51 protein-coding genes and 8 tRNA genes (2 of these 59 cut by a window edge) are annotated in these 57671 nt (G+C 33.4%); 20 read left to right on the top strand and 39 right to left on the bottom strand.

Translation table 11 applies throughout. The features are described from left to right. Both A0O34_RS03055 and A0O34_RS03060 read right to left on the bottom strand, forming a co-directional pair. Window positions 1-160, bottom strand: partial view of a DinB family protein gene (locus A0O34_RS03055; RefSeq protein WP_066750980.1) — the 5' portion only. 338 nt of this gene lie to the left of the window's left edge; 160 of the gene's 498 nt are visible here — the first part of the coding sequence; it begins with the start codon at window positions 158-160; its stop codon lies beyond the left edge, outside the window. A gap of 250 nt (window positions 161-410) precedes the next feature. Beyond that, window positions 411-1055 carry a 4'-phosphopantetheinyl transferase family protein gene (locus tag A0O34_RS03060; RefSeq protein ID WP_157885936.1) on the bottom strand — a complete coding sequence of 215 codons (645 nt, stop codon included), beginning with the start codon at window positions 1053-1055 and terminating at the stop codon, window positions 411-413. 243 nt (window positions 1056-1298) lie between these two features. Here A0O34_RS03060 and A0O34_RS03065 point away from each other — a divergent pair, with 243 nt between their 5' ends. Further along, window positions 1299-4367, top strand: a complete 3069-nt coding sequence (locus A0O34_RS03065) for an amino acid adenylation domain-containing protein (protein ID WP_066750985.1) — start codon at window positions 1299-1301, stop codon at window positions 4365-4367. A 582-nt stretch (window positions 4368-4949) separates the two neighbouring features. Here A0O34_RS03065 and A0O34_RS03070 read toward each other — a convergent pair. The 20 genes from A0O34_RS03070 to A0O34_RS03165 all read right to left on the bottom strand — a co-directional run bounded on the left by A0O34_RS03070 (window position 4950) and on the right by A0O34_RS03165 (window position 21039). Beyond that, window positions 4950-5023: transfer RNA gene (locus tag A0O34_RS03070), tRNA-Asp, on the bottom strand. 32 nt (window positions 5024-5055) lie between these two features. Further along, window positions 5056-5129: transfer RNA gene (locus A0O34_RS03075), tRNA-Asp, on the bottom strand. 33 nt (window positions 5130-5162) lie between these two features. Continuing rightward, a tRNA-Asp gene (locus A0O34_RS03080) sits at window positions 5163-5236 on the bottom strand. A gap of 141 nt (window positions 5237-5377) precedes the next feature. Then, on the bottom strand, window positions 5378-5698 hold the full coding sequence (gene trxA, locus A0O34_RS03085) for a thioredoxin (RefSeq protein ID WP_066750987.1): 321 nt from the start codon (window positions 5696-5698) through the stop codon (window positions 5378-5380). 83 nt (window positions 5699-5781) lie between these two features. Then, window positions 5782-6957, bottom strand: coding sequence for a cysteine desulfurase family protein (locus tag A0O34_RS03090; protein ID WP_066750989.1), 1176 nt, complete (start codon window positions 6955-6957; stop codon window positions 5782-5784). A 2-nt stretch (window positions 6958-6959) separates the two neighbouring features. Further along, window positions 6960-7448, bottom strand: a complete 489-nt coding sequence (locus tag A0O34_RS03095; protein WP_066750990.1) for a hypothetical protein — start codon at window positions 7446-7448, stop codon at window positions 6960-6962. 24 nt (window positions 7449-7472) lie between these two features. Beyond that, a complete protein-coding gene (locus A0O34_RS03100) occupies window positions 7473-8060 on the bottom strand; it encodes an HAD family hydrolase (protein WP_066750993.1) in 588 nt (195 codons plus the stop codon). A 5-nt stretch (window positions 8061-8065) separates the two neighbouring features. Next, entirely contained in the window at window positions 8066-8791 is a 726-nt protein-coding gene (locus tag A0O34_RS03105) for an SDR family NAD(P)-dependent oxidoreductase (protein WP_066750996.1), read from the bottom strand. After that, window positions 8792-10111 (bottom strand): FAD-binding oxidoreductase, encoded by a 1320-nt coding sequence (locus A0O34_RS03110; protein WP_066751007.1) that lies wholly within the window; start codon window positions 10109-10111, stop codon window positions 8792-8794. It lies immediately after the preceding gene. Further along, on the bottom strand, window positions 10108-10995 hold the full coding sequence (locus A0O34_RS03115; RefSeq protein ID WP_066751011.1) for a decaprenyl-phosphate phosphoribosyltransferase: 888 nt from the start codon (window positions 10993-10995) through the stop codon (window positions 10108-10110). Before A0O34_RS03115 ends, A0O34_RS03110 begins: the two co-directional genes overlap by 4 nt. 112 nt (window positions 10996-11107) lie before the next feature. Next, entirely contained in the window at window positions 11108-11797 is a 690-nt protein-coding gene (locus A0O34_RS03120) for a YiaD family glycine zipper/OmpA-like lipoprotein (protein ID WP_066751014.1), read from the bottom strand. A 25-nt stretch (window positions 11798-11822) separates the two neighbouring features. Beyond that, window positions 11823-12317 carry a lipocalin-like domain-containing protein gene (locus tag A0O34_RS03125; protein ID WP_066751015.1) on the bottom strand — a complete coding sequence of 165 codons (495 nt, stop codon included), beginning with the start codon at window positions 12315-12317 and terminating at the stop codon, window positions 11823-11825. A gap of 125 nt (window positions 12318-12442) precedes the next feature. Then, complete coding sequence (locus A0O34_RS03130; RefSeq protein WP_066751018.1) at window positions 12443-14116, bottom strand: S8 family serine peptidase; 1674 nt, start codon at window positions 14114-14116, stop codon at window positions 12443-12445. 86 nt (window positions 14117-14202) lie between these two features. Beyond that, window positions 14203-14820, bottom strand: coding sequence for a WbqC family protein (locus A0O34_RS03135; RefSeq protein WP_066759463.1), 618 nt, complete (start codon window positions 14818-14820; stop codon window positions 14203-14205). A 63-nt stretch (window positions 14821-14883) separates the two neighbouring features. After that, window positions 14884-16542, bottom strand: a complete 1659-nt coding sequence (gene lepB / locus A0O34_RS03140) for a signal peptidase I (protein WP_066751020.1) — start codon at window positions 16540-16542, stop codon at window positions 14884-14886. A gap of 112 nt (window positions 16543-16654) precedes the next feature. Continuing rightward, window positions 16655-17356, bottom strand: a complete 702-nt coding sequence (gene dapB / locus A0O34_RS03145) for a 4-hydroxy-tetrahydrodipicolinate reductase (RefSeq protein ID WP_066751022.1) — start codon at window positions 17354-17356, stop codon at window positions 16655-16657. A 187-nt stretch (window positions 17357-17543) separates the two neighbouring features. After that, window positions 17544-18182 carry a DUF5683 domain-containing protein gene (locus A0O34_RS03150; RefSeq protein WP_066751024.1) on the bottom strand — a complete coding sequence of 213 codons (639 nt, stop codon included), beginning with the start codon at window positions 18180-18182 and terminating at the stop codon, window positions 17544-17546. After that, the gene (locus tag A0O34_RS03155) at window positions 18183-19073 is read right to left on the bottom strand and encodes a ParB/RepB/Spo0J family partition protein (protein ID WP_066751027.1); all 891 of its coding nucleotides are present in this window, start codon (window positions 19071-19073) and stop codon (window positions 18183-18185) included. Between the two features lie 40 nt (window positions 19074-19113). After that, window positions 19114-19887, bottom strand: coding sequence for a ParA family protein (locus tag A0O34_RS03160; protein WP_066751030.1), 774 nt, complete (start codon window positions 19885-19887; stop codon window positions 19114-19116). A 315-nt stretch (window positions 19888-20202) separates the two neighbouring features. Further along, window positions 20203-21039, bottom strand: coding sequence for a hypothetical protein (locus A0O34_RS03165; protein WP_066751033.1), 837 nt, complete (start codon window positions 21037-21039; stop codon window positions 20203-20205). Between the two features lie 387 nt (window positions 21040-21426). Here A0O34_RS03165 and A0O34_RS03170 point away from each other — a divergent pair, with 387 nt between their 5' ends. From A0O34_RS03170 to A0O34_RS03180, 3 genes are all read left to right on the top strand, one after another. Then, entirely contained in the window at window positions 21427-23028 is a 1602-nt protein-coding gene (locus A0O34_RS03170) for a hypothetical protein (RefSeq protein ID WP_066751046.1), read from the top strand. A 217-nt stretch (window positions 23029-23245) separates the two neighbouring features. Continuing rightward, on the top strand, window positions 23246-25096 hold the full coding sequence (locus A0O34_RS03175) for a hypothetical protein (RefSeq protein WP_157885937.1): 1851 nt from the start codon (window positions 23246-23248) through the stop codon (window positions 25094-25096). A gap of 250 nt (window positions 25097-25346) precedes the next feature. Continuing rightward, window positions 25347-26180 (top strand): N-acetylmuramidase domain-containing protein, encoded by an 834-nt coding sequence (locus A0O34_RS03180; RefSeq protein ID WP_066751053.1) that lies wholly within the window; start codon window positions 25347-25349, stop codon window positions 26178-26180. Window positions 26181-26468: 288 nt separating this feature from the next. On the opposite strand, the gene A0O34_RS03185 is transcribed toward A0O34_RS03180, so the two are convergent. Next, window positions 26469-27755 carry an adenylosuccinate synthase gene (locus A0O34_RS03185; protein ID WP_066751055.1) on the bottom strand — a complete coding sequence of 429 codons (1287 nt, stop codon included), beginning with the start codon at window positions 27753-27755 and terminating at the stop codon, window positions 26469-26471. Window positions 27756-27874: 119 nt separating this feature from the next. Between A0O34_RS03185 and A0O34_RS03190 the strand changes: the two genes are divergently transcribed. Continuing rightward, entirely contained in the window at window positions 27875-28969 is a 1095-nt protein-coding gene (locus A0O34_RS03190; RefSeq protein ID WP_066751058.1) for a hypothetical protein, read from the top strand. A gap of 162 nt (window positions 28970-29131) precedes the next feature. After that, the gene (locus A0O34_RS03195) at window positions 29132-30067 is read left to right on the top strand and encodes an alpha/beta fold hydrolase (protein WP_066759465.1); all 936 of its coding nucleotides are present in this window, start codon (window positions 29132-29134) and stop codon (window positions 30065-30067) included. A gap of 68 nt (window positions 30068-30135) precedes the next feature. Here A0O34_RS03195 and A0O34_RS03200 read toward each other — a convergent pair whose 3' ends face one another. Beyond that, complete coding sequence (locus A0O34_RS03200; protein ID WP_066751061.1) at window positions 30136-31725, bottom strand: ABC-F family ATP-binding cassette domain-containing protein; 1590 nt, start codon at window positions 31723-31725, stop codon at window positions 30136-30138. 562 nt (window positions 31726-32287) lie between these two features. Between A0O34_RS03200 and hpt the strand changes: the two genes are divergently transcribed. The 3 genes from hpt (at window position 32288) to obgE (ending at window position 34639) form a co-directional block, all read left to right on the top strand. Beyond that, window positions 32288-32842 (top strand): hypoxanthine phosphoribosyltransferase, encoded by a 555-nt coding sequence (gene hpt / locus A0O34_RS03205; protein WP_066751064.1) that lies wholly within the window; start codon window positions 32288-32290, stop codon window positions 32840-32842. A 154-nt stretch (window positions 32843-32996) separates the two neighbouring features. Further along, window positions 32997-33575: an adenylate kinase gene (locus A0O34_RS03210; RefSeq protein ID WP_066759467.1), complete on the top strand. Its 579-nt coding sequence runs from the start codon at window positions 32997-32999 to the stop codon at window positions 33573-33575. An 80-nt stretch (window positions 33576-33655) separates the two neighbouring features. Beyond that, a complete protein-coding gene (obgE, locus tag A0O34_RS03215; RefSeq protein ID WP_066751066.1) occupies window positions 33656-34639 on the top strand; it encodes a GTPase ObgE in 984 nt (327 codons plus the stop codon). 78 nt (window positions 34640-34717) lie between these two features. Here the strand turns inward: obgE and A0O34_RS03220 are convergent, their stop codons facing one another. Both A0O34_RS03220 and A0O34_RS03225 read right to left on the bottom strand, forming a co-directional pair. After that, the gene (locus A0O34_RS03220) at window positions 34718-36511 is read right to left on the bottom strand and encodes a 3-coathanger stack domain-containing protein (RefSeq protein WP_066751068.1); all 1794 of its coding nucleotides are present in this window, start codon (window positions 36509-36511) and stop codon (window positions 34718-34720) included. 17 nt (window positions 36512-36528) lie between these two features. Beyond that, the gene (locus A0O34_RS03225; RefSeq protein WP_066751071.1) at window positions 36529-37710 is read right to left on the bottom strand and encodes an autotransporter outer membrane beta-barrel domain-containing protein; all 1182 of its coding nucleotides are present in this window, start codon (window positions 37708-37710) and stop codon (window positions 36529-36531) included. 194 nt (window positions 37711-37904) lie between these two features. Between A0O34_RS03225 and A0O34_RS03230 the strand changes: the two genes are divergently transcribed. Further along, window positions 37905-38411: a DUF6438 domain-containing protein gene (locus A0O34_RS03230; protein WP_066751074.1), complete on the top strand. Its 507-nt coding sequence runs from the start codon at window positions 37905-37907 to the stop codon at window positions 38409-38411. 87 nt (window positions 38412-38498) lie between these two features. Continuing rightward, window positions 38499-39776 (top strand): DEAD/DEAH box helicase, encoded by a 1278-nt coding sequence (locus A0O34_RS03235; protein ID WP_066751077.1) that lies wholly within the window; start codon window positions 38499-38501, stop codon window positions 39774-39776. 105 nt (window positions 39777-39881) lie between these two features. On the opposite strand, the gene A0O34_RS03240 is transcribed toward A0O34_RS03235, so the two are convergent. The 7 genes from A0O34_RS03240 to A0O34_RS03270 all read right to left on the bottom strand — a co-directional run bounded on the left by A0O34_RS03240 (window position 39882) and on the right by A0O34_RS03270 (window position 46956). Beyond that, a complete protein-coding gene (locus A0O34_RS03240) occupies window positions 39882-40643 on the bottom strand; it encodes a TatD family hydrolase (protein ID WP_066751088.1) in 762 nt (253 codons plus the stop codon). A 5-nt stretch (window positions 40644-40648) separates the two neighbouring features. Then, window positions 40649-41164, bottom strand: coding sequence for a DUF4269 domain-containing protein (locus A0O34_RS03245; protein ID WP_066751090.1), 516 nt, complete (start codon window positions 41162-41164; stop codon window positions 40649-40651). A gap of 6 nt (window positions 41165-41170) precedes the next feature. Beyond that, window positions 41171-42121, bottom strand: coding sequence for a GSCFA domain-containing protein (locus A0O34_RS03250; RefSeq protein ID WP_066751093.1), 951 nt, complete (start codon window positions 42119-42121; stop codon window positions 41171-41173). A gap of 88 nt (window positions 42122-42209) precedes the next feature. Further along, a complete protein-coding gene (locus A0O34_RS03255) occupies window positions 42210-43181 on the bottom strand; it encodes a polyprenyl synthetase family protein (protein ID WP_066751096.1) in 972 nt (323 codons plus the stop codon). A 103-nt stretch (window positions 43182-43284) separates the two neighbouring features. Beyond that, window positions 43285-44427 carry an inorganic phosphate transporter gene (locus tag A0O34_RS03260; protein WP_066751099.1) on the bottom strand — a complete coding sequence of 381 codons (1143 nt, stop codon included), beginning with the start codon at window positions 44425-44427 and terminating at the stop codon, window positions 43285-43287. 14 nt (window positions 44428-44441) lie between these two features. Continuing rightward, window positions 44442-45080, bottom strand: a complete 639-nt coding sequence (locus tag A0O34_RS03265) for a DUF47 domain-containing protein (RefSeq protein ID WP_066751102.1) — start codon at window positions 45078-45080, stop codon at window positions 44442-44444. 151 nt (window positions 45081-45231) lie between these two features. Continuing rightward, on the bottom strand, window positions 45232-46956 hold the full coding sequence (locus tag A0O34_RS03270; protein ID WP_066751105.1) for a DEAD/DEAH box helicase: 1725 nt from the start codon (window positions 46954-46956) through the stop codon (window positions 45232-45234). Between the two features lie 274 nt (window positions 46957-47230). On the opposite strand from A0O34_RS03270, the gene A0O34_RS03275 reads away from it, so the two are divergent. From A0O34_RS03275 to A0O34_RS03285, 3 genes are all read left to right on the top strand, one after another. Beyond that, on the top strand, window positions 47231-47896 hold the full coding sequence (locus A0O34_RS03275; protein ID WP_066751112.1) for a DUF2461 domain-containing protein: 666 nt from the start codon (window positions 47231-47233) through the stop codon (window positions 47894-47896). A gap of 250 nt (window positions 47897-48146) precedes the next feature. Continuing rightward, window positions 48147-48941 carry an FkbM family methyltransferase gene (locus tag A0O34_RS03280; RefSeq protein WP_066751115.1) on the top strand — a complete coding sequence of 265 codons (795 nt, stop codon included), beginning with the start codon at window positions 48147-48149 and terminating at the stop codon, window positions 48939-48941. Between the two features lie 9 nt (window positions 48942-48950). Beyond that, window positions 48951-50429: a lipopolysaccharide biosynthesis protein gene (locus A0O34_RS03285; protein WP_066751118.1), complete on the top strand. Its 1479-nt coding sequence runs from the start codon at window positions 48951-48953 to the stop codon at window positions 50427-50429. Here the strand turns inward: A0O34_RS03285 and A0O34_RS03290 are convergent. From A0O34_RS03290 to A0O34_RS03310, 5 genes are all read right to left on the bottom strand, one after another. Continuing rightward, window positions 50422-51492, bottom strand: coding sequence for a hypothetical protein (locus tag A0O34_RS03290; RefSeq protein WP_066751121.1), 1071 nt, complete (start codon window positions 51490-51492; stop codon window positions 50422-50424). The two genes, A0O34_RS03285 and A0O34_RS03290, sit on opposite strands and share 8 nt — an antisense overlap. 219 nt (window positions 51493-51711) lie before the next feature. Further along, window positions 51712-52566 (bottom strand): glycosyltransferase family 2 protein, encoded by an 855-nt coding sequence (locus A0O34_RS03295; RefSeq protein WP_066751124.1) that lies wholly within the window; start codon window positions 52564-52566, stop codon window positions 51712-51714. After that, window positions 52567-53364, bottom strand: coding sequence for a class I SAM-dependent methyltransferase (locus A0O34_RS03300; RefSeq protein ID WP_066751134.1), 798 nt, complete (start codon window positions 53362-53364; stop codon window positions 52567-52569). Window positions 53365-53373: 9 nt separating this feature from the next. Then, window positions 53374-54774, bottom strand: a complete 1401-nt coding sequence (gene aspA / locus A0O34_RS03305) for an aspartate ammonia-lyase (protein WP_066751137.1) — start codon at window positions 54772-54774, stop codon at window positions 53374-53376. Window positions 54775-54841: 67 nt separating this feature from the next. Next, window positions 54842-55870 carry an N-acetylmuramoyl-L-alanine amidase gene (locus A0O34_RS03310; RefSeq protein WP_066751140.1) on the bottom strand — a complete coding sequence of 343 codons (1029 nt, stop codon included), beginning with the start codon at window positions 55868-55870 and terminating at the stop codon, window positions 54842-54844. Window positions 55871-56006: 136 nt separating this feature from the next. On the opposite strand from A0O34_RS03310, the gene A0O34_RS03315 reads away from it, so the two are divergent. The 3 genes from A0O34_RS03315 to A0O34_RS03325 all read left to right on the top strand — a co-directional run bounded on the left by A0O34_RS03315 (window position 56007) and on the right by A0O34_RS03325 (window position 56300). Further along, window positions 56007-56091, top strand: a tRNA-Ser gene (locus A0O34_RS03315). A gap of 28 nt (window positions 56092-56119) precedes the next feature. Then, window positions 56120-56194 (top strand) — tRNA-Pro (locus A0O34_RS03320). A gap of 32 nt (window positions 56195-56226) precedes the next feature. After that, window positions 56227-56300 (top strand) — tRNA-Arg (locus A0O34_RS03325). A gap of 50 nt (window positions 56301-56350) precedes the next feature. On the opposite strand, the gene A0O34_RS03330 is transcribed toward A0O34_RS03325, so the two are convergent. After that, the gene (locus A0O34_RS03330) at window positions 56351-56680 is read right to left on the bottom strand and encodes a hypothetical protein (RefSeq protein ID WP_066751143.1); all 330 of its coding nucleotides are present in this window, start codon (window positions 56678-56680) and stop codon (window positions 56351-56353) included. Between the two features lie 379 nt (window positions 56681-57059). On the opposite strand from A0O34_RS03330, the gene A0O34_RS03335 reads away from it, so the two are divergent. The 3 genes from A0O34_RS03335 to A0O34_RS03345 form a co-directional block, all read left to right on the top strand. Then, window positions 57060-57134, top strand: a tRNA-Pro gene (locus tag A0O34_RS03335). 32 nt (window positions 57135-57166) lie between these two features. After that, window positions 57167-57240 (top strand) — tRNA-Arg (locus A0O34_RS03340). 173 nt (window positions 57241-57413) lie between these two features. Further along, window positions 57414-57671: the 5' end (the start) of a ligand-binding sensor domain-containing protein gene (locus tag A0O34_RS03345; protein WP_066751146.1), read on the top strand. The gene runs 2751 nt beyond the window's last position; only the first 258 of its 3009 coding nucleotides appear in the window; the start codon lies at window positions 57414-57416; its stop codon lies off the right edge, out of view.

Genomic DNA, 57671 nt, shown 5'->3' on the forward strand with positions numbered 1-57671 from the left:
AATAGTCTGTCCAAAAAATACAGTGGTAGGAGGTATACCAAAATTCTCTTTCCGTATCCCAATGCTCTTTTGGATACATCACAATTGCATTTTCAAGCATATCTAAGCTCGCACCGAATTGAGTCCAAATTGACTCTCCTATTGATGTTGAATGTTCCATATTTTTTCGTCTAAAGTGTTATTTCTAGAGTTACCTCAAAAATACCATAATTTTAGACTTGTAGAATCTGTTTATCAAAAAGGTTATAAACAAAAAAACTCTTCAATTTATTTTGAAGAGTTTAAATAGATCTTGCGATCCGGACTTACGTAATGCAGAACCGTTTGTATTTATAAACCAGAATATTATCTAAATTCAACAAACTCCATGGGGATCAAAACATTTGGGTTTTCACCTTTTTCATAATGAATTACGGAAAATTAAATAACTCTATCTCAACAGTTTGCAGAAAATCACCTTTAATAGCCATATGACATTTATATTTTTGATTGATATATATATCTTTTACCGAGTAAATAGTACTATTTATCACAGTTGTATTATCATCCCCTATTTCAAATGATCCAAGATCTAAACTAAGACCGTATCCTGTAGCCTTAATTACAGATTCTTTTTGTGTCCAAAGAGAGATAAAACTATGCATCGCATTTTGAGAATTGTGTATAAATTCCCATTCATGCGTAGTAAAAAAAAAATTAAAATTATTTATATTGATATCTTGTAATTTTTCTATATCAATACCTATCTCATTTATATCTGTAATAGCACAAACAACAATATCATCAGTGTGCGAAATAGTAAAGAAAATATTAGTATTTTTAAAATAGGGTTTTTGATTTGAATTGTACACCAATTTTTCAATACTTAAATTTAAATCAAATGTTTTTATCAGATTATCTAATAATAGACGTCCGATTATTGACGCTTGTACATTCTCCCATTTTTTATATCTCGAAACTCTCTGTTGAAAATCCAAGGGCATTTCAACAAGTTTTTCTTTAAAAAAAAAGTTATGTTTACTCTTATCAATATATGAATATAATATTTTCAACATTTTTATATCTGTATATTTCCAAAAGGAAGTGGACATTTCATTAAAAAGTGATCTGATTTTTTAAAATTAGTCTAAAATCTGATTCCCTCAAAATTTTTCTAACTTTTATAGAATCAAAAATAATAAAGAATAATTCTTGTTAATATTTTACAATTTCATTTTATCATTGCAATTTCGAATGTTTTTTTTTAATTAATTTTATGGATAATACTAATACCAAGTTTTAACATAAAATTTTAAACCATGAAAAAAGAATTAGACACAGTAAACTTCCATTCGAATGATTTTTTGGAAAACAATTTTCAGAATAATGCAGTCGATATTGTAAAACAAATTGAGAAAATCTCGAAAGAGTATCCTGAAAAAAATGCCATCGTCGATGGTTCTGAAAAAACCACGTATCAAAAACTTAATGCAAAAGCCAATCAATTAGCACATTATTTACAAACTCAGAATATTGAAAAAGGAGGATTGATCGGAGTTTGTATTCCTCAATCAACAAACCGTATCATTGCTTTTTTAGCTATTTTAAAATCGGGAGCAACTTATTTACCTATCGATGGTGAATTACCACAAGCCCGAATCCAGATGATGATTGATGATTCAAAAATCAAACTGATGCTCAGCGTAGAGCAATATTTAGATAAAGTAAACAATGATCAGACACAAACTATTGCATTAGATTCTTTAATTTCTGATGAAAATTTTCAAAATAGGTCAACCGAGAATCTTTTAATTGATATTTTACCCGATAATCCTGCATACGTAATCTACACTTCCGGTAGTACAGGAATGCCAAAAGGAGTGATTATTTCACATCATTCTTTTTATAATTTTGTACAATATCAGGCAAAATTTTTAGCCTTATCGGCTGATAATGTAACCCTGCAATTTGCTTCTCCGAGTTTTGATGCTGCTATAATAGATATTTGGACACCTTTAATTAAGGGTGCAACGATACATTTATATCCAAATAATAAAATTGTAAGCGAACCGCTTTTAGATTTTATTGTTACTCATCATATCGACACCGTTCCTTTAATGCCTCCGATGGTGTTGGCATCGTTACCTTTGAACAAACCTATCGGAAATCTCCACACAATAGCCATTGGTGGTGAAGCCTGTACTGAAAACACCATAAAATCATGGTACAAAAAGATACGTTTAATTAATAGTTATGGACCAACCGAAGCCACTGTTGCGGTAAGTAATTTTGAATTTAAAGAAGAAATTAATCCAAAAATTATCGGGTCTGCAATGCCATTTGTTGATGTATTGCTATTAGACGAAAATTTGAAACCTGTTGCAGAAGGTACTGTTGGAGAAATTTATATTGGGGGCTCTCAACTGGCGTTAGGATATTTACATCGTGAAGAAGACACTATAAAATCTTTTATCCAGGCTCCGGAATGGCTTTTGGATCAATTAAATAAAGGCACAACACTTTATAAAACGGGAGATATGGCTTTGCGAAGAGAAGATGGAAATCTTGAGTTTTATGGAAGAAAAGACGATCAGGTTAAAATCAGAGGGTACAGAATAGAACTTGCTGAGATAGAATATAATATCTCAAAATTACCACAGATCACTCAAAGTGCGGTTAAAGTACAGAGAAAAGAAAATGGTTTACCGGCTTTAATTGCTTTTATTCAACTTGCAACCGATGAAGATCAAACAAAAGTTTTACAGAATATAAAGGCTAAACTACAACAGGTGATGCCTGCCTATATGCTTCCTGACAAGATTTTTATTGTAGATCAAATGCCTTTGAACCATGCCGGAAAAATTGATAAAAAACTCTTAGAAACCCCCAAAAATCAAACAAAAAACAGTAACCTGCCGAAATGGAAAGAAGATAATTTGATCCAAGTCGTGACGCACATCTGGAAAGATCTTCTTTCGCTGAAAGAAGTTAATGAAGAAGATGACTTTTTTGAATTAGGAGGTCATTCTTTGTTGCTTGCTCAGCTGCACATGCTGCTTCCTGAACCTGTCAGAAATCTTATCAGTTTGCCGGAACTTTATATCTATACCACTATTTCAGCTTTTGTTAAAGAGATTGAAAATCGAATGGTAAAAACAGAAATTTCGCAAAAAAGTAAAGCTGAAATGATGATCAGCGAATTGATAAAAGATTCGGAATTACATATTGATTTTACGATAAATGAATCACCAGATCCGGAGATCTTAAAGAATCCTAAAAGTATTTTTTTAACAGGAACAACGGGTTTTGTAGGATCTCATTTATTAGAAGAACTTTTACAGCAGACTTCAGCAAATATTTACTGTTTGGTCCGTGCTTCATCCTCGAAAGAAGGACTGGAGCGTATTAAAGCTACTTTTAAAAAATTTAAATTATCGTGGTCGATCGATTATGACAGTCGTGTTATTGCGATGATTGGAGATTTATCCTTGCCTTGTTTCGGTATGGAAAATGAAAACTACAGTTTCATTACAAATCATATTGAAGTCATTTATCATTCGGGAAGTTCGGTGAGCTACGTACAGCCGTATTCTTTAATTAAAAAATCGAATATTGATGGTTTACATAATATCATTGATCTTGCGGTGGCAGGAAAAATAAAATTTCTGATGTTGCTGTCTTCCATGGGCGTATTTAGCTGGGGAAGACCTTTCACAAAGAAAACATGGATGTATGAAGATGATTCTATCGACCAAAATATGGCAGCAGTTTCCAGAGATCTGGGATATATAAAAAGCAAATGGGTAATGGAAAGTATTGCTGAAAAAGCGCGACAAAAAGGGCTTCCTATTACGAATTTCAGGTTAGGTTTTGCAGTTTGTCACAGTACTTCCGGCGCAACCGTGATGAATCAATGGTGGGGATCGCTTATTAGAAGCTGTGTTGAGCTTAATTCGTTTCCGCTTGTCATGGGATTAAAAGATGAACTAACGACGGTAGATTACATGTGTAAAGCCATCATGCACATCAGTAAAAAGAAAGAAGCGGTCGGACTCAATTTCCACCTTTCTCCTTTACCGGAAAATGATGTTTCACTCACCGATTTCTGCGCCAAAATAAATGAATATTATGATATCAATTTAAAAGGAATGGAATATCATCAATGGCTCAATCAATGGAAATATGATAATAATTTGCCGATTTATCCTTTACTAAGCCTATTCACAGAAGATGTACACGAAGGGAAATCATTAGTAGAAGCCTATGAAAATACCTATTATTATGACAGAAGCAATACGCAGCAGTTTTTAGCGGATACCAATTTAACGCCTCCTGTTTTCGATAAAAAGCTGATGACTCCTTATCTGGAATTTATGGGAGTTCTTTAAAGATTAATTCTTTTTTAATTCTGGATGTTTGATAAGCGAATTGTGAATGTTTGTGTTTAAATTATATTTGGAGTCAAATTAGATAAAATAATAGAAAATCATATCAATTTTAAAAAACGAGTTCTGAAGTTTTTCCTTTTTTTTGCAAAAAAAGCAAGATCGTTTTTATAGGTACAACTTGAAAAATTTGTACGTAGAAAGATACGTGTTGCCAATCAAAGTATGTTGGTTTTTTAGAGTTCTGAAAATCAATTATAGTATTTGTAATCAGTAGATTTTGTTTTTTTTGCAAATTTTAATAGAAAAGTAGTCAACCTTAATCTGTAATTCGGATTTATGCACTCCCTCATTTGCATGAAACCTAATTATCCCTAAAAATAAATTTTCAAAATTGCATTTAGTACAGCCAGACTTCTACTGAAACAGATAGTTCTTCTGTTCAGCCTTTTCAGAGAGATTCCTAATGTTAAATTGATATTGTTAAATAAAAATGGTTGCAAGTTCATTTGTAAGTGGCTACAACTTTGTCTATCAATAGTTATAAACGAAAAAAGTCGCCAATTGGCGACTTTTTCACTCGAGCGATCCGGACGGGACTCGAACCCGCGACCTCCGCCGTGACAGGGCGGCATTCTAACCAGCTGAACTACCGGATCAATTTTTTTAAAGTAAATTGAGAAAACTTCTGCGATCCGGACGGGACTCGAACCCGCGACCTCCGCCGTGACAGGGCGGCATTCTAACCAGCTGAACTACCGGATCAATTTTTTTAAAGTAAATTGAGAAAACTTTTTGCGATCCGGACGGGACTCGAACCCGCGACCTCCGCCGTGACAGGGCGGCATTCTAACCAGCTGAACTACCGGATCAAATTTTCGTTGTTGTAAATTTAAAGAACTATGTTTCTTTTTTGTGATTGCAAAGCTACAACTTTTTCCCTTACCTGCAAATTATTTAGTAAAAAAAAGCCTCCCAAAAACGGAAGGCATTCATTATCAAACTTATTTTTTTTATAAGTGTGCAGTTAATTTCTCAGCGATCGTCTCTTTTGGAGCTACTCCAACGATTTTATCAACAACCTCACCGTTTCTAAAAATTAGAACTGTAGGGATATTTCTGATACCATATTGCATAGAAATTTCCTGATTGTTGTCTACATCTACCTTTCCTACTATTGCTTTTCCATCAAAATCTGTTGCCACTTCTTCGATGATTGGTCCCAAAGTTCTACATGGTCCACACCATACTGCCCAAAAGTCAACCAATACCGGTTGTTCATTTGATTTTGAAAGTATCTCCGCGAATGAGCTATCTGTAATTTCTAAAGCCATTTTATTTTTTATTTTTAATTAATATTATATTCTTTTTAATCGTTGATTTCGATATTCAAAATTACTACTTTTCAGTAATAAGACTATCTATGCTCAACATTTGTTTTTTCTATAGCGTAATCGCTTGAAATCTCTTTCAAAGCACTTACCAAAGCATCAATTTCAGCTTTAGTTGTCATATGACTAAACGAAATACGTAACGGTGTACAACCATCCATCTCATCCTCAGATAAAACCATCATCATCACCATTGAAGGTTTTGAAGCTCCCGAAGAGCAAGCACTTCCCTGAGAAATGGCGATTCCTTTCATATCCAACTGAAGTCCTATCAGAGGGTTTTTATAAGGCAGTAAAGCACTTAAAACCGTGTAAAGACTGTTTTCCTTTTCAGCACTTCTTCCGTTGAATTTAATGCCTGAAACCTCAGCAGACAATCTTTCAATTGCGTAGTCTTTAATTTCCTGCATATGGGTTGCATAAGCTTCCATATTTTTAATAGAAATCTCTAATGCTTTGCCTAAACCAACAATTCCTGCAACATTTTCAGTTCCTGCTCTCAGGCTTCTTTCCTGAGGTCCGCCTGTGATAATACCTTTTAATCCTGATGCTTTTCTGATGAAAGCAAAACCTGCACCTTTTGGACCGTGGAATTTATGGGCACTGCAAGAAGCGAAATCTACAGCAATATCAGAAAAATCCAACGGCATATGAGCCATTGTCTGAACTGTATCTGAATGGAAAAGTGCATTATTTGCCTTGCACAATTCTGCTATCCTTTTAATATCGTAAATATTTCCGATCTCGTTGTTGACATGCATTAAGCTTACCAACGTTTTCTTATCGGAAGCTTTTAATAATTCCTCTAATTTATTAAGATCAATATCACCTTTTTCGTTAGGACGAATATAAGCTACCTCTACTCCTTTTCTGTTTTTCATATCCAAAATACTCTCAGAAACACATTTATGTTCCAAAGGAGAGCTGATGATCCTTTCTACTCCAAGGTTTTCTACGCTGGATTTGATGATCATATTATTAGATTCTGTTCCACAAGAGGTAAAAATGATCTCAGCCGGAGTTACGTGAAGATAATCTGCGATCTGCCTTCTTACATTTTCAAGAAGAATTTTTGCTTCCTGACCGAAGCTGTGAGTTGAAGACGGATTCCCGAAATTCATCTTCATGGTGCCTACCATTGCATCAATAACTTCTTCCGAAAGAGGCGTTGTTGCAGCGTTATCTAAATATATTTTATTCATTTTTATTTTGAATATTTTAATTCTACAGAATTGAATTGATAGTCTGAAGGAACGGTAAATAATACCCAAGGATTTGATATCACCTGTATTTCCATCCCGCCAGATTCTACGAACGGAACTTCTACGTACAGAATATTGTTTTTCACAGAAACACTTTTAATTTCTGAAATTCTGTGATCCCCCGATCTGAACATTCCTAAGTTATATAAAACTACTTTTTTATCTTTTGGAAATTTTGGATAATTAATTGCAGGCTCAGCTCCGGCTTCTACGATAAGATTTGAGTTACCACCTTTCACCGCTTTTTGAAGCTCCTGTTCATTTTTAATAATTGAAAATCCGGGCTGATCTGCTCCACCTTGAGATTCTGAGACAAGAATTTCCCCGTTTTTCTGCATATCTTGTGATTTTTTTGATGATTGGGCAGTCTGCGAAACTGCACTCGTGCAGCTCATAAAGAGCGCCAAAAACCAAATAAGTAGTTTATTCATTTTTACTTTTTTACTCACCCAAAATTAGTGAAAAAATTGGTAATGTCCTTCATTCGCCCATTTAAGCATTTGCTTATCTCCCGAAGTATCGCCAAAAGCAATAATTTTATCGTATTTAGAATTGCTTATTTCTTCTTTTATTCTCATTAATTTTTCGTTTCCGTTGCAGTTTTTACCAATGAAATTTCCTGTGAAAACTCCGTTTTTAAACTCTGCACGCGTGGAAACAAGCTGCATTTGTAATGCTTCGGCAAATGGTTTTGTCCAGATATCTAATGAGGCAGTGACCAATAAACTTTGTGTATTATCTCTATCGATATTATGAATAAAATCGAGCGCATTTTCGCGAACGATTTTTGGATAGTTCTCTTCAAAGAATTGCTTGGCTTTTTTCTCTATTTTCTCCTGAGTCTGCCCTTTCAGGATAGATCCGATGAAACTTTTCTTTACTTTTTCAGTTTCGGCCAATTTTAATTTTAATAAAATGAAAAGCGGAATATGTCTTAAAAATTGTACCCGAAACTTGGCAGAATCATAAAATTTAAGATACATAAACATGGTATCTTTATAGGTAAGGGTTCCGTCAAAATCAAAACAATACAATTTTTTCATTTTAATTAAAGCTTTAATTTTTTAAATATAAATTCAGGAATATTCCTGATGATCATCATTATAACGCCCCAAATTGGTAAAACGTATACAACGTCTTTCTGTTTTTTGAATGCTTTATAAATACAAGCCGCAGCCTGTTTTGGAGTTGCCGTTAATTTTGGATTTAAAGGTAAGCCTTCTGTCATTTTTGTGGCCATAAAACCAGGTTTTACCGTCATGACATGAACTTTTTTCTCAAATAAATAATTCCTTAGTCCGCTTAAATAAGCCGTAAAAGCTGCTTTTGCGCTTCCGTAAATGAAATTACTCTGTCTTCCTCGATCTCCTGCTACAGACGACAATCCGATAATTGTTCCTGATCTTCTGCTTTCAAATTTTTGGGCAAAATAATTCATCACAGGAACTAATTTTGAGTAATTAATATCAATAATTCTCTCCGTATTTTTATTGTCGTACAGACTTTCTTCCGTTCCGTCTCCCAAATATCCTGTTGCACAAAATAATACATTTGAATTGACATAATCAAACTGATTATAATCAATTTCCTTCATCAGATCCAGTTCTATCACCTCAGATTGCTGTAAAAACATCACATCAATATGTCTTGCAAATCTCTCCGTAGTTTCTTTGCTAGACGTGAAAAGATAGATTTTTTCAAACTTTTCGCCTTCCTGCAAAGCTTTTTCAACAAAAGCCTGAGCTACCTCAGACGTACTTCCCAGAACTATCATTTATGAATTATTATTTATGATTCTTTTGTGCTGTAAAGACACAAATTTGGAACTTTGAACATTTTTAAGATAATTGGTCAGCGATGATCTACTCATGCTGTCTTTGGTAAGATAAATCCTTCCTCCGAACTCATGAACGATACTGTCTAATTGCTCAACCAATTTTTTCAGCTTTGAATTAACTTTAAAATCCAGCGCCAACGTATAACCTTCAAAAGGAAACGAATTGTATGCGTCAGGATTATTCTTTCCGAAAAGTTTTAAAACTGCCAGGAAAGAACCGTTTCCGCTATTTGCAATGGTTTCAAGGATTTTTTTCATTCCTTCTTTACCTGTTTCTTTCGGAATTACCATCTGATATTGTATAAAACCAGATTTTCCATAAATTTTATTCCATTCATTAACAGCGTCTAAAGGATAGAAAAATGTTTCATAATCAATAAAACTTTTTACTTCTTTTTTAGACTGCTTTTTATAATATAACAGATTAAAAATCTTCACCGTAAGTGAATTCAAAACAAAATTCGGAAAGTAAAAAGGAACCGTCGGCTGTAATTTTTTCTTTAACCTTAAAGGATTCTTGGTTAAATTCTGTGGAAGCTCATGTTGAAAAGCATGTTCACCTCTCATCAAAATACTTCTTCCGATATTTTTTCCTTTTTGAAGGCAGTCGATCCACGCAACAGTGTACGTCCAACTTTCACTTTCTTCAAATAAAGTAAAAATTTCGTCAAGATTTTCTGCTTTAATACTTTCCTGACGAATGTAGGCAGATTCTATATTTTTAAGCTTAAATTTTGCGGTAAGAATGATTCCTGTAAGACCCATTCCGCCAATTGTAGCCCAGAATTTTTCGATATTTTCTTCTCTTGAACAAGTGATGATATCGCCGTTTTCAGTCATTAATTTAAACTCTATCACATATTCCGAAAAACAGCCTTCTGCATGATGATTTTTACCATGAACATCAGATGCGATCGCTCCACCCACAGAAACAAACTTCGTTCCCGGCGTTACGTATAAAAAATAACCTTGCGGAACAGAAATTTCAAGAACTTCGGAAAGTAAAACTCCCGATTCGCATTCTAAAATTCCGTTCAAACGGTCAAAACTTATGAATTTATTTAATTTTTTAGTAGAAAATATGTGTTCACCCAATGAAGCATCTCCGTAACATCTTCCGTTTCCTCTTGCAATGACTTCATTATGATTAATGACAAAATCTTTTATTTTTTTGAAGCTGTCCTCAGACTTCATTTCTTTTTCCACTATGGGAAAATTGCCCCAGTTTGTGACTTTTTGTATAAAATTCGGCTTCATTTTTTAAAGTAAATTTGAATTAAAAATGCAGCCACCCATAATAATAAGGTAACCTGTATATATCTGTCTCTGTAGACAATTTTTGTAGGAGATTCTGTTCTGTTGTACACCAATGTCTGCTGTAAATATCTTAAAAAAGCAAAAACAACAAAAATTACGGTATAAAAAACTCTTTCATGAAATCTTGCCTGAACTTCTCTCGATAACGTAAACATCAAATAACAAACGATCGCCAATGTTACAGAAATTGAAAGTGCAATGTCTGCAAACTGTACATTATAACCATCTAATGCTTTTCTTGTTTTCCCTGAAACCTGAGCATTGATAAGCTCTCCACGCCTTTTACCGATTGCTAAAACCAATGCCAAAACAAAAGTCAGTAAGATTGCCCATTGGGAAATATTAATTCCTGTAATATAACCTCCGGCTAAAACTCTTAAAACAAATCCTGTCGCGATAATAAAAATATCAATAATAGGAACATGCTTTAATTTGAATGTATAAGCCAGATTCATTACAAAATACATCCCAATAATCGTTGCAAATTTCCAAAGGTTTTCATGAAAATAGGTTTGTGCCAAGAATACGAGCGCAATATCAACAATCATTAAGCCAACAAGAATTCCTATCGCTCTTGATTTTGATATGGCTCCGCTGGCCAAAGGTCTTCTGCGTTTTTCAGGGTGTTTGCTGTCTGCTTCAATATCATTATAATCATTTAAGATATAAACAACACTGGCAGCCAACGAAAAAATAACAAAAGCAAAAATACTTTTTGTAAGTAATTCTACATTTTTGATATTACCTGAAAAAAAGAGGGGGACAAATACAAAAAGGTTTTTCACCCATTGCTCTACACGAAGTAGTTTTAAATATTTCTTCATCTATGGTATTTCAATTGCAAAAATAATGAATTCAAAATAAAAAATGGTTGCATAAAAATACAAAAAAAACCGCCGAAGCGGTCTTTAAGAAAATATTTATATGTTAAATTAATTACTGCCCTTGTTTAGCATCATTAATCATTTTTTCATTTGCTGTAATGGCAAACTCTACTCTTCTGTTTTTAGCTCTTCCTTCGTCTGTATCGTTTGTTGCAACCGGCATGCTTTCACCTTCTCCTTTAGCAAACATTCTGTTTGAAGCTATACCTTTAGATAACAAATAAGATTTTACAGAATTAGCTCTTCTTTCTGAAAGTGAAAGATTGTAAGCATCTGTTCCTTTATCATCTGTGTGTCCGTAAATATTGATATTAGTATCAGGATTGTTTACCAAAACCTGTGCTAACTTATCTAAATTTGTTTTAGTCACTGATGTAAGATCTGAAGAATTGAATGCAAAATTTACAATACTTTCATTCATTGTAATTTTAATACCATCTCCTACTCTTTCTACTTCAGCTCCCGGTAAAGTTTCTTTGATGTCTTTAGCCTGCTTATCCATTTTGTTACCGATAACGTTACCTGCAACACCACCAATAATACCTCCTAATACAGCTCCTAAAGCTCCATTTCCGCCTTTACCTACATTATTCCCTAAAATACCACCAAGTACGGCTCCTGAAACAGCTCCTGCTGCAGTACCTCTCTGTTGATGATTAGAATTTTGTACTGCCTCACAACTTGTCAATAGTAATGCTGATGATAAGAAAAGGCCTCCGATATATGATTTATTAAATTTCATCTTTTTTAATCTTTTATGTTTATAATTATTTCATTCCAGTTCTCTCGAAGTTGTAAACAACTTTTACAGTACTTCCGTCAAACGGAACATCTTGCTCTAAAGAAAACTGATCTGTAGTCTGATTGATCACATCTAAAGTATATCCTGCTAAATTTTGCTTAGCTTTAGTTCCATCAGCAATTTTTTTGAACATAAAAGTATTTCCGTCTTTTACTTCAAATTTGATAGGCTGAGTAAATCCAGAACCACAGTTTCCGCCACCGTTTACCGTAATAGCTCCTGTGTAGTTATTTGGAATAAATCTCCAATGACTTCCTACAAAACACTGAGCATCAATCCCTTCATCAAAAGGTTTAATTTTAAGTCCTTTGTCGTAATTTATGCTTACAATCTGCCAATCCCCTTTTAATTTAAGAAATTCTGATCTCTGATTCTGTGATGTTTCAGCTTTCTTTACTGTGGAACAAGACACTGCAAAAAGTGATGTTCCTAACATCCCTGCAAGTAGTAACTTTTTCATTTTGTTGTTTATTATTTTGTTACTATAAAGTTATAAAAAACCGTGCCAAAATTGCATAATAAAAATAAAAAAAGTCCGAAAAATTCGGACTTTCTATCTTTGCACCTTAAATACAGGTAGATAAGTTATTTTTTAACAGTCTTTTTTATGGATTTCGTAGCCTTTTTAACACTAGAAGATTTTCCGTTATAGAAATTCGTAAAAGCGTATTCAGCTGCCTTTTTCACGTCAATAACACCTCCAGCCTGAGAAAAATCACTAAAACCATTTGTAGTGTTTGGATTGCTAGATTTTACTAAAGCTTCAATAATCTGATCTGGTTTTAATCCCGGCATGTATGCCAATAAAACGGCTGCAGCACCTGCTACAACAGGAGATGCCATTGAAGTTCCCTGAAGATATTTGTATCCGCTTTTTGTTACGGTAGAATAAATCTGCTCACCCGGAGCAAAAACATTTACTTTATTTTTATTGAAATTTGAGAAATCGGCTCTCAAAGCATCATTATTATTTGTACTTGCACCTACAACAATTACATTATTTACAAGCGGTTTTTCGTCTGTTACGTTTTTATAGTTTGTAGGATAAGCTACATGTTCGGTAACATCTTCATTTTCATTCCCTGCAGCTTTCACCAATAAAACTCCTTTGCTTTCAGCATATTTGAATGCATCCCAAACTACAGTCTTACCTGGAGAAACCGGTTTACCGAAGCTCATATTTAAAACTTTAGCTCCATTATCTACAGAATATCTGATTGCGTTTGCAACATCTTTATCTCTTTCATCACCGTTTGGAACTGTTCTTACAGACATGATCTTAGCAACTTTAGAAGCTACACCATACTGAATTTCTTTTCCTTGAGGTAATCCTGCGATGATACCTGCAACGTGAGTTCCGTGGGTAGCATCAGGACCTTCATAATGATTGTTTCCGTATATCTTTTCAGAATAATCATCATAATTATCTCCTACGATTGATTTTCTTGGGTCATAACTTAAATCATATTGCTGAGCTTGAGGAGTATAATGCTCAAGAGCTTCTTTCATCTGCTCTTTCATTCCTTTTTCGAAATCAGCTGCAGATTTCCCTTTAAACTCAGGGTTTTGAGAAACCTGACCTAACACATTAAGTGCAATCGCATCTTTTTGGTCTGCTGGAGCTTTGATAGCCGCAATATTTTCTGCCGTTACAGATTTTCCACCTAATAATCTTACCATGTTAGGAATAAGATCAGTGATCATCGTGTACGTTTGCATAGCTTGTCTGCCTTCAACACTATTTTTAGTGAAAATTTCTTTAGCCTTCATATACATTGCGAAGTCTTCAGGCATTTTAGTTTGATTAGCTTTATTTTTAGCTGAATCATCTCCTTCGAAAACAGGCTTGTATTTAACAACAACTCTCGTTACCTCCATATTATCAACATCGATATCACCATTTTTTCCACCGATGAAATTCCATCCGTGAACATCGTCGATATATCCGTTTCCGTCATCATCTTTACCGTTATTTGGAACTTCGTTAGGATTTGACCAAACATTCTTCACTAAACCTGGGTGATCAACCTGAACACCGCTGTCTAAAACTCCGACAACAACTGTTGTAGGTTTAAGACCTTTAGATTCTAAATATTTATAAGCATTCTCCGTATTTACACCATATACTTTTGACGTAGCAAAGTCTTTGTGATACCAAGTCATTAGGTCTTTATCCTGATTTGCGTCAACTTTAGCTTCCTGAGCAAAAGTGAAACTAAAACCTGCTAAAAAAACAGCTGCTAATAATACCTTTTTCATATGTCGTTGTTTATTTATTTTTAAAGATCGTAGGTAATCACTTTTGTTAAAAGATTAATAGTCTTTCAAAATAAAGTGACTTCATACTAATATGATTGTTTAATATTTTTAAGATAAGTCAAAGATTCGGGTCCTTTGTTACAAATAAGGTCCAAAATCGTTAAGTCTTTTAAAAACCCAAATTTATCCGAGAAAGTCTGATAATATTCTTCCATTTCGAATTCAGAAGGTGATTTTGCAGAGAACTTTTCTCTGAAATTGATCTGTTCAGGATTTTTGATATATTCTACATTCAAAGAGTGTGCCTTTTCTGTTTTTAAAATACTTTGAAGAATTTCGATAGCTTTTAAATTAAAATTCAACAAATATTTTTCCTCTAATTCATAAATCTTTTTCAATTTATCTTCGTAAAACTCAAAGTAAGGAGAGCCTTGATAAGCTGTTTTGATAGATTTCCAGTGAAGACTTCTCCAATCTTCTCTGTAAGATATCTCGGTGTTTTTAAACTCCCTATTCCCAATATGACTGATTGGGATTATTAATGTAAGCTTTCCGTTTGCTCCAAAAATATTGGTTCTGCTTCTGTACGTTTGTTTTGGAAAACTTTCAAATTGTTCAAATAAAACATCATTTTCAGCATTCAAAAAAACTGAAAACCAAGAAATGGGTGGTAAATAAAATACCGGTAATAATACATTCTTCATAATCATAATGCAAAAATGAAGTATTCTTTCAAATACTTCATTTTATTTTTAAATTTATTTTAACTATAAATCTTCTTCTGTTTTTTTCTTTTTCCCGAATAACTTCATGAAGTATTCCCATCCAAAGAACAAGATAAGAATCATCGCTGCAACCCACCAGTATGAAGTTTTGTTAGCTTCACCAGTGTTTGTTGCTTTAAACATTCTTTCCCAACGAACTTTTTTTGGAGCCTGATACGTAGAACTAGCATCAGCAAAAGCTCCCTGAACACTCATCCATGTAAATATTGGCTTCCCAACGATATTTTCCTCAGGAACGAAACCAAAGAATCTAGCATCCAAAGAAGCATCTCTGTTGTCTCCTATCATCATAAAATAATCCTGTTTGATCGTATACTGACTCACTTCTTTTCCGTTGATGAAAATTTTATCGTTTTTCTTTTCTAAATTATTATGTTCATATTCAGAAATGATCCACTGATACATCGGTAAAGTTTCTTTATTGATTGCCACAACATCACCTTTCTTAGGAATTCTAACCGGGCCATACCAATCTTGGTTCCAAGGTTTGTTAACAGGGAAAATAGATTGTGTAGTGTCAATACTTTTTGTGTATGCCGTTTTATCAGCATTTAATTTATATGAAATTGTTGCAGAATCTTTTGGATACATGTTCTCCGTCATGTCGATCACATTCGGAAGAGCTTTGATCTCTGCAGCCGTTTTATCAGTTAATCCCTGAAAAGCATACATAAATCCTTTATCTGTCTGCATTTCTCTTACAGGCAAAAATCCATAGGTATTGTAAAGACTTGGGATATCTAACTGAGATCCTGTGTTTACAGTATATCCGTGCTGAACTTCCTGATCTCCAAGAACAACTTCCGGTTTATTGTTAACGAAAAGTCTTCCACCTCTCATTTCAAAAACATCACCAGCAGCAGCAACGCATCTTTTTACATAAGGATCTTTTCTGTCGATCGCTGTATGTACAGAATCCTGAGGATAGTTGAAAACAACTACATCATTTCTCTGAGGTTTGCTAAACTGAAATACTCTCTCATAAGGAAGTTTTACTCCATCAACATAAGATTTTGGGTCGTCTTTAGGATTTCCTTTTTCACCAGAATCAAAAATAGTTCCCTGTAAGAAAGGTATTGCCAAAGGACGCATTGGAAGCCTGTAACCATAGCTCCATTTATTTACGAAAAGGAAATCTCCCACCAATAACGTTCTTTCCATAGATCCTGTAGGAATCCCGAAAGGTTGCGTTACAAAAGAGTGAATAATTGTAGCAAAAACCACCGCAAACGTAATAGAACCCATGAAAGAGTCTTTTTTCTTTGCATTTTTTTCTTCGTCTGTTAAGAATAATTCGTTTTCATCTTCTAACTCTACATCTTTTGAGTAGTTTACACTTGCCATGTAAATAAATGGAAGGATCACCGTAAGCAACTGATTCTGGAAAAGGCTTTTTCCAAATTTTTTCATTAAATAAATATGAAAAACAGACATCATGATCGGGCCAACGATCGGTAAATACGACAAAAGAGCCCACCATTTCGGATGTTTTGTTTCTTTTAAAATAATGAAATAGTTATAAAAAGGGATAAACGCAAAAAGCGGACTATACCCTAATTTCTTGAACAGTTTCCAAGTTGAAAGTCCCATTAATACAGATAAAATGAGGACGTATACTGTATAAGTTAAAAAATAATTCATAAATTTTTCTTGCCTAATCTATAATTTGAGTAATTGATAATGAACAATAGGTAATAAAAGCCCTTCTGATCATTCTCTAATTAGTTTACAATGTAGGGAATTTGTTACAAAATTAAAGTCCTAAAACATCTTTCATTGTAAAATTTCCTTTTTTATCTTTGATCCATTCTGCAGCAACAACAGCGCCTAATGCAAAACCGTTTCTGTTGAATGCCGTATGTTTGATCTCAATTTCATCAACCTCACTTCTGTAAAAAACACTGTGAGTTCCCGGAACTTCATCTTCACGCACAGCAAAAATACCCAATTGATCTCCTTGAGTTTCTTCCAGTTTCCATGCGTTAAATTTCGGGTTGTGTTTAAAAATACCTTCTGCAATAGAAATCGCAGTTCCACTTGGTGCATCCAGCTTGTGAACGTGATGAATTTCTTCTAACTGACAAGAATATTCATCAACATTTTTCATTAAATCAGCCAACTTTTCGTTTAAAGCAAAAAATAAATTCACTCCTAAACTGAAATTTGAGCCATATAAGAATGCCGTATTATTTTCAACAGCAATTTTTTCAATTTCTTCTTTTTTCTCCAGCCAACCAGTAGTTCCGCTAATCACCGGAATTTGGTTTTCAAGACAAGATTTAATATTATTATAAGCTACTTCCGGCAAAGAAAATTCGATAACAACATCTGGATTATTAAGGTTTTCAGCAGTTGGAGTTTCTTTTAATCTGGCAACTACTTCATGACCTCTTTTTGTAGCAATTTCATCAATGATCTTGCCCATTTTGCCGTATCCAACTAATGCTATTTTCATGTACTTTTATTTAATCTTATAATTTAATGCAAAAAGTTTGCATTTTTATTTATTTGAAACATTAAGAACATTTAAGAAATTAAGTTTAATTAAGAAAATCAAATTGATTTTTAATGCTTAAAGCAACGCTAAACTTAATATTCTTAACTCCTTAATAAAAATCTTAATGGTTAAAATAATATTTTTTTTAAAATCTATAACTTAAACTCAATCCTGTTTTTGGAGGATTGATACCATACTGATCCTGAATAACTGCAGGAGTAAAAGTCAAATCCGGGTCGTGACGGCTTTCATAAAGATGTGCGTCTACCACAGCATCAACAATATTCAGAATATAAATCAATCCTGTAATTGCGATGGCGTAATCTCTTTGTCTTTTTGATTTATCCTGTGCATTTCCAAATGCAACTTTATCGAGCCACGGATGACTGTCTACAAACTCATTTGGAGTTCCGTTCAGTTTGGCGATGTAGTATTCTCGGTACTTTTTGTATTGCTTGTCGTTCCACATTGCAATTCCGACACCTGCTCCAACAGCTCCCCAAACGATAGGAACTTTCCAATATTTTTTATTGTAAAACTGACCTAATCCCGGCAAAACAGCAGAATACAATCCCGCTCTTGTAGGATTCAATTTTAATGTTTTTTTGGTTGGCCCGCTCGCACCTTCAAGATCTGCAACTATTTTAGCTTCAGATTTTGCTGGCTTTGCAGCAGAGATACTGTCTTTCGGATGGTGTTCTACCCGAATAGTATCGTTAGGATTTACTTGTGAATAGGCGATAGCAAATAGACACAAGAAAAAAGTGAAAAATAATTTCTTCATTTATTTAATATGAGATAAAATATATTCCAGCTCGTCTTCATTTTTGAAATCCAGAACAATTTTACCTTTTTTACCATTTCCGGAGGCTTTGATCTCCACTTTTACTTCTAAAATATCAGCAATCGTTTTTTGTACTCTCTTATAATTATTTGAAAGCTCAATCGTTGCTTTTTTGGCAGCCGGTGATTTTGGATTTTTCAATGCAGCAGCAGCCTGTTCAGTCTGACGAACATTCAGTTTTTCTTTAATAATTAAATTAAATAAAGTCTGCTGATCTTCTTCATTTTCAAGACTGATGATCGCTCTACCGTGACCTGCAGAAATCTCACCACTTCTGATAGCATTCTGAATGTCCGGATTTAACCTTAACAATCTGATAGAGTTGGTAATAGTACTTCTGTCCTTTCCTACTCTTTGGCTTAAATTTTCCTGAGTAAGACCGATTTCGTCCATCAATCTCTGATACGTTAATGCAATTTCAATCGCATCAAGATCTTCTCTTTGGATATTTTCAACAAGAGCCATCTCAAGAAGCTCCTGATCGTTTACTAAACGAATATAAGACGGAATAGAAGTTAATCCCGCAAGTTTACTTGCTCTGAAACGTCTTTCCCCAGATATAATTTCGAACTTTTCGCCATCTTTTCTTAACGTAATTGGTTGAATTACGCCTAAGTTTTTAATAGACTGCGCGAGTTCGTTTAATGCCTTTTCATCAAAATAAGTTCTTGGTTGAGTCGGGTTCGGATAAATATCTTCAATCGATACTTCTACGATACTTCCTACAAACTTATCTGCTCCCTCATCAGTAGCAGAATTGACCATAGCCTTGGATTCTGCACTTAAAATTGCTCCCAAACCACGTCCCATAGCTCTTTTTTTGTCCTTCATATTATGCTTTAAGCTTTAAGCTTTTGGCTTTAAGCCTTTTTTAATTCTTAACTAAATTCTCGTTCTTCAATAAAACCTCTTCTGCCAACTGAATGTATTGGATCGCTCCTTTACTTTCGGCATCATAATTTAAGATACTTTCTCCGAAACTTGGTGCTTCACTCAATCTTACGTTTCTGCTGATGATTGTTTCAAAAACCATTTCAGGGAAATGCAGATTCACCTCTTCTACAACCTGATTAGACAATCTCAATCTGCTGTCATACATTGTTAAAAGCAAACCTTCGATATCTAAATCTTTGTTATGGATTTTCTGAACATTTTTAATCGTATTCAATAATTTTCCTAATCCTTCCAAAGCAAAATACTCACATTGAATCGGGATAATTACAGAATCTGCTGCTGTAAGTGCATTCACAGTGATCAAACCTAAACTCGGTGCGCAATCAATGATAATATAATCGTAATCATCTCTTACACTTTGCAATGCTTTTTTAAGCATGTACTCACGATTTACTTTGTCTACCAATTCGATCTCCGCAGCAACCAAGTCGATGTGAGAAGGAACAATATCCAGGTTTGGTGTAGCTGTTCTTTTGATACATGTTCTTGTATCAACACTGTGCTCCAGCAAGTTATATGTAGAATACTGAACGTCATCCACTCCTAAACCGGATGTTGCATTAGCCTGAGGATCAGCATCAATGATTAATATTTTCTTTTCTAATACCCCTAATGCTGCGGCTAAATTTACAGCTGTTGTAGTTTTTCCAACTCCTCCTTTTTGATTAGCGATACCTATGATTTTTGCCATTATTAGAACTTTAAGCCTCAAAAATACACTTTTTTCTTTGCTATTAATGAATGGAGAAAACTAAAATTGAGTTAAAATATTGTTAACAAGCATTTTAAGTATAAAAAAAATTATCCACAAAAATTAGCTTTTTGTGGATAACTATCAAGATTTGTATTTAAAATTTTGAATGCCTGCTTTTAATAATAATTTTATTTTTAACGCAAAACACACAAAGGTTTCTAGAATACTTAACGCTTTTAAGATTCGCAAAGGCACTCTACTCAGCAAAGTTCACAAAGATTTTTAAATTATATCAAATTGTGGATAATTATATTAATTATCAAACTTCATTGAGATTGGAAATTTGAAATAACTTCTTACTGATTCACCTTGTTTATTTTTCCCAGGTACCCATTTTCCTCTGATAGATTTAATAGTTCTGATAGCTTCGCTATTAAAATTAGCATCTTTACCATCAGCTTTAATTCCTGAGATAGTTCCATTTGTTTCTACGATGAAAGTAATGGTAGTTTTCATTACATCTTCATTTTCAAATCCCGAACCGTCAAAGTTGCTTATTACTTTATTTCTGAAAGTATTAATTCCACCTTCAAAAGCTGCTTCAACACTTAAACCACCTGACCCAACAATTTCATTAGGATCTTTTACAGGAACAACTGGCTCTGGCTTTACAGATGGTATAGTTCCTGGATTAATAGGCGGAGCTATTGGTGTATAACTATCTGGTTTAGCTGGCTCAGCTTTAAAATCATTTTTAAAACCAGCAACAGCGTCAGTTGGAATCTCCTCTTTTTTAGGTTCAACTGCATTTTTAGTTGGAGTAGGAACAGTATTATCAAATTGTTTTACACTTGGCGGAGGTGTAGCTTTAGGCGGTAAAACAGTTGCTGGCGGATCTTCAGTTTCAGCAATATAAACTGGTGGAGGTAATACATAACCTCCTGTATCAGATACATCAGGAGTTTTAAATGCATTAATAACTATAGGTGTAATTGAAATCGCAGCCAACAAACTCACTCCTATAAAAAGCGCTTTGGTTAGTATTCTGTCTGATTCATTTCTTAAAGCATAAGCACCATATTCTTTGTTACGATGCTCGAATAGGATCTCGTTAAAGCGAAATTCCTGATTAGTGTTTAGGTGTTTCATCACTTAAAATATTTAAACTGTTAATATAAGGTGATTATTAGTTTTAGTAGCTCTTATCGATAAGCATTGTTTCAATATCAAAAAATTTGCCAAAAAATTGTTAAAACTGTAACATTTTAAAAATTTTTATAACAATCTTAAAATTTAACTATGCTAAAAATAATAACAGTCTAAAAATAAGAGGTATAAGATTTTTATTTTTCAATGATAATTTCATTTTAATTCAAAAAATTCAACGTAAACTAAAAAATAGTAAAAACCACACTCCCAAAATCGGAAAAATACTGAGACTTTCTTTCTCAACCCGAAATACATTTGTACCATAAGAAATCGGGGAATGCTGAAAACCGAAAAGAGTAAGCAAAAAAAATTTAAAAACTAATAATTATGCCAACTTTAACCCAAGAAGCTAGATCAAACTCATTAATGAGCATGCTTTTAAAACAAGTTTACGATTCTGTAACCAACGGTGGAGATCCGGATTCAATCGGTCCAAATGACTTTATCGCATTCGACCCAATCGGACTTACGTTAACAGAAGACACTTTTGATTATGCATTAAACGGTTTATTCGGAAATGCCCCGGCTCCAAAACCATTATTGGACGGAACAGGAAAACCAATTTTAGATGCTAACGGAAATCCTAAAACAAATTTAGAAGAATTCCAAAATGCAATGAAAGACAGTAAGTTCCGTAAATATCTTCAAATGGAACAGTTTTCTGCAATGGTAGACGCCATTCCTTCTCAATTACCACCACTTACATCAAGCGGAAACGGAAGAGAGATTACTATTTTCAATGATTCTTCAAAAAGAGTTTCCAAAGTGTATGAAGATTTGATGCAATGGTCTGTTGTAGTTGATACACCAATGGATCCGAAAGTTGAAAAAAATCTTGAAAAACTAAGAGACAAACTTTTCAAAATCAAAGTAATAAAAAATCCTGATTTTGATGAAAATGCTCCTGTTGATGATTTAAACAAGCCAGAATTACACCAAACTTTTGTTGCTCCGATGTATTCAAAATATATCGAGTATCAAATGAAATATTACGATATTGTTGACACGAATAATTCAATAAGAATCGATTCTGACAACGGAGATCCGGATGCAATGGCAACTATATCTATCGATGGTAAAAACATGAAAAAAAGAGAAGATGCAGCATTAAAAGCATGGCAATCTCTAGGTTACAAAGAAGCTGTTGAAAGAATTCAGAATTATCTGAGCGAAATTGAAGAAAAACATATGTTGGTCATCAAAAAACGTCTTCAGTCAGAATTCAGAAACAGCCAGAGAACAAGAGTGATTGATTATATTAATTATTCTCCATCAATTCCAATCTCAGCAAACGCTTTGAAAGAATCTAAAAACTGGCCAACGATTTCAATGTATGAAGGAAGTGCGCACAGCGATTATTCTAAAACAATTCACAACTGGAGCGCGGGTGCAGGATTCAGCATGGGATTATTCAGTATTGGTGCGAGAAACAGCGGAAATACGACAAGAACATCGATGAATACGGATTTCAGCAACCTTAAAATTTCATTTAAACTTGGAAAAGTAAGAGTGGAAAGAGGATGGTTCAGCGAAGAATTTGTAGAATCAAAATACTGGAAACTTCACGAAACTTCTCCACAATCATTAAACGGAGACATCATCAGTGATGGTAAAGGAAAAGGTTTAATGCCAATGATCGTTACAGAATTGATCATCGCAAGAGATGTAATGCTGGATTTCAGTGAAAACAGCACTGCTTATAAAGCTGCAAGCACAAAAATAAGTTCTGGAGCGGCAGTAGGAATCGGACCATTCGTATTCGGTGGAAGCCATAATTACGAAAATCAAAATTCTCAAACTGATGCAAAATGGAGCGGTAAAAAACTACAGTCAAACGGTATCTATATTATCGGATACAAATGTCATGTAGTTCCAAAATCTCCAAATCCAAACCCGGATATCAAAGTTTGGACAGACGGTAAATCATAATATCCTTCTCAATAGAATAGCCGGCAGAAGCTTTTTTCTGTCGGTTATTTATAAAATTTTTGATTGTTGATAATTTTTTAACGCAAAGTTCGCAAAGATTTTTTTGAAAAACTCACTGTTGATTTTCGTTCGCAAAGGCGTTTCACTCAGCAAAGAACTTACTATTTTTTAGATTTAAAACCAATCAAAAACACCTAATAACCAAAAACTACTTACCATGAAATACTTTGTTGCCGTCTATCAAAAGCTTAGAAACATTTACACGTCTCAAAGCTCGATGGAGAATGATCTGCCAATGATCTGCCCTTCTCTGAGAGTATATGAAAACGAAGAACTGGAATTATTAAAACCTCAAAGTCTACTGAATGATGATCAGAAAAAATCGCTTTCTATCATTAAAAAACAAAATGTGGCTTATGAACTGAATTCTGTACCAATTTCTTCAAATTTCTGGGATCTGAATCCGAATAATTCTTTATTTGATATTTACAGAGATATTCTGGACAAGAGTAACCTGAAAAATATTGAGGAAAATTTAGATAAAATTGTGGAAAGCAAAAGCATTATATTATATGATGCCAAAAATAATGACACTAAAGAATTTAAAGCCTATAAAAAATATTTAACCAACCATGAAACAGCGGTCGACAAAATCACTGCTCATTTGGAAATATTCGACAGCTTAGACACCGATGAAGAAAAAAAGAACTGGAACGACCAATTACTTAATCTCAATAATATAAAAGAGCTTGCATTTTCTGAATGGAAAGTAAAAGGCTTCAAAGATCTTATTGAAAAAGAACTTGAAAAGATCAATAAAACTTCCGAAGCAGATCTGTATGTTGCAATGGCTCAAAATGCAAAAAACACTTTTACTGCAGCAGAAAAAACGGATGTAATCAGCAACTCTTCTATTCATGATATTAATTTTATTCCATATGATTTTATGGAAAATGAATCAGGTTGGAACAGCATGAGAATTGAAAAATCCGAGCTTGATAATTTACATTCCGAAGCGAAAAATGCTAATGAAAATCTTCCATCAGAAATTCTTACCATTGATTATGATGAAAGTGTGATTCTGGCCGTAGAACTTGAATATTCTTTTGTTCATTTAAAAAGAAACTGGTTCAACAAAAACTTCATGATGTCTACTCTTTTTCAATGGAATGAAGCTAAAAAAATATCCGACGGACAAACCATTTCCAATGATTTTAAGCTTCCTGCATTTCCTAAAACTATGATGTTGATTAAAAATTTAAAAATAATTTTAGATCCATCCATCACGAATGATACGGTAAATAATCCTAATCAACTGATTTATTTCGGTCCTTTGATCATGAAACAACAGCTTTTTGTTAATAAAAATAACAATCAGAAATTCCTGAAAGCCGTAACGAACGTCAGAACCATAAAATCTGACCAACTCAATACCTTATCAAGAAAAACTGATAACCCAGAAAACGCAAAAATATCCACAATGGAATTCACTTCAAAACCTGTCCTTGAAACAGTGACCGAAGTTCCAAAAATGAATCCAAATACAGCTTTCAATAATAGAATAAATATGAGTGCTTTAGGTGGCGTTCGAAATTTAAGACCAATCACTCCTACTCCAAATATTGTCACTCCCGTTCAGCCCGTGGCTCCAGTAAAACCCATCACTCCGATTGTCGCCACGCCAATACGAGTTCCCGGAATTTTTGTTCCGATAAGAGTTCCAATTCAGGTTCAGCCAACTTCCGCAATGGTACAGTTCAGGGTTTTTGATAAAATAAACAATGATCCAATTTATAAATGCGCCATTTCCATCAAAGGAACGAATAACAACAGGATCTTCGAGATAGAAACCAACGAAATCGGAATGATCAACCAAATGATTCCGATCGGAGAATACAGCATTGAACTGAGAGTTGATGATTACGCTGTTTTGCAACAAAATTTTAGCGTCGTAAACGTCAATCCTCTGAATTTAGACTACAAACTTCAAAGAGAGGAAGTGAAATTTAAATCATACTTTTTAATTGGGATGATTTGTGAGAGAATGCCAAAAGTACCTATAAACTAATTCTTTTGTCTTGAAACAAAAGAATCAAAAATTCAAGACTTGGAATCTTTCGCTAAAAATAAAGTCTGTTCTCTAAAGATTCTAAAACTCGCGCGAATTTGAAATTGATTTTCGATTCTGAATTTGTCTCGCGCTCAAACAGTAGAATTTTCTTAACGTTCACAGAATTTATTTTCTTAACGCTACAGCTTCCTATGTCGATAAAATACACCGATTATGTTTATCATTTATAACTAAAAAACTAACAGCCATGAAACTTTTAAAATATTACACAAAATCACCGGAAGTCACTACACTTTGTGAACTTCTTTATAAACAAGGATATAACATCAAAATTTCAGATTCTTTTTCTCTTGAAGTTGATGCTGCAGTGAAAGATTTTCAACGAAAAAATTCTTTAGTCGTGGACGGAATTGTCGGAATGAAAACGTGGACGGTTTTGCTTCAGAAAAATTCGGCTCCGGCTCCGACAAATTCAGCTGATAAATTTTTGAAAGAAAGTGACTTGATTACTTTTGCTAATCAATACGATCTTGAATTGGCAGCCGTAAAAGCCGTTAACGAAATCGAAAGCAGCGGAAAAGGATTTTTAATTAATAATAAGCCTAAAATTTTATTTGAAGGTCATATTTTCTGGAACGAATTAAAAAAAAGAGGAATTGATCCAAATACTTTTTACAACGCCAATCACAAAGATGTTTTATATCCAAAATGGACAAAAATCTACTATCAAGGCGGCGTGAAAGAATACGACAGACTGAATGAAGCAATGACTTTAGGAAACGATCCGAAATTCAAAGATGCGGCGCTGTCTTCTGCTTCTTGGGGAAGTTTCCAAATTATGGGTTTTCACGCGAAAAATCTCGGATATGTCGATACTGCTGACTTCGTATCTAAAATGGAAATTAATGAAGGCGAACATTTGAAAGCTTTCGGAAAATTTCTTGAAAAAAATGGACTTTTAACTCATTTGAGAAATAAAAGCTGGGCAAATTTTGCAAAAGGTTATAATGGCGGAGGTTATAAACTGAATAAATATGATGAAAAACTAGCGAAAGCTTATGCCAAATATTCTAAAAACTGATTAACCAATTTATATTTTAACGCATTGATTTTTAAAGTTCCCTTTGCGTTGAATGACTTTTTCTCCCACGGATTTCACAGATTTTCACATATGATTGTGTTTGTTGTATTTGTGAAATTTGTGGGAGATCTTTAATTATGAAGTCGGTGGCTTCGAGAACCTTAGCCACCGACTTTACAAACTTGCGCGACAACTGGTGGCTGAGGTTCTCGAAGCCACCAATTATTATAACAAAAAAAAGAGACTATCAAAATTGACAGTCTCTTTTTATTTATTTGAAAATATTCCTTAGAATAATTCTTTTCTGATGATGTTTTGACTTCTTTCAGGTCCTACTGAAACTAAGTAAACATTGATTCCTAAATACTTCTCGATAAACTCGATGTATTTCTGAGCGTTGTCCGGAAGTTCGTCGTAGCTTCTTACTTGTGTAAGATCTTCGTTCCAACCCGGTAGATCTTGGTAGATCGGCTCGTAGTTGTATAATTTTTCTGTTGAAGAAGTGAAATAATCGATGATTTTTCCGTCTTCAGTTTTATAATGAGTTACGATTTTAAGGTTTTCAATTCCTGTAAGAACGTCTAATTTAGTAATTACTAAGTTATTGATTCCGTTGATCATACAAGCATGCTTTAAAGAAACAAGGTCTAACCAACCTGTTCTTCTTGGTCTTCCTGTCGTAGCTCCAAACTCACCTCCGATTTGTCTGATGCTTTCTCCTAATTCATTGTCCAATTCAGAAGGGAAAGGTCCGTTTCCTACTCTTGTACAATATGCTTTAGCAACACCGATCAGGTTTTTAAGTGAAGTTGGCGGAACACCAGCTCCTGTACAAACACCTCCTGTAGATGGAGAAGATGAAGTTACGTAAGGATATGTTCCGAAGTCGATGTCTAGCATCAACGCCTGAGCTCCTTCGAATAAAACGTTTTTACCATCTCTGATAGCTTCGTTCAATTCAACCTCTGTATCAACGATTCTGTCTTGAAGTTGTTTTCCTATCTCTAAAAATTCGTTGTAAATTTCTTCAACGTCTAATGTAGGTTTTCCGTAATATTTTTCGAAAAGAGAGTTTTTAACTTTTAAGTTTTTCTCAATTTTATCTCTTAAAATTTCAGGATTTAAAAGGTCTACCATTCTGATACCGATTCTTGCGATCTTATCTTCATAACATGGCCCGATTCCTTTTTTAGTAGTTCCGATCTGAGTTCCTCCGTGCTCTTCTTCACGGTAAGTATCCAAAAGGATGTGGTAAGGCATGATCACATGCGCTCTTCTGCTGATAAAAATGTGGTCTGTTCTAAGGCCTTTGCTTTCGATCTGGCCTACTTCTCTAATGAAAGATTTAGGATTTACCACTACTCCATTGGCAATGATACATTTACCTTTACACTGCAAAACTCCTGAAGGAAGAAGGTGCAAAACAAATTTCTCCTCACCCACATAAACCGTGTGACCTGCGTTGTCTCCCCCTTGGAAACGAACAACATAATCCGATTTTGCAGATAAAACATCCGTGATTTTTCCTTTACCTTCATCTCCATACTGAAGACCTACAACTACGTAAGTTGACATATTTTACTTTTGTTTTTAGATTCATGCAAAATTACTTTTAAAAAATAGGGTGACCAAATTTGTGGTGAATTTTATTTTTGAGAGTTTAATTTTAATAAAAATCATTTATATTTAGCATAATGGAAAATAATACAATTGAAAAACTAGATAAGATATCTGATATTTGGAATAATTTCATCCTTGAATATAAATTTTGTAACAATAAAATCAAGTTCACTGATGAAATTAAAACAAATTACTTTGGTGACATTTTGGGCTATTTCCATGATACATTCTCTTTAATTTCTAATATTCCAAAAAATTCAGCTAACTCAACAAAATTTTCCTTTTACATAAGTTTTTTACAAGCAATATACGTCCAACAAGATTTTGTAGAAGAATTACTTTATATTTTTAATTGCAATAAGAATAAAAGCGATTTAAAAAACGACATTAATTATTCAAAAAATAGAGATATAAGAAATGAACTTATTGGTCATCCAATTAGGAAAATTAATGGTAAATTCATTTCGTCAGCTTTATTCAGTTACCATTCTAAAGATGATGAAATCGAATATTTAAGATATCATATAGATAATAATTATAGTTTTGAAAAAGTTAATATTAAGACCGATGATGTTATAAAACGCCATATAAATTTTCTAGATACATATTTTGATTTAATAATTAAAAAGTTAGAAAGTATATTAATAAAATTCAAAAAACAAATAGAAGTCTTGGAAGAAAACATTCTAGTACAAGACTTTGAAACTCTTCTTAAAATAATCTCAGCATATTTTGAAAAGTTTTTAGAATCAGATTTCATTTACGATGCTGAATCATTAAAAATAATCTATTCTAAAACTCATGAACATGAAAGATATCGGTATTTTATTGAAAATTTTCATTCAAGTTTAAAAGAATATATATTTTACACTAAAGATGATATTGATATATTCACAAGTAAAAAAGAAAGTAATTTCTCAGAAATAGAATTTCCAATAATTCCAATAACAAAAAGGCCAAATAAAGAAGATGTCAGTTATCATTATGAATTGGGTAAACTTTCTACAAAAAGAAATTTTCCTGATTTTAATTTTTTCAGTTCTCTTTTAAAATCTAAATGTAATAATAGTGAAGTTTTAGTTGAACTAGAGCATATGGAAAGAAGCCTACATAATGATATTGAATATTACTCCTCATATAAATATCTAAGATATTTATTGAAAAATTAAGAAAGAAATCATCCCGCAGAAACCTTTCATTGGCTTAGATTACTGCAGAATGACAAATAATTATGAAACAAACCTAACAGGTTTTAAAAACCTGTTAGGTTTAGAGTTTGCAAAAAACATATCTTTAATCATCCTCCAAAATACCAAATGACAATCCCAACCATGAAATCACTACAAAAATCAGGACACCTACCTGCAACCACAAACGATCAAACCCAACTCTTTTACACTTTATTCTATCCTGAAACAATTCCTGTAAAAGCGACCTTACAAATCGTTCACGGTATGCAGGAACACAGTGGCAGATATTCGGAAATTGCGGAGTATTTTGCCAATCGAGGATTCGCTGTATTGACTTATGATCATTTAGGGCACGGAAAATCGGTAAAACACAAAAAAGATATTGGTTTCTTTCAACTTAATAATCCGGATGAAAGATTGATTACAGATTCAGAAAAGATGAGTAAACACTTGATGCATCAATATCCGGATGTTCCTCATTTTATTCTTGGACATTCAATGGGTTCTTTTATTACGCGTTGTTTGCTGCAAAGAATGGGTAATCAATTTTCGGGGGCAATTATTACGGGAACGGGAGGAGCTTTGACAGGGATTAATTTAGTGACAGCTTATTTTTCGTTAGTCAATAGAATAGCACCTTACAAACGCACTTTTTTCAATAATCTTTTTACGATTGTCAATAATCAGAAATTCAAAAAAGACAAAAATTTCAATGACACAAGCTGGCTTAGTCTGAATCCCGCCAACAGAGATGCTTTTTCTCAGGATGAACTTTGTGGTATTCCCTTCACCAATAATGCGTTTTATGCGTTATTCGGTATTTATAAAAAAGCGACGGCAAGAAATTGGGCACAAACCATTCCGAAGTCCTTCCCTTTTCTATTTATTAGCGGACAGAATGATCCCATAGGCGATTTTGGAAAAGGAGTTACACAGACTGTTGAGAATTTAAGGATTGACGGTTTTAAAGATGTAAATGTAAAACTGCATGCTCAAATGCGACATGAAATATTGAATGAAGACATGAGAGAAGATATTCTGAATGATATTTATCAATGGATTTTGAAGCATTTATAATGCAATTCCCTGGTGACTAAGGTTCTCGAAGCCACCAAGGAACGACAATAAATATATTAATTTTGTGATTATCCTAAAACAATCTCATTATCAATTCCAATTTCATTCAAAAAAATCTCATCATGGGAAATCACTAACAAAGTTCCATGATAATCTTTAATAGAATTGGTTAGAATTTCTACATTTTGAAGGTCTAAATTATTCGTTGGTTCATCGAGAATAATCATATCAGGAGCTTTATTGCTGATGGAAAGTCCGCACAGAAGAAGTCGCAGACGTTCACCGCCACTCAGAACACCACCTATTTTATCCCAGGTTTCTTTTCCGAATAAAAATCTTGATAACAACGTTTTCACTTCAGATTCTTGTAACGCGTTATCGTTGAATTTTTGAGCAAAATCGTAAATCGTTGAATCTCGATCAATCAAAGAATATTCCTGATCAATATAAATAGAATTAAAATCCGACTTCGAAATTTTCCCGACAGGCGATTTCAAATCTCCCAGCAAAAGCTTTATCAAAGTCGTTTTTCCCGAACCGTTCGAACCTTTGATAGAAATTCTATCTCCGCTTCTAATTTCAAAATTGAGATTTTCCTGCCAAAAATTTTCTTCATTATATTTAAAGTTAATTTCTTCAGCCGAAATCAAAATCTTTCCAGAATGCAGCTCTGAATCATTAAAATTCACTTTCATCTGATCCGCATTTCTAACAGACGATCGCAAATCCCGCAAATTACCCGAAATATCATTGATTTTTTCAGCGTGAATACTTTTCAATTTTGAAGAATTTTTCTCAGCATTATTCCTCAAAGTATTCATCATAATTCTCGCCACACCCAATTTTTCCTGCTTTCCTTTTCCTCGTGCATCGAGTTTTTGCTTTCGTTCCAAAGTTTCACGCTCCTTTTCTTTTGCTTTTTTCAAAGCACGTTCTTTCGAATGAATATCGTTTTGCAACGCCTCGATTTCAATTTCTTTTTGTTCTGCATAAAAATCATAATTTCCGCCGTAGGTCGAAATTCCCTGATTGCTCAATTCAAAAATCGTATCAACCAAATTCAGTAAAGTTCGGTCGTGACTGACAATTACAACCGTCGAATTTGTCTTTTCAATAAGCTCATACAACAGATTTCTACCTTCCAAATCGAGATGATTCGTTGGTTCATCCAATAAAATAATTTCAGGCTGATTGATCTGAATTCCGGCAAGAAAAACCTTAGTTTTTTGTCCGCCACTCAGGCTTTCTAGTGTTTGATTTAAATCTAAATTTTCAAGCTTCCAATGTTGTAAAGCGATTTGAGAGCGTTCTTCAATATCCCAATCGTCATTTAAAGTCTCAAAATACATTTCATCCACTTCCCCATTCGTTATTTTTTGAAGTGCATGTAATTTTTTGTCGATTTTTAAGCATTCCGCAACCGTCAAATGATTAAAATTTCCAAACATCTGCGGAACATAGAAAATATCACCCTGAATATTGACGCTCCCTTCCAAAGGTTCAATTTCATTCGCAATAATTTTCAGTAAGGTAGATTTCCCCATGCCGTTACTTCCGACCAAAGCCGATTTTGTGTGTGATTGTATCGTTAAGTTAATAGAATTAAAAAGCAGATTCCCCGCAGGAAACCCAAAAGATATATTGTGTAGAAAAAGCATGATTTCTTTCTTAATTAAGGTTAAACTTCAATAACATTTTCGTTATTGTTCAATTAAATCTGAAAGAAATTACATCCTACATGTCTCTTGTTTTGGGTTTTGTATGTTGCAAAGATAATAATTTTTAAAATATTCTTTTATTTTAAACAGTTTTCTATTACTCATTGCCCATTATTCATTACTTATTTTCAGGAGCTATTTCCCGCTTTCCGTTACAATCTTTTTTTTCAAAAAAGGATTTTCACTCAATCGGGGCTAGGGTATTTGTCGTCATTTCAGCATCTCGAAACATTCAGAAAGTTTGTCATCCTGAAAGGATCTAGACATGAATCTTTCCATATTACAATTCTAAAAATGTTGTTTAGATCCTTTCAGGATGACAAAGAGATTGGAAAATCATTATGAAAAATACTGCAAAACAGATTCTTCACCACGTTTTTTATTCGCTCAAAATAACATTACAGTATAAAATCATCAACTCTTAAAGCTTAAAACACTCTTAGTCTTAAACGCTAAAAACTTTCATCAAAAATCCGTAACTTTGCAAACTACTAAAAATTTTATGGAAAGTATTAAAGTTCACGACAAAACTTTTGTTCCTTATCTGGAGGACGCCGAAATTCAGGAGATCGTAAAAGCAACAGCTTTAAAAATTTATGAAGATTACAAGGACGAAGTTCCTGTTTTCATTGGTGTTTTGAACGGAGTTATCATGTTCTTCTCAGACCTTTTGAAGCATTATCCCGGTGAATGCGAGATTGCTTTCATCCAAATGAGTTCTTACGCAGGAACAGAATCTACAGGAATCGTTTACCAGAAAATGGAATTAACGAAAGATGTAAAAGACCGTCACATCATCCTTGTAGAGGACATCGTAGACACAGGAAATACGGTTGAAAGCCTTTTCAAATATTTTAGCGAAACGCAGCGTCCAAAATCTGTAAAAATCGCTTCTTTCTTATTGAAACCGGAAGTTTATAAAAAAGATTTCAAATTAGATTATATCGGAAAAGAGATTCCGAACAAATTTGTTCTTGGTTATGGTTTAGATTATGATGAATTAGGAAGAAACCTTCCGAATTTATATCAATTATCTGACGGACAAATCAACCATTAAACGCTGTTGGCTATTAGCTGATAGCTTTTAGCCTAAAAAAGTAAAATAAAGAAATAAATTTAATAATAACTTAAAAATGCTAAAGGCTAAAAGCAAATATGCTAATGGTAAAAGCCAAAAGCCAATTGCAAACTGCCAAAAGCGCTTCAACATTATGATAAACATTGTTCTGTTCGGCCCTCCAGGAAGTGGAAAAGGAACTCAAGCTCAGAATCTGATCGAGAAATTTAATTTAAAACAAATCTCAACAGGCGACCTTTTCAGATTCAACATGAAAAACGACACTGAACTTGGGAAATTAGCTAAATCTTACATTGATAAAGGAGAATTGGTTCCGGATCAGGTAACGACAGATATGCTGATTGATGAATTGAGAAAACCGACCGACACAAACGGATTTATTTTCGACGGTTATCCAAGAACTGTTGCACAGACAGAAGCTTTGGAAAATATCGTTAAAGACGAATTAAACAATCAGGTTAACATTTGTCTTTCATTAATCGTAGAAGATACTATTTTGGTTGAAAGATTGCTGAAAAGAGGCGAAACAAGTGGAAGAACCGATGACAGCAATGTAGAGATCATCGAAAACAGAATTAAAGAATATTATGCAAAAACAGCTGAAGTAGCTGAATTGTATAAGCAGCAAGGAAAATATGTAGAGGTAAACGGAGTTGGCGAGATCAACGAAATCTCTGAAAAGCTCTTTGCTGAAGTAGAAAAAATAAAATAAGGATTTAGAATTTAGGGATTCGGATTTAGCATTGCTCAAATCTATTCCCTAATCCCTGAAGCCTAAACCCTAAAAGAATTATGTCAAATTTTGTAGATTACGTAAAGATTCATTGTAAAAGCGGTCATGGTGGCGCAGGTTCTGCCCATCTTCGTCGTGAAAAATATATTCCGAAAGGAGGACCTGATGGTGGAGACGGAGGACGTGGTGGTCACGTTATCATGAAAGGAAATGCTCATGAATGGACTTTACTTCCCCTTCGATACACGCGTCACATCAAAGCAGACCGTGGTCAGAATGGAGCTAAAAACCAGCTTACAGGAGCTTATGGAGAAGATATTTACATCAATGTACCTATCGGAACTATCGCTAAAAATGAAGACGGTGAAATCGTTGGCGAAATCATGGAAGACGGTCAGGAAATCATCCTGATGGAAGGTGGAAAAGGTGGAAAAGGAAACGAACATTTCAAATCTTCTACCAACCAAACGCCTAGATTTGCACAACCGGGAATGGACGGTCAGGAAGGTTTTATCGTTTTCGAACTTAAAATCTTAGCGGATGTTGGATTGGTAGGTTTCCCTAATGCAGGAAAATCAACTCTTTTATCGTCTGTTTCTGCGGCTAAACCGAAAATTGCCAATTATGCATTTACCACTTTAACGCCCAATTTAGGAATCGTAGATTACAGAAATTACAAATCTTTTGTAATGGCCGATATTCCGGGAATTATTGAAGGTGCAGCGGAAGGAAAAGGTCTTGGTCACCGTTTCCTGAGACATATTGAAAGAAACTCAATCTTATTATTCCTTATTCCGGCAGATTCTGAAAGTCATTTTCAAGAGTTTAAAATTTTGGAAAATGAATTACAGGAATACAACCCTGAATTATTAGATAAAGATTTCATCATTTCTATCTCAAAATCCGATCTTGTGGATGAAGAACTTAGAAAAGAGATCTCTGCAGAATTCCCTGAAAATAAAAAACCTTTATTTTTCTCAGGAGTTACGGGAGAAGGTCTTATGGAATTGAAAGATGCGATCTGGAAGCAATTGCACGGATAGAAAATATCTTATTACAATATAAAAAAAGGATAAACATTGCTGTTTATCCTTTTTAATTCAATTATTATTTCACTTTATCTATTGAACAATAACTTTCTTGGTAACTGTAATTCCATTATCAAGCTTAATCATCAATAAATAAGCTGATTTTGGAAGATTTTCAACAGGAACATTGAGATCATTTCCATTCAAAATATTTTTACCTGAAAGATCATAAAGTATCCAACCTGTTAGTTTACTTTTACCTGCGTCTATTTTCACAACTGTAGAAGCCGGATTTGGATAAATTTTAACTTCCGAAGCTGCAATAGTACCTGTCTTAGCAAAAGTTGGTTCAATATTACTGGGTCCTACTTTATTGAAACTAGTAATTGTGCACGGACTAATGTATGCTTTAAAATTTCCTCTTAAATCCCCTTTCACAAAGAAATCCGGGTTTAAATTAACATTTAAGCCAGCTTTATATTCTACACTCAGATTATCATTTATTGTTGAAGATGCAAAGATTGATTTTCCAGCCTGATAAATTTGTGACGATGTTACCGGTGTTGTAATATATAAAACATCGGGACATGCAGCAGAAGCATTAAGTTCAGGAACAAATTGAGGAAATGAAAAGCCATTTTGAGCATTTCTTGGAGGTGTAATTGAACTTAAAGGATTTACAGATGGACTCCAAACATTAGGTGTATTAATTACTCGCCAATCATAAGATTGATAATAATTGCTTACATAGGTTCCAAATTTAACTTCCTTAAAACCATATCCATCATCTTGTATTTTAGCATTTTGTATTAAATATATTTTACCATTTTTTGCTAATTGTAAACTAGCAGTTAGTCCATAAAAGTTAAAATTGTAATTAGAAGAAGATGAAGAATCAACACCAACTAAACTTCCTGTATTAATGTTATACATTGCTAAACCCGACCAACCAATTATTCCAGCAGGATATAAACAAAGACATGCTTCTGCACCAATAAAGTATACAATATTACTATCAGGAGAAAACTCTGCGCTATTTGCAGTTCCACTCGCATCACCATAATATGTAGCATTATTATTAGCAGGAATAATATTAAAGGGACTAGTAATTATTCCTGTAGTATTATTAAAATTATGCAACCAAACACTACGGTATGTTCTTGTTAATAATTTTTTGGAATTTGGCGATATTTTAATAAAATTACCATAATTAGCACCAAAACTTACAACAGGTGTTGTATTTAAACCACTCGCATCTAGTTTGTAAGATAAAAAGTTACCATTATTTGCCGTTACTACCCAATAAGAATTTCCGTCGCTAGCAAGTGTTGAGGTTAAGGCATTCGTTGGAGAATCAGTAAATAGTATATTGTTTTTTGAAATTACTTTACCTAAACCTCCATTCAAAGACATATCTACAATAGCATATCTTAATCCATAGTTATAAGGTGTCGTAGGTTGGATTATGAATTGATCATCCAACGTTTTATTCCCATTAATATAAAAAACGTAATATAAAGTATTGGAGTTTGGTAAAGGAAGTATGATCGAAGATTGATCAGAAGGATTACCTATGTTCTGTAGTGGTAAATTTACAGGTGCTCCAAACAAATCATTTCCATTATCCATCGTAACACTATTCTTATTATAAATAGTATATCCATTGGAGAAAAAAAGTAAATCTCCAGTATTCTTATCACTAATAATTGAGCTTCCATACCTAATACTGGGTATTAAATTGGTTGTATGTAAAAAGCCATTGGGAGTAGTATTATCAAACTTCCACTTGTTATTTCCAAATAACCAATTATCATTCTCATGCTGAGCAAACAAAAAATTTACCCCAAACACCATAAGGATTATAAAAAAAGAAAATTTTGTCTTCATAATTTAAAGTTTAAAAATTATTTTGAACATCTAATCTCTTTCTTCAATGTTTGAATCTCTTCTTTCTGAATTATTAACTCTTTATTTTGCTCTATAAGATGAAGAGTTAGTTCTTCTACTTTTTTAAGTAAAAGAATGTTCATTTCTTTTAATTCAATCCCATTTTGAATTGCCTGTTCTGTAGTTGGAACTTCAGGTAAATGGCCATTTTTATCGATGAATTTTTGTAAATCATTCAAAGGCATCAATTTATATCCTTTTTCAAAAACATAATCTGCCCAGCCATTACTTGATGCGATATCAACTTTCACTTTTTCTGTTCTTATACCGTCTTTTACGAAAAGCTTATATTTTTCTCCATCTTGAGAAACACCATCTGCTGGCAATTGGTTGGTAAATTGCCCGATTCCAATGGTGCCATTATTTCCTATAATCCAATTTCCAATATTTAGCTGGTTATTTCCTCCTGATGTTAAAACGTTCAAATTATTACCAATAACAATATTCTCATTACCTGCTGCAATATTATTTCCTGTTTCAATACCTATTCCAATATTATTGTTTCCACTAGAAACTCCACTTAAAGCTCTTTTTCCCAGCGCTGAGTTTCCAACACCTGAATTTGTTCCTGACATTGCACCATAACCAATTGCTGTATTATTCTCAATATTATCATTAACTGTAGCATTGTATCTTGCTAAAGCAGCAAAACCAACGGCTGTATTCGCTTTAGATGTTCCAAGACCGTTTATTGCATTTCCTCCTACAGCAGTGTTAGCAGTAGCAATAGTACTATTTGCGTTAGCATTTACTCCTATTGCAGTATTTTGTCCTCCTGATATATTGGCTCTTAAACTATTTGCACCTACAGCTGTATTTGCACCTCCACCGATATTACTAACAAGTGCACCTATACCAACTGATGTATTGGCGAATCCTACAAAATTATCATTTCCTCCACCTAAAAACAAATTATTATCCAAGCCTGAACCACTATCTATATTCTGGAATATTAGCCTCCCTTTAGTATTTATTTTCATCCATTCTATATTGTTAGTTTTAAAAACAAGAGGTTGATTGTCTGTAGTTCCTAAAAAATTAGTAGTTGGACTAGTTGCGCCGTTTCCTGTAAGATTCCATGATTGTGCATTTGCAACAAAACCTAAGACTGTTGCAATTAAAATTGTAGTTTTTTTCATGATTATAAATTAATTTTTAAATTCAAGTAAAATTATATCATTTATAATAGAATATTTTATGTAATTAATCTAAATTATTATATTATAACAATAAAAAAATCCCTTTTCAAGCACCTTTATGAACTTTTCTTTAATTTTTAACTAGACCTTATCTTTTGGAACAATTATTGAGAGACTCCAACCAAATTTAAACTATGAAATATTTACTAGGTCTTTTTGCATTTGTTGTATTATTTTCATGTAATTCTCAAAATGCACAAAGCTCACAAAATAGCAAATCACAATATTCTACAATTGAATATAAAACAAGTCCTTGTTTCGGATTTTGTCCTGTCTTCGCGATGACGATCAATCCTGACAGAACTGCGGTTTTAGAAGCGGAACATTTTAACTTCACCAAAACACCTTCAAAAGATGAGTTTTCAAAACCGCGCGAAGGAACTTTTAAGGCAACAATTAAAGAAGCAGATTATAATAAATTAGTTTCTCTATTAAATGGTTTAGATGTTAAAAATTTAAATGAAAACTATGGACAAAAAAACGTATCTGATCTTTCAAGCTCTAATTTAACTGTAAATTTTGCCGACGGTACCTCAAAAAAAGTGGAAGACTATGGAAAAAGAGGAAGCGAAAAATTGATCGAAGTTTACAAATTTTTTGAAGATTTAAAACTTAATCAGCAATGGATCAAAGTCAAGTAATATACTTAAAAATATTTAAACTACCTTTGCATAATATAATTCCTTCACATTGAGGGAATTTTTACTTTAAATAAAAAAATAATTCATTTGAATTTTACAGACCTAAACCTAATAGAACCCATTGCAAAAGCAATTCAGGAGCAAGGATACACCACCCCAACTCCTATTCAGGAAAGATCTATTCCTGATATCTTAAATGGCAGAGACTTTCTAGGATGTGCACAAACCGGAACCGGAAAAACGGCCGCTTTTTCCATTCCTATTTTACAAAATTTATCCAAAAATAAAGTACAAAACAAACATATAAAAGCTCTTATTCTGACTCCGACAAGAGAATTGGCGATACAGATTGAAGAGAATATTAAAGCTTACGGAAAATACCTTCCATTAAAGGAATTGGTGATTTTCGGAGGGGTAAAACAAGGAAGCCAGGAAACTGCTCTCAGAAGAGGAGTTGATATTTTGGTGGCGACTCCGGGAAGATTACTTGATTTTATTGCTCAGGGAATCGTAAGTTTAAAAAATATTGAAATATTCGTACTTGATGAAGCCGACAGAATGCTGGATATGGGTTTTGTACATGATGTAAAAAGAGTTATTAAACTTTTACCTCAGAGAAGACAAACTTTATTTTTCTCGGCAACAATGCCTTCTGAAATCCAGAAATTAGCAGATTCTATCTTAAATAATCCTGTAAAAGTAGAAGTTACTCCTGTTTCTTCAACAGCTGAAACCATCAAACAATCGGTTTATTTTGTTGAAAAAGATGATAAACTGGATCTTCTTACGCATATTTTGCAGAATGATATTTCTGATTCTGTTTTAGTCTTTTCAAGAACGAAACATGGAGCGGATAAAATCGCAAGAAAACTTCAAGCAAGCAAAATATCTACGGAAGCTATTCACGGAAACAAATCTCAGAATGCCCGTCAGAATGCTTTAAATAATTTTAAATCAGGAAAGACAAGAGTTCTTGTTGCAACAGATATTGCAGCAAGAGGAATTGATATTGACGAGCTTAAATACGTAGTAAATTTCGAACTTTCTGATGTTTCTGAAACATACGTTCACAGAATCGGAAGAACGGGAAGAGCGGGTGCAGAAGGAAGTTCAATCTCATTTGTTGATGGACTTGACTTATTAAACCTGAAAAACACCGAAAAGCTGATTGGAATGAAAATTCCTATTGTAAAAGATCACCCTTTCCACACAGATAATTTGGTGGCGCAGAAAAGAGATTCTAATAATAAACCTTCTGGTCCAAGACCTGAAAGACCAAAATCTCAAACTGCCAATACTAAAAAGAAACCTGCAGTAGATGCAGGGAAAAAGCCTAAAAACAAGAGCTTTTTCAGGAAAAAATAATATAAAAGCCTTCTCAATCTGAGAAGGCTTTATTTTTGAACTTTGGCTAAAGCCAATTGGAATTATTTCTTTTTGTTAAACGAACTAAAGTCCGCTCCTGTTGATTTATCTAAATAAATTCTTTGCATTCTCAGTCGTAATTCTATCGATCTCAGAAAAATCTTTACCGTAAATATTCACCAATTTTCCGGCAACTAAATCCAGGTAAGAACTTTCGTTTCTTTTCCCTCTGTGAGGAACCGGAGCTAAGTAGGGAGAATCTGTTTCCAGCACAATTTTATCTAAAGGAATCTCATTTAAAAATTGATCTATTTTACCATTTTTGAATGTGACTACTCCACCAATTCCCAGAATGAAATTAAGATCGATTGCGTGTTTTGCCTGTTCCAGATCTCCGGAAAAACAATGGAAAATTCCGCGAAGTTTAGGGTGTTTTTTCCTTTCTAAAACTTCAAAAGTTTCGTCAAAACTTTCTCTTGTGTGGATGACAATCGGTAAATCCATTTCAATTGCCCAATCAATTTGTTGCTCAAATGCTTTAATCTGAATATCTAAGGTTGTTTTATCCCAATATAAATCTATCCCAATTTCTCCGATGGCAGGAAAATGTCTTTGATCAAGATAATTTTTAACAATTTCTAATTCTTTTTCCCAAGATTCTGGCTTTACATAACAAGGATGAAGCCCCATCATTGAGAAAATCTGATTTGGATAATCAGCTTCTAACTTAAGCATCTTTTCATGAGATTCTGAATCGATCGCTGGAAGATAAAACTCTGTAATTCCTTTATCTAAAGCTCTTTGAATGGCTTCTTTTCTATCTTCATCAAATTCTTCTGCGTATAAATGGGTATGTGTATCAATCATTATTTTTAAAATTTTAATAGATCTTCATAAGGATTTTCAAAGTTCATTAATAAACCAAAAGCGGGCTCGGTTTTGATTCCTTTTTTCTTTAATTCTATTATTTTTTGTTTAAAATCTTCTCCTTTTTCCTGTAATATTTTGTATTCAGCAATCATATGCTGATAGGCATTTTGTTCTGTTGTTGGTGTATTTTGTCCGAAAATTTCGATAGGAAATTCTTCTAGTATACAATTTAAAATGATGCAATTTTCATTATTACTTATATTCGTTTCAATCTTAAAATCAATACCCTGAGGTAAAATTTGATTTAAAACATTCAGAAATCCAGCCTCATTTTTAACTTCGCAAATAATATCCAAATCACTTCCTTCAATATCAATTTCAATCGGAATTGTTCCAGCTAAAATGGGTGAATAATTACTTAATTTTTCAAAAATTCTATATTTGGTAAGAACTTCATAAACTCTTTTCTGCTTATCATTTCCATCTTTTAAATAATCAAGTTTTGTAAAGTCGATCATTGAAAATCAGAATATTTTATGTTTAACTTTTTTACGTTGAGCCTCAATCTTTTCGTTCAGTTTTTCTTTAAACTCAAGATATTTTGGATCTTTATCATCGTTCGTTCTATGTTCTAAAGCTTTATTGATCTTAAAATTTTCTTTGATAAACTCCTGTGTTTCATTAGAAAAATAAGCGCTTCCGAATTTCTCGAAAATATAATTTACTGCCTGAGCATTCGGATGTATCATATCTTCTTTATAAAAGCGGTAATCACGAAGATCATCCATTAAAATCTCATAAATCGGAAGATAATGACAATTTTCAAACAATAAAATTGCTTCATGAATAGCTGTGATCAATTTTGACTTACTTAACTGATTTTCAATCATTCCATCCTTTGTATGGCGAACCGGCGAAACCGTAAATAAGATCTGAACATCATCCTTACAAATATCTTTTAGATTTAAAATGGTGTTGTAAATGGAATCTGTGAGTTCCTGATGGGTCAACAATCTCTTTTCAAAGAATTTTTGTGGAATTTTATGGCAATTGGCAACCAATTTATTTTTAGGAAGAAATTCATAAATAAATGAAGTTCCGTAAGTTATAATCACCCAATTGGTATTTTGAAGGAACCGATTCCCTTCTTCAATTTTAGAATTAATTTTTTCTAAGGTCTGATGAACAAATCTTGTGTCAAAACTCGTGTGATGATCTAAAGAAATAAATTCATCATTAAATGTGATTAAATCCTCTTCATGATAAAACTCAGAATCATGTAATGTCTTAATGGAATTATTGATTGAAAACGGGTTAAAAACAGTCCCAAACGGATTATTGACGGTTTGAAGCTGACCATCATAAAATAAATCCGACATTTCAGAGGCAAAACATGAACCTATTGAAAATATTTTATCTTCAATTTCTATCTTTTTCTCTGATTCTTTGATCTCAACTTCAGTCCTGAATTTCATTGTATAGGATCTAGGGTTTAGGAATTAGGGCTTAGTTTGCACCGTTTGAAAGGAACTAATTCCTAAGCCCTAAATCCTATCACCTAATTTAACTCTCTCTTCTCAAAAGATAATTAGCCAGTTCTATAAACGGCTTTTTCTTTTCTTCCGGAATATCTATTTTCTTAAGGTAGCTTTGACCGATTTCGTTATGTTTCTCGATTAAACGCAAAGCTTTTTCGTCAACTTTTGTTCTTCTGAAGATCTTTTCAACGTTATAAACTTTGTCGATATTATCTGTCTTTTTAGAATACCAATAATCAAGTTCTTTTCTTTCCTCGTCGGTTGCATGCTCTCTCGCCATCAGATAAAGAACGGTTTTTTTGTTCTCATAAATATCGCCTGCATGTTTTTTTCCAAACTGAGCCTGATCTCCGAATACATCTAAATAATCATCCATGATCTGGAAAGCGATACCGATATGTTTTCCGAAGTTGAAAATTGCTTTAGCATCTTTAAAATTAGCTTTAGCAATCAATGATCCGATCTCGAAAGAAGATGCACTTAAGACACCTGTTTTATACGTAATCATTCTGATGTAATCATCAAAAGTTACGTTTTCCTGCGTCTCAAAATTAATATCATATTGCTGACCTTCACATAATAAAAGTCCGGTATGCGTAAAAATTCTGATACAAGCTTTAAAAATTTCAGGTTCAAGATCTTCAAAGAATTTGTAAGCTTTTAACATTAAAGCATCTCCGGAAAGAATCCCTACATTGATTCCGTGTAAAGTGTGAATTGTAGGTTTATTTCTTCTTAAAGGAGCTTCATCCATAATATCATCATGGATCAAAGTGAAGTTATGAAAAAATTCGATTGCCAAAGCGGGTTTAATCGCCTGTTTAAGATCACCACCAAACAAATCACAAGCCATCAACACCATGATCGGACGAAGACGCTTTCCACCATGGGAAATAATGTAGTTCATCGGATCATACAATTCCGTAGGTTTATCTTTAAAAGTGTACTTAGTAATGGCCTCCGCAACAATTTGTTGGTATCTGTCTAAAAATTCCATAAAATCATATAATTTCAACAAAAATACGATTTTTCAGGGCTTTATAAAACAAAAAACTTTGCCCAAATGGACAAAGTTTTTTTTTATTATTTGAATTTGTATTTTAAGTTAAAAATGTAACCACAAGATACGTAAGCGCAGCAACAATTGCTGAGATAGGAATCGTTAATACCCAAGCCCAAAGTAAGCTTACGGTAATCCCCCATCTTACTGCGGAAATTCTTTTTGTTAATCCAACCCCGATGATAGAACCTGTAATCGTGTGTGTTGTAGATACTGGAATACCAAAATGGTCTGTAATAAATAAAGTAATTGCTCCTGCTGTTTCAGCACTTACACCTTCCAATGAAGTTACTTTAGTGATTTTAGTTCCCATTGTTTTAATGATCTTCCAACCACCACTCATTGTACCCAATGCAATTGCGATGAAAGAAACCAAAGGAACCCAAATATAATGTTGTGCAAAATAATCGAAACGTCCCGCAGAAGGAATATTAAGATAAACAGGATCTTGAAGCATATTCACGTGATAATAGATCATTGCAGCTCCAATAATACCCATTACTTTCTGTGCATCATTCAGACCGTGTCCTAAACTGAACAAAGCCGAAGAACCCAACTGTAATCTTTTAAATGATTGATCTGCTTTATGCGGATTCGATTTTTTATAAAGATGAACAATAATTAGTGTGATAATAATTGAAATAATCATCCCAATAATCGGAGCCATAAAAATAAACAGGAAAATAGGAATTACTTTATCAAATTTAACAACACTTTGTGTCGTTACCTGATAAGCAGCTGTCTTAAACGTTTCCCACATTCCTAACTCAGGGTGAGCAGCAACAACTTCATGATAATCCATCATAAAAGCGTGCATTAAGGCTGCTCCTAAAAATCCACCGATCAAAGTGTGTGATGATGATGAAGGAATCCCAAACCACCATGTTAAAAGGTTCCAGGCTATCGCAGCGATAAGACCTGAAAATATTACTTCTAATGTAATAAAGTTCTCGTTAACCGTTTTGGCAATCGTATTACCAATTTTAAATTCTCCAATAATATAAGCAGCGATAAAGAAAGCTGCAAAATTCCAAAGTGCTGCCCAAAGTACAGCCTGGAATGGAGTTAAAACTTTTGTAGAAACGATAGTCGCAATCGAATTGGCCGCATCATGAAAACCATTGATATAATCGAAAATTAAAGCCAGCGCAATAATAACTATCAGTAAAATAGGAAATTCCATTTTTGTTATATTGTTTAGGCGTATTTAATCATGATGTTCTCAATAGTATTGGCAACATCTTCTGCCTTATCGGTTACTATTTCAAGATAATTAAGTACAGATGAAACTTTGATAATATTGATAGCGTCATTCGTTTCAAACAATTCTACCATAGAATTAGAAAGAAGATCATCTGCAATATTTTCAATAGAATTTACTTTGATACAAGCTTCTTTTACCTGCTCCATGTTTTTGAACCCTTTAAGGTTCTTCATTGCATTCTGGATCTCCAGACAAGCTTTGTGGATAAGTAAAGAGAAATCTGAATAAGCCTTCAGTTCCGGAGACTTGTAAAGAAAAATATACTTTGTAGAAGCATAGATGTAATCAGCGATATCATCTAAACCAGTAGCCAACGTGTGAATATCTTCACGATCGAAAGGAGTGATAAAGTTTTTACCCAATTCTATAAAAATTTCATGAGTAAGCTCATCATTTTTATGTTCATAGTCGCTCATTTTCTTCAACATAGAGTCATCGTTAAGATCGAAATCTTTGATACCGGTGTTGAATTCTTCAGACATTGCAACTAGGTTCTCTGTTACTTTTTCGAAAAGCACAAAGAAGATTTTGTCTTTTGGTTGAAAAGCGTGGAAAATATTACCAATTCCCATTTTTAAGTATTTATAATTTTGTGCAAATTTCCTAAAAAAGCACCTTACCTGAAACAATCTGACGTTAAGTTTTGTTAACATTACGTTACCCTCTGATTATCAAACAAAAAAACCGGCTTTGATGCCGGTTTTATATAGTTTAGAATGAGTGTTAATTCGCCTCTTCAGCTCTCATATCTTTTCCTTTGAATTTCATTGATGCAATATTATTCAAAAGCTCTCCTTTAAATGATTTTTCTATTTCAAAGAAAGAGAATTTCTCTAAAATTTCAATGTCACCAATTTCGGCTCTTTTCTTACTACCTTCTGCAGGAGTAGTCGCTTTGTTGATAATATCTAAAACATCTAATTTTTTCAATTGATCTTTCTTGCCCAAGTTGAAGAAGAATCTTACCATATCTTCATTCTTTCTCCTAGGTTTTCCACTGCGTTCTCTTCCTCCTCTGTCTCTATCTCCGCTGCTTCTAGTATCGCGATCTCTTCCTCCTCTATCTCTGTCTCTATCACGACCTCTATCTCTGTCTCTTCTAGGATAGTCATCATCTCTGTTGCTGAATTTCTGGTCAACAAGATCATGTTTATCTTTGTAGTACAATGCAAGATCTTTCAATTGGAACTGCAATAATTTGTGTACCAATTCTTCCTTTGTGAACGCGCTTAGATCCGGGATCAAGCTATCATCAAATTCAAATATATCTTCATGCACTGTCAATAACTTTTCGAAAACTCCTCCAACCTGAGCTTTGATAACCTCTGCTCCTGTTGGTATAAATTTTTCAACGATATCAATTTTCGTTGTAGATTTTATCTGCTTTAATTTTCTGCTTTCTTCAGGCTTGATTAAAGAGATTGAAATCCCGTCTTTTCCTGCTCTACCTGTTCTTCCACTTCTGTGAACGAATACTTCAGGATCATCAGGTAAAGAATAATGGATAACGTGAGTTAGTGAATCCACATCCAATCCTCTCGCCGCAACATCTGTTGCAACCAAAATATCGATGTTTTTCAATCTGAATTTCTTCATTACAGTATCTCTCTGCGCTTGAGAAAGATCTCCGTGAAGAGCATCAGCTGCGTAACCGTTCTGCATTAAGAAATCTGCAACTTCCTGAGTCTCCATTCTTGTTCTACAGAACAAAATTGAATACTGGTTAGGGTTTGCATCAATTAATCTCTTAAGAGCTTCTTTTTTGTTACGGTACCCAACAACGTAATATTCATGTTTGATGTTCTTCTTAACCTCGTTAATAGAACCCACAGAAATACGGTGTGGTTTTGTAAGATAATTTTTAGAAATTCTTTCCACTTCTTTATTCATCGTTGCAGAGAATAAGAAAGTTTGTTTTGTTTCAGGAGTTTCTCTCAAAATTGTTTCCAATTCGTCTTTGAAACCCATTGAAAGCATTTCATCAGCTTCGTCTAAAACTAACCAATGAATAGCAGAAAAGTCTAGTGCTTTTCTGTTGATAAGGTCGATAACTCTTCCTGGAGTACCTACAATAATCTGTGGCTTATCCTTTAGAGATCTAATTTGGTCCATAATACTGCTTCCACCGTAAACTGCTGTAGTTTTGATGTCTTTCATGTATTTGGAGTAATTTTTTATGTCTTTAGAAATCTGAAGACATAGTTCTCGTGTCGGACAAAGCACCAAAAATTGGATTTTGCGACTCGTATCGTCAATCATATCCAAAATCGGAAGCGAAAACGCTGCTGTTTTGCCTGTCCCTGTTTGCGCAAGTGCGATCAAGTCGCGAATATCTGAAAGAATAAAAGGGATAGTCTGTTTTTGGATTTCTGTTGGGCTTTCATAACCCAGTTCGCCAACTGCCTTAAGAATGTCAGGACTTAAATTGGACTCCGTAAATAAATTCATTAAATATTATAAAATTTCTGCAAATATACAATAAATATTTGAATTTCTTTTTATATAATATTACGGAATTAATAATTTTAATTTCCAAAACCATAAATAATTTAAAATTTAAACAGAAAAACCATAAAATTTTTATTTTTAATGCAACGAAATCTCAATCAAGAAGGCGATTATTAAATTATTTGTTATCGAGTTAAATAATTGTGAATCATTAAAAAAATATATTATTTGGCGTATAAAAGAGATTTAATTAAATTTGATTTAAAATAAAAACATGTCCGCTAACATTTCTACAAAAACTTTCGATTTCATCAAAAAATTGACTAAAAACAACAATCGTGAATGGTTTAATGAAAACAAAAACCTTTACACAGAATCTCAGCAAAATGTAATTTCTTTTCTTGAAGAGCTTATCAATAAAATGGGAGAATTTGATGAAGAGCTGGCAAAATTAGATCCTAAAAAAGCATTATTCAGAATTTATAGAGATACGAGATTCTCAAAGGATAAAATCCCCTACAAAACCAATTTCGGAGCTTCGTTAGGAATGGGGAAAGGAAGCCAAAAAGGCGGATACTATCTTCACATAGAACCCGGAAAATCATTTCTAGCAGGCGGAATCTATATGCCTGAATCTTCTGTTTTGAAAGAAGTAAGAAAAGAAATTTCTTTATATGGAGACGATTTCATTAAAATTATCAACAATAAAGATTTCAAAAAACACTTCCCGGAATTAGACCAAGACGACAAGTTGAAAAAAGTTCCTCAAGGTTTTGAAAAAGAAGATCCGATGGGTGAATACTTAAAATTAAAAAGCTTCATTGTGGTTTATAATTTGAAAGACGAAGAGGTTTTAGATGAAAATGCAGCGAAAAATATGTCAGAGATTTTTAAAGTCATGAAACCTTTTAATGATTTTTTGAATACGCCGTTTCTTTAACTTATAAATAGATCATAGATCCTTCGACTTCGCTCAGGATGACACTGGCAAATTATTCTGTTAATTAAATAATACACTTAGTATTAGCGATGTCATCCTGAGCGAAGTCGAAGGATTTCCCATAATTTATTGATACATTAAATTATTTTGTTCTAAAATTAAACACTGATAATCAACTCATTACAATCAAACAAATTTAACATTAGTTTAACATTTTTGCTTACCTTTGCTGATCGTCAAAAAACTCAGGATGTCTTTATACCAAAGAATTGCAGAAAAACTACAATATATTAGTCCGAATTTCTATAAAAAAAGATATTTTAAGACCTTAAACCATCTTAATAAAGATAATTTTTCGGCTCGTAATGTAGAACCAGAATTGGTCTGGATCAAAGAATATTTGCCAAAAAAAGCAGTCATTCTTGATATCGGAGCCAACGTTGGAACCTTCCTCTATCAGCTGGAAAACAAGTTGGATCATAACCATATTTATGCTTTTGAACCCAACAAAAAACTGTACCGCCGCCTGAAAAGATTATTCCCGAGAATAAACGTTTTTCCTTTGGCACTTTCTGACGAAAATACAACTGCCGAGTTTAAAGTTCCCATTATCAATGGTAAGATGATCGCGTCCCGAGGAACGCTGAACACTTTATATAAAGAAAAAGGCGAAGAAAAGAGCTATACTGAAAAAGTAAAGGTCATCAAATTGGATGATTGGGCTGCAATCGAACACTTCAACAGACTGGATTTCATTAAAATAGATGTTGAGGGAAATGAAATGAAAACGCTTTTAGGAGCAAAGAAAACCATTCAACAGTTTTCACCTACTTTAATGGTTGAGATGGAACAAAGACACCACGACAAACCCATCTGGAATGAAATTTCTGAAGTTGAAAGCTGGGGATATGAAGCAAAATATCTGAACAGACACAATTTTGAGCTTGAAAAACTGACTGAAGAAATTCTAACAAAAAACACCAACGACGAAAAAAATAAAACGGAATACATCAACAACATTATTTTTATACCTAAAAACCTTTAAAATATAATTATGAGCGTAGTAGCAAGGCAAGGCTTCAAATATTCCATTATCGGTTATATTGGTTTTTTGTTGGGTACAATTTCTGCAATTTTCATTTTCCCTTATGATTTTGAATTTTACGGAAAATTGCGCTACATCCTTCCTGCAGCTGAAATGCTGGTTCCTTTTGTTGTTTTAGGAATTTCTTATTCTAATGTGAAATTTTTTCACACCGTAGAAAAAGATGGTAAAAAACAGAATATGCTTTCGCTTTCTTTGCTTACTGTTCTTATTAATTTTGTTGTATTCAGTGTAATATTTTTTGTTCTCCCCTATTTTTATCCAAAATTTAGACTTTCAGAAGCGTGGAAGAACAAAGAAATGATTCTTCCGTTGATATTAATTCTTTCCTTTTGCGCGATCTTTAATAAATATACTTCTAACTACAAAAGAATCGTTGTTTCTAATATTTTTGATAACCTTTTTCCGAAAATAGCCAATTTAGGAGCATTTTGTTTATTCTTTTATTTTGCTTTTTCACAGAAAGTTGCATTTGCTTTTTTCTTTGGGATTTTCACTTTAATGCTTTTCGGTTACATTTATTACACCAATAAATTAGAAAAAATACAACTCGATTTCAACACAGATTATTTTAAGAAAAATAATTTCTGGAAAGAGTTTTTTAATTATAGTTTTTTTGGATTTCTAGGAACATTCGGAAATTATTTAGCTATTAACAGCTTTATGATTGGAGAATATCTAGGAATGGAAGAAGTCGGAATTTACTCGGTTTTATACGCTCTTATTTCTTTAATATCTATTCCCCAATTGGGATTATTTAATATTTCTGCGCCAATTATCAATAAAACATTGGCAGATGGAGATATGGAAGAACTGGATAGATTTCACAAAAAAACGTCTTTATCCTTATATTTTTTAGGTGCCGTTTTGTTCTCATGCATCATGGTCGGATTTCCTTTTTTAACGCAGTTTATGCCTAAGAACGGGACAATGCTGAGAGAATACGAACCCGTAGTTTGGATCTGGGGTTCTGCAGTTTTAGTTGACCTTGCGACAGGATTCAACGGAAATATTATTTCACTTTCTAAATATTATCGTTTTAATATTTTAGTTATGCTTTTATTGGCGGGATTAACAATTGGGCTGAATCTTTATTTCATTAAAAACACAGATTTAAAATTGATCGGAATTGCCTTATCTACAGCAATTTCACTTACAACTTACAACGTTATTAAAATCATTTTTAATTATGTTGTCTTTAAAGTTTCTCCGTTGACGATTGAAATGATTTTCGTTTCGATTATCTGTACTTTAGCGATAACTGTTGCGATTGTGTTGCCTACTTTTGATAATAACTTCATCAATTTAATCTACAAACCGACCGTTGTTTTAGTATTAATTTATATTGGAAATTATTTCACTAAAATCTTCCCAATTGAAGATTATTTAAATATCAGATTTATAAAAAGTGTTTTTAAAATCAAGTAGTAATTAATTGATTTAAAATATTTTTTAGATTCTCCTGAACCAATTTTTTGTTATAGTTTTTCTGAAAATCGAAGTTAATATTTTTCAGTTGGATAAACTGTTCCATTAAATTATCGTTCTCAGGAATGATGAAATCTAGTTTTGATGGATAATTTTTAGGAAAAATAGCCAATTTGCCATACTTGATCGCATCGCCAAGATTGCCTGTCATTTTAGTTGTTCCGTAGATTTCTTTTTGGCTGAAAAACTCAGTTTCCTGCTGAATCGGACACCATAAAACATCTGCTTCACTCATCCATTTTTCAAAATCATTTTGAGAAATACGTTCTGAAAAGTAGGTGATATTAATTTGTTCTAACGATTTTTCCAGATCAATAATTTCGCGTAATTCATTTCCGTCAGCTTTTCCCAGAAATATAAATTCAATTAATTTGTTTTCTAAATTTGAATTATTTTTTAAATCGTATTCCCATTTTCTTATATTTGAAAATACTCTTTTGTAATCTCGTCTCATTTGAGAAACACCTCCGGGAATAACTATTTTCAACACTTTATTCTCTGAATTTTGAACATGTTTAGTGTAAAAAAGAGGAAGAAATTTATATTTTTCAGAAGCTAATTCCTGATCTAAGACCAATAAATTTTTCGCCTTCTTATAAACTTTTGAAGAATAAAAAAGCCCTTCTTTCCACCATAATTTTAATCTGTAAATCAGATCTTTTTTCAAGATATTTTTAATTAAATCAGATTTTGAAATATTGGTGAAATTAATATTATGAACTATAATTGCCGCATTAAATTTATTTGTAACAGCTTGAAATGTGTTGAAATAGCGATGAACAGTTCCGATAATAATCAGGTCGTATTTTTTAATTTTCAACTGATCCATAATCATTGAACTATCGGACAGAAATATATTTTCTCTTGATTCTTTTATCTGATTTCTAATTCTTTGCGAAAAATAATAATCTACTTCAAATTCATTCGAATTCTGCATGATTTCAATAAAATCCTGAGCAATTTCTGCGTGAGTGTCTATTTCTATGTAGGCTATTTTTTTCACTTTAAGTTTTGGCTAAAGCCAACTGATTTTTCTTGATTTATTAAACGGGCTAAAGCCCATTCCTATTGATATTTTTAATGCAAAAAACACTTGAGACAAATATATAAACAGTAATTCTTCTTTACATCATCTTTGTCATGCTGGAAGCATCTCTACAATGCCTTTTATAATTGGGATTAGATTCCTACAGAATGACAAACTTTATGCTTAACTATTTAACTAAATCCTTAACCACTTTTTTTTCAAAGCTTCCCAACGTTTGTCGTTGATGATTTTCTGTTCGTCTTTAGTAATTTTCAGTTCCAATTTTTTTGATCTGCAATTTTCGTAAGACTTAATAATTTGGAAGAAAAATGGAATTGATTTGCTTTTCATTGCTTCTTTGGAAGACGCGACGTAAGCCAGAAATCTTTTTAAGCCCAGAAAATAAAAATATCTCCCGTAATAATCAGATTCTTTTACGGTATAATCTGCGCCTTTTACTTTAATTAATTTCACCTGTAATTCGGGTAAAACGACTTCTTTCCAGCCTAAATTTTCAAGCAAAATAGAATCAATATTATCCCAGCCTAATGTTTCCCTTAACCCTCCGATTTCGATGAAACATTCCTTTCGATAAGCCTTCATCGGGCCTCTTACATGATGTTTATTTGAATTCCCTTCATATATCCATTCTCCATTTTTTTCGATGTATAAAAGTCCTCCAATCAAACCATTTTTAGGGTTATTTTGAAAGGATTTCTCTATAATTTCAAGATAATTTTCAGGCAAAATAATATCTGCATCAAACTTACAAATAATGTCAAACTCATTTATATTTTGAGTTTTTAACCCATTTTTAAAAGCGTTAACCACTTTTGAGCCCGGTTGATGTGCTGATTTTTGAAGATTTATGGTTTCAAAACGAGAATCCTGATCTGTATATTTTTTGATAATTTCAGAGGTCTGGTCCGTTGAACCATCATTAACAACCACAATTTTATAATCCTTAAAACTTTGCTGTTGTAAAGAATTTAAAGTAAATGAAAGATTATCTTCTTCGTTATGTGCAGGAATGATAATTAAAAATTTCACCTATTTTTTTATTTTCAAATTTACTTCAAATAAAAACTCAGGTTCCTGTAAACTTTCAAAAGCTTTGGTTTTAAAATCACCTTTAATAAAAACCGCACACATCGAATTGGCTACATGATATAAGTTTTGATGAAAATTTTTAGGTAAACCATCCAAAATCCCCTGAAAAACTTCATATCTGACCTTTTCAGGATTAAAGGCGTAATCATGCCAAACAACCACCGTATTTTCATGTACAAGATGTTGGAAAACCTTTTCAGTATCGTTTTTTACCATTTCATAGCAATGATCTCCGTCGATGAAAATAAGGTCGTATTTTTTATTTAAGCTTCCGAAATCAAACGTTTTTGAGTTTCCTTCTAAATGAAGGATTTCAGGATTTTTTTTGGAAATAATTCCATGAAGGTCGGCATATTTTTTATCTACACCGAGTTCCAACAAGTCTTTTTCTGAAAGGTTAAAAGTTGTGCAATCATTAATCACTTTTGCAACATTCCAAACACTTTCTCCTCTCCATGTTCCGATTTCAAAATAGCTTTTCTTTCCTTTTGCTAAAGTCTTTAACAAGGCCAAATCTGTTGGAATTGAACCTCCATCCAGAAAGCATAAATCAATGGTTTCATCAAAAGATCCTCCACTCAGATCAAGAAGATTGATCTGAGGAAGGGTTTCCAAATGAGGATATTTTTTAAGAAATTCTTTTTTCTTTACATTTCTGTCGTTAAGCACCAAGTTAAGCAAGCTTGGATCCTGAGCTATATTTTGTAATGCTTTGACAGTTTTGTTGATCTTACTCACAGAAAATATTTATTTATTATGAGGTTTCAGCATGTTTTTAGGATCAAGGATTTCATCCAATTTTTCTTGGGAAAGCAATCCTTTTTCCAACACTAAATTATATACACTATTTCCTGTTTCCAACGATTCTTTTGCAATCTGTGTAGACTGTTTGTAACCGATGTATGGATTAAGAGCTGTAACAATTCCGATGCTGTGTTTAACCATATTTAAGCACACTTCTTTGTTTGCAGTGATTCCAACCACACATTTGTCACGCAATGTATCTAAAGCATTGCAAAGGAAATTAATGTTTTCCATAATTGCATGAGAAAGAACGGGCTCCATTACATTTAACTGTAACTGACCAGCTTCTGCTGCAAAAGTCACCGTTAAATCATTTCCAATTACCTTATAACAAACCTGATTAACCACTTCCGGAATTACAGGATTCACTTTCCCTGGCATAATTGAAGATCCCGGCTGCATTGGAGGTAAATTAATTTCGAACAATCCGGCTCTGGGCCCGGAAGAAAGCAATCTCAAATCATTACAAATCTTTGATAATTTCACGGCAAGACGCTTCATTGCTGAAGAATAAATCACATAAGCACCTGTATCTGGTGTAGCTTCAACCAAATTTGGCGCTGAAACGATTGGAAAACCTGTAATTTGAGTTAAATTTTTAGCACAAAGTGTTGCATACCCAACCGGGGCGTTAATTCCTGTTCCGATTGCTGTAGCTCCCATGTTCACTTCAACAAAAAGATCTGCGTTGCTGTTTAATTTAGAAATATCTTCTTCCAAATTGGCTGCAAACGCTTCAAATTCTTGTCCCATCGTCATTGGAACAGCATCCTGAAGCTGGGTTCTTCCCATTTTAATGACATCCTGAAACTCCTCTCCTTTCGCACGGAAAGCTTCAACAATTTTTTGAAGCCTGTCTACCAATCCAATATTCATCTGCAATAATCCCATTTTTATAGCAGTAGGATATGCATCGTTTGTTGATTGTGAAAGGTTGATATGATCGTTTGGCGAACAAAATTCGTATTCACCTTTATTTTTACCTAATTTTTCCAACACTCTATTGGCAATTACTTCGTTTGCATTCATGTTGATCGAAGTTCCCGCCCCACCCTGAATCATGTCTACAGGAAATTGGTCGTGAAGTTGCCCTGAAATTAATTCGTCACAAGTTTCAGCAATTTTGAAATATAATTCTTCATCAAGCAAACCTAATTCATAATTGGTTTTAGCTGCTGCTTTTTTCACAAAAGCCAATCCCCTAATGAAATCGGGGTATGAAGAAAGCAATTGTCCCGAAATTTTGAAATTATCAATCGCTCTTTGGGTCTGAACTCCATAATAAGCATCCACGGGAACATAGAGTTCACCTAATAGATCACTTTCTTTTCTGAAATTTTCCATTACAGATTTTTTAAATTTTTATAGTTTTAAATATAGCAAAAACGCATCATACCGATGCGCTTTATATTTATTTTACAGGGTATTTTAGACTTAAAGCTTGTAATATCGACCATGTTTCGGCATCCATGATTCCATCATAGTTTTGCGGACGGAAATGATATTGAAAGGCTTCAATTGTTTTTTTGGTACCATCGTCCCATTTTCCACTTAGATCTAATCCATATCCAAATTTTTGCAATTGAGTCTGAACACTTGAAATAAATGCCGGATCATTGTATTTTGCAGTAAAATCTGTAGAGGTCGCCAAATCATAATAGCTTTGTTTTGAAGCTTCATCGTACCACATTCCTATTTGATACTGATCATAAAGCTTTTTCCATGGAAAAAAAGGTCCCGGATCCTGTTTTCTTGTAGGCGCAATATCTGAATGTGCCAACACATTCGTCGCAGGAATCTGGTATCTCGTAATAATATCTTTTGCCAAAGCAGCCACTTTTTTCACCTGATCATCGCTGAAAGGAACGAATAATTTCTTTCCTGTTGCATCTGCAGTGTAACCTGCATTTACGATTTCAATTCCGATAGAAGTATCATTAAGATTTTTATCATTTCTCCAAGAGCTTACTCCGGCGTGATAAGAACGCTTATTCTCATCTACTAATTGATAGATCTCGTTATCTCCTGTATTATTCACCAAATAATGTGCACTTACAGCCTGCTGACTAAGCACAGTTATCGATTTTTCATCCGGTAACGCCGTATAATGTAAGATAAGATACCTCTGTCTGAAGTTTTGGGCGATTGCAGGGAAATACGTTTTCACTACTTTATATCCTGCAGGTTTTGCTGAAACGATAGAACCGTAACTTGCGGTGTTATCATTTTTAGTTGCATCTGCAATATTTGTAGTAAAAAATTCTACACCATGATCATTTGTAATCTGTGGTTTTGGTTTTTCAGGAGTTTGTGTTTTTATTGCAGTTTTTGGCTGTGATACTGGGCTTTTCGGTTTGTAAGAACTTTTTTTCGCATTTTGTTGTGGAGTACACGAAAAAACGAAAGCACTTAATCCGATGATATATAATGTTTTACGCATTGGTCTATTTTTTTAATCATTTATCAGCTCAAAAATACGCAAATTTTTCTTGAAAAATATTTGGTAAATAAAGAAATCTATTCTATATTTGCACTCGCAATAACAGAACAACGATCATTAAAAATTAAAGAAAAAAGGAGGGTTGCCAGAGTGGTTAATGGAGCAGTTTGCTAAACTGTCGACGCGAAAGTGTCGCAAGGGTTCGAATCCCTTACCCTCCGCATTTTTTCTTTACCTTATAATTATATTCGGGGCGTAGCGTAGTCCGGTCATCGCGCCTGGTTTGGGACCAGGAGGTCGCAGGTTCGAATCCTGCCGCCCCGACTGTTTTAATAGTTTTCTCAAAACTATTCAATGGGTGCGTAGCTCAGCTGGATAGAGCATCTGCCTTCTAAGCAGACGGTCTCAGGTTCGAATCCTGACGCGCTCACAAAAAGACTCACAATTTTAATTGTGAGTCTTTTTGTTTTTAAGCCTTTTTTATTCTTTTAAAAATATTTTAAAATCATCTTCCACATCCTGAATTACATATTTCAATCTTTGATCCTGAATTTGGGCAAATTTTTCTTTTATTATTTCGAAATTTAATACTTTGCCATAAATCCTAGCAATATCACCTACTCCATATATTGCTGTTCGGGCTATGCCGAAATCTTCATTCAGAATATATTTAGTACAAAGCTCTTCCAACCACAGCTGATCGTCGACACCATTTACAGCACCGATAATAAGTTTGGAAACATTATGACCATCATTTAGCATTTGCTCAATTTCTGACTTATTTGTGTAATTAAATTTCTGGTATTTCATTATTAATTAAAAATACTGTTTTATACTAATATATTTTTTTAAAAAATAATTTTCTTTTTTCATTAATTTTCAATTGAAAGCTTTCATTAAAGATCTTGACTCCTACATTCTCTTTAAAATTATTAATCGTATTAATTTTTTTGAGTAGAAAAAGGTAAAAAGGCGCTTAATGCTATAAAAATAAGCAGTCTCTTAAAAGCACTTATTTTTGAAATTTCATTGTTATTATTAGCTATGGTTAAAGTTAATAAAAAGAAAAATTGTTTCATTTTTAAGACGTTAGCTATTTTATTGAAATTTTATTTTTATAATTGAAAAAAAAACTATACATTTGCACCCACAAAAAACAAGGTAATATTCGTTGTTTTAGATGGCTAATCGGGGCGTAGCGTAGTCCGGTCATCGCGCCTGGTTTGGGACCAGGAGGTCGCAGGTTCGAATCCTGCCGCCCCGACTGTTTTAATAGTTTTCTCAAAATTATTTAATGGGTGCGTAGCTCAGCTGGATAGAGCATCTGCCTTCTAAGCAGACGGTCTCAGGTTCGAATCCTGACGCGCTCACAAAAAAACTCACAATTTTCATTGTGAGTTTTTTTATAGATCATTAATAAGCAGCAAAATTTATAAATTATATTTATCTATCTAAAATTATTTAAAAATAGTCTAAATTTGTTTACAGTTGTTTTATTACATTTTATTCCGTTATATCTTTGCTTAATCTTAAACTATAAGATTTGCATAAACATATATTTCTCATTTTTTTGCTTGCCTGTTTTAAAGTTTATAGTCAACAGTATAACATCCAGTTATATAATACTGATAATGGGCTTCCGCAGAATAGCGTAAAAGATATCATAAAAGATAAATACGGTTTTCTCTGGATCACAACCGAAAACGGAATTGTGAGATATGACGGGGCTAATTTCCTGGTCTACAAAAATTTTCCGTTGAATAGCCAACGTTTCACCTATTTTTACGGATCTCCTGATAAA

The organism is Chryseobacterium glaciei, from assembly GCF_001648155.1.
GTDB classification, from domain to species: domain Bacteria; phylum Bacteroidota; class Bacteroidia; order Flavobacteriales; family Weeksellaceae; genus Chryseobacterium; species Chryseobacterium glaciei.

Excerpts from the sequence above, each read along its gene's own strand:
- A0O34_RS03165 (WP_066751033.1), bottom strand. The coding sequence starts at position 21,039 with ATGAAACACCTAAACACTAATCAGGAATTTCGCTTTAACGAGATCCTA.
- dapB (WP_066751022.1), bottom strand. The coding sequence starts at position 17,356 with ATGAAAATAGCATTAGTTGGATACGGCAAAATGGGCAAGATCATTGAT.
- lepB (WP_066751020.1), bottom strand. The coding sequence starts at position 16,542 with ATGAATTATTTTTTAACTTATACAGTATACGTCCTCATTTTATCTGTA.
- trxA (WP_066750987.1), bottom strand. The coding sequence starts at position 5,698 with ATGGCTTTAGAAATTACAGATAGCTCATTCGCGGAGATACTTTCAAAA.
- A0O34_RS03060 (WP_157885936.1), bottom strand. The coding sequence starts at position 1,055 with ATGTTGAAAATATTATATTCATATATTGATAAGAGTAAACATAACTTT.
- A0O34_RS03130 (WP_066751018.1), bottom strand. The coding sequence starts at position 14,116 with ATGAAAAAGGTATTATTAGCAGCTGTTTTTTTAGCAGGTTTTAGTTTC.
- A0O34_RS03180 (WP_066751053.1), top strand. The coding sequence starts at position 25,347 with ATGAAACTTTTAAAATATTACACAAAATCACCGGAAGTCACTACACTT.
- A0O34_RS03250 (WP_066751093.1), bottom strand. The coding sequence starts at position 42,121 with ATGAAATTCAGGACTGAAGTTGAGATCAAAGAATCAGAGAAAAAGATA.
- A0O34_RS03255 (WP_066751096.1), bottom strand. The coding sequence starts at position 43,181 with ATGGAATTTTTAGACAGATACCAACAAATTGTTGCGGAGGCCATTACT.
- A0O34_RS03280 (WP_066751115.1), top strand. The coding sequence starts at position 48,147 with ATGTCTTTATACCAAAGAATTGCAGAAAAACTACAATATATTAGTCCG.
- A0O34_RS03175 (WP_157885937.1), top strand. The coding sequence starts at position 23,246 with ATGAAATACTTTGTTGCCGTCTATCAAAAGCTTAGAAACATTTACACG.
- A0O34_RS03160 (WP_066751030.1), bottom strand. The coding sequence starts at position 19,887 with ATGGCAAAAATCATAGGTATCGCTAATCAAAAAGGAGGAGTTGGAAAA.
- A0O34_RS03100 (WP_066750993.1), bottom strand. The coding sequence starts at position 8,060 with ATGAAAAAATTGTATTGTTTTGATTTTGACGGAACCCTTACCTATAAA.
- A0O34_RS03150 (WP_066751024.1), bottom strand. The coding sequence starts at position 18,182 with ATGAAGAAATTATTTTTCACTTTTTTCTTGTGTCTATTTGCTATCGCC.
- A0O34_RS03105 (WP_066750996.1), bottom strand. The coding sequence starts at position 8,791 with ATGATAGTTCTGGGAAGTACGTCTGAGGTAGCTCAGGCTTTTGTTGAA.
- A0O34_RS03225 (WP_066751071.1), bottom strand. The coding sequence starts at position 37,710 with ATGAAAAAAACTACAATTTTAATTGCAACAGTCTTAGGTTTTGTTGCA.
- A0O34_RS03200 (WP_066751061.1), bottom strand. The coding sequence starts at position 31,725 with ATGCTTTTTCTACACAATATATCTTTTGGGTTTCCTGCGGGGAATCTG.
- A0O34_RS03155 (WP_066751027.1), bottom strand. The coding sequence starts at position 19,073 with ATGAAGGACAAAAAAAGAGCTATGGGACGTGGTTTGGGAGCAATTTTA.
- A0O34_RS03110 (WP_066751007.1), bottom strand. The coding sequence starts at position 10,111 with ATGAAGCCGAATTTTATACAAAAAGTCACAAACTGGGGCAATTTTCCC.
- A0O34_RS03330 (WP_066751143.1), bottom strand. The coding sequence starts at position 56,680 with ATGAAATACCAGAAATTTAATTACACAAATAAGTCAGAAATTGAGCAA.
- A0O34_RS03190 (WP_066751058.1), top strand. The coding sequence starts at position 27,875 with ATGGAAAATAATACAATTGAAAAACTAGATAAGATATCTGATATTTGG.
- A0O34_RS03245 (WP_066751090.1), bottom strand. The coding sequence starts at position 41,164 with ATGATCGACTTTACAAAACTTGATTATTTAAAAGATGGAAATGATAAG.
- A0O34_RS03310 (WP_066751140.1), bottom strand. The coding sequence starts at position 55,870 with ATGCGTAAAACATTATATATCATCGGATTAAGTGCTTTCGTTTTTTCG.
- A0O34_RS03095 (WP_066750990.1), bottom strand. The coding sequence starts at position 7,448 with ATGAATAAACTACTTATTTGGTTTTTGGCGCTCTTTATGAGCTGCACG.
- A0O34_RS03275 (WP_066751112.1), top strand. The coding sequence starts at position 47,231 with ATGTCCGCTAACATTTCTACAAAAACTTTCGATTTCATCAAAAAATTG.
- A0O34_RS03220 (WP_066751068.1), bottom strand. The coding sequence starts at position 36,511 with ATGAAGACAAAATTTTCTTTTTTTATAATCCTTATGGTGTTTGGGGTA.
- A0O34_RS03260 (WP_066751099.1), bottom strand. The coding sequence starts at position 44,427 with ATGGAATTTCCTATTTTACTGATAGTTATTATTGCGCTGGCTTTAATT.
- A0O34_RS03115 (WP_066751011.1), bottom strand. The coding sequence starts at position 10,995 with ATGAAGAAATATTTAAAACTACTTCGTGTAGAGCAATGGGTGAAAAAC.
- A0O34_RS03230 (WP_066751074.1), top strand. The coding sequence starts at position 37,905 with ATGAAATATTTACTAGGTCTTTTTGCATTTGTTGTATTATTTTCATGT.
- A0O34_RS03125 (WP_066751015.1), bottom strand. The coding sequence starts at position 12,317 with ATGAAAAAGTTACTACTTGCAGGGATGTTAGGAACATCACTTTTTGCA.
- A0O34_RS03210 (WP_066759467.1), top strand. The coding sequence starts at position 32,997 with ATGATAAACATTGTTCTGTTCGGCCCTCCAGGAAGTGGAAAAGGAACT.
- A0O34_RS03195 (WP_066759465.1), top strand. The coding sequence starts at position 29,132 with ATGAAATCACTACAAAAATCAGGACACCTACCTGCAACCACAAACGAT.
- A0O34_RS03285 (WP_066751118.1), top strand. The coding sequence starts at position 48,951 with ATGAGCGTAGTAGCAAGGCAAGGCTTCAAATATTCCATTATCGGTTAT.
- hpt (WP_066751064.1), top strand. The coding sequence starts at position 32,288 with ATGGAAAGTATTAAAGTTCACGACAAAACTTTTGTTCCTTATCTGGAG.
- obgE (WP_066751066.1), top strand. The coding sequence starts at position 33,656 with ATGTCAAATTTTGTAGATTACGTAAAGATTCATTGTAAAAGCGGTCAT.
- A0O34_RS03065 (WP_066750985.1), top strand. The coding sequence starts at position 1,299 with ATGAAAAAAGAATTAGACACAGTAAACTTCCATTCGAATGATTTTTTG.
- A0O34_RS03170 (WP_066751046.1), top strand. The coding sequence starts at position 21,427 with ATGCCAACTTTAACCCAAGAAGCTAGATCAAACTCATTAATGAGCATG.
- A0O34_RS03120 (WP_066751014.1), bottom strand. The coding sequence starts at position 11,797 with ATGAAATTTAATAAATCATATATCGGAGGCCTTTTCTTATCATCAGCA.
- A0O34_RS03135 (WP_066759463.1), bottom strand. The coding sequence starts at position 14,820 with ATGAAGAATGTATTATTACCGGTATTTTATTTACCACCCATTTCTTGG.
- A0O34_RS03240 (WP_066751088.1), bottom strand. The coding sequence starts at position 40,643 with ATGATTGATACACATACCCATTTATACGCAGAAGAATTTGATGAAGAT.
- A0O34_RS03090 (WP_066750989.1), bottom strand. The coding sequence starts at position 6,957 with ATGAATAAAATATATTTAGATAACGCTGCAACAACGCCTCTTTCGGAA.
- A0O34_RS03270 (WP_066751105.1), bottom strand. The coding sequence starts at position 46,956 with ATGAATTTATTTACGGAGTCCAATTTAAGTCCTGACATTCTTAAGGCA.
- aspA (WP_066751137.1), bottom strand. The coding sequence starts at position 54,774 with ATGGAAAATTTCAGAAAAGAAAGTGATCTATTAGGTGAACTCTATGTT.
- A0O34_RS03265 (WP_066751102.1), bottom strand. The coding sequence starts at position 45,080 with ATGGGAATTGGTAATATTTTCCACGCTTTTCAACCAAAAGACAAAATC.
- A0O34_RS03185 (WP_066751055.1), bottom strand. The coding sequence starts at position 27,755 with ATGTCAACTTACGTAGTTGTAGGTCTTCAGTATGGAGATGAAGGTAAA.